Below are 57,671 nucleotides of genomic sequence, written 5' to 3'. Positions count from 1 at the left end.
ACACAATACATTTTAGAGTGTTTACTCGCACAAGCAAATGCAATTTGATCCATTAAGCCTAAAATATAACCTCCATGAATTTTACCACTAAAATTTGAATGTGATGGTAACATTAATTCAGATATGGTGATGCGTGAACTATCTACGGTTTTATAATTAGGCATAATTTTATGGGTTTTCTGGTGTATTAAGTTCTACTTTAGTTACAAAATAGTGTGTGTCTCCTAGCCAAAATAAGGTTTTATAACGTTCAAAATAACTTAACTTTACTAAACGACCTTGGTATTTGTTTAAACCTTCAATTACTTGTGTTTCTCCATCTTCAACCGAGAATTTAAATATTTGTGCTTCACTAACACCTTGGCTAATTTCGCCTTCCCAGGTTTTAAACAATACACCTTTTTTACTAAACTTAACTAATTCTCCAGCTCTAACGCCTTCACTGTAAGTTACAAAATAGACAAAGGCAAAATAGCCAGCTATTAGTAGTAATATAACGATAAAGGTTTTAATTAAAAATTTCATAAAATATATATTAGAGTAAGTTAGTTTTTATTCTTGGTCTGTTGCACGTTTAATAAATGCTTCTGGTAAAGACTTTTTTGCTTTTGCTCCTAATTTTTTAATTTTTTCGACACTTCTAATTAGATTTCCACGACCATCTACTAATTTATTCATAGCAGCAGTATAATCTGTTTTTGCAGCATCTATTTTTTTTCCAACACCAGTCAAATCAGATACTAATCCTTCAAACTTATCGTATAAAGCTCCTGCTTGACGCGCAATTTCTATGGCATTTTGTTGCTGCTTTTCGTTATTCCACATGGTATCAATAGTTCGTAAAGTAGCTAGTAGAGTAGAAGGTGTTACAATAACAATATTACGCTCGAAGGCTTTATTGTAAAGTGAGTTATCTTCGTTTATTGCAATTGCAAATGCAGGTTCTATTGGGATAAAAAGCAATACAAAATCTGGAGAATCTATATCATACAAATCTTGATAATTTTTAGCAGAAAGCTGCTCTACATGTTTTTTAATAGAGTTTATGTGTGCTTTTAAATGTTGAGTTCTATCTTCCATTTCGGCATTTACAAAACGCTCGTAATCAATTAAAGATACTTTACTATCTATAATCATGCGTTTATTGTTAGGTAAATGTAACACAACATCTGGCAGTACTCTTGTGCCATCTTCTCGTGTAAAACTTTGCTGTACATAGTATTCTCTGTCTTTTTCTAAGCCAGATTTTTCTAGCACACGCTCAAGAACAAGTTCTCCCCAATTACCTTGCATTTTATTATCTCCTTTTAAGGCTTTTGTAAGGTTTGTGGCTTCTTTTGTCATTTGTTGGTTAAGCTCTTTTAAACCTTCTAACTGGGTTTTTAAAGCAGAATGTAAACCGAAGTTTTCCTTGTGTGTATCGTCTACTTTCTTTTCAAAAATTTGAATTTTCTCTTGTAGCGGATTTAATATATTTTTTATGTTTTCTTTATTTTGAAGTGTAAATTTTTCAGATTTAGCATCTAGAATTTTATTTGCTAAATTTTCAAAATCTGTACGCAGTTGCTTTTGGCGTTCTTCTAACTCTTCATCTCTTTTTAAATTAAGCTTTTGAAGATTTTCGTATTCTGAATTTCTTCTCGTTAACTCAGTACTTAAAAAATCTTTTTCACGTCTAATTTCTTCACGTTCGGTTTCAATTTTAGAAAGCGATGTTTTTAACTCTTCTATTTTATTTTCAAAATTCTGATTTTGTTTTTGGTTTTCAGTTTCCGAAAACTGTTTAAAATCATTAAACTGTTGCTGTAAATTGGCATTTCGTTCTTCTAAAGTACTTTTTTCACTTTTACTTTTTAGTTTAGTAAATAGCATACCTAAATAAGCACCAATGGCAGCTGCAATTAATATGGCAATAATGAGGATGATGTTGTCGTTCATTTATTTAATTTGAATTTTATCAAAGATAATTTTTTTAGACGTAAGACTAAGAAACAAGCAAATAGTTTTCTCTTATTTCTTTACTCTAAAACTTTTAGTTGTTTGGTCGAAAATAATTAAATCGTTTGGAAACAACGTATTAAAAGCACCTTGATTTATAAGGTTGTCTGGTGTGTTTTGTATACAGTTTTTATCACTCATCACAATTAAATTATCGCATAGTTGTATGGCTAAATCTATTTCGTGAGACGAAAATAAAATAGTTTTATTTGTTTCTTTAGCTAGTTTTTGAAGCAGTTTTAAAATGTATGCTTTGTGGTACATATCTAAATGTGTAGTTGGCTCATCTAGAATAATTAGTGATGTATCTTGTGCTAAAGCACGCGCAATCATTACTTTTTGTAATTGCCCGTCACTTAATTCAAAACATTTTTTGTGTTTTAAATCTTCAATATTTGTTTGCGATATGGCTTTGTTAACAATACTTATATCGTTATTAGATAAATTACCAACCCAATTTGTATAAGGTTGCCTACCAAGTGCAATAAGCTCGAAAACCGAAAGGTTTTTAGACGATACTGTTTCGGTTAAAACCAAACTTAATACTTTTGCTAATTCAACTGAACCGTACTCAATTAAAGGCTTAGAGTTAATATTTATTTCACCATTTAATTTTGGTTGTACATTAGTTAACGTTCTTAGTAATGTAGATTTGCCAATGCCGTTTGCACCAACTAAAGCTATTAATTCGCCTTTTTTTAGTTGGATATTTATATTTGAAGCAATAGTATTTTTAGCCTTTTTAGACTTATAACCTATAGATAGATTTTTGGTTTCTAAAATTATATTTTGTATTTCCGCAGCCATTAAAACACCATTTTTTTCTTTCTAACTAATAGCCAAACCACAACTGGAGCGCCAATTAAACTTGTAATAGCGTTTATTGGTAATGTATAATCTGTATTTGGTAATTGAGCAATGCCATCGCAAATAAGCATAATTATAGCGCCAAATAAAAATACGGCTGGCAATAATATTTTATGGTTTGATGTATTAAAAACTTGCCTAGTAATATGTGGTATTGCTAAACCAATAAAAGCAATTGGTCCTGCAAATGCTGTAATTGTTCCTGCAAGTAAACTTGTTGCAATTATAATTATTAAGCGGCTTTGTTTAATATTTAAACCTAAACTTTTTGCATAGTTTTCTCCTAATAGTAAAGTGTTTAATGCTTTTATAGATGCTATACTAAATAGTAAGCCTACACTATAAATTAATGCAAATATTTTAAGCTCGTTCCATTGTAAATCGCCAAGACTTCCAAATCCCCAAAAAATGTATTGTTGTAATTCTTCGGCAGAACTAAAATACGACAGTACACTAACTACCGCAGCTGTAATACTACCAAACATAAGCCCGATAATTAAAATCGCCATAGTGTCGCGCACACGAGAAGAGACTATTAAAACCGTAAGTAAAACTAAAAAACTACCTAAACTTGCAGAGATAACTAAACTCCATTTTGAGATAAGTAATGTTGCAAAAAAGCCACCTAAAACCGATGATCCCATAATAATAAGTGCAACACCTAAACTTGCACCAGACGTTATGCCTAAAACAAATGGTCCTGCTAATGGATTGCGAAATAAGGTTTGCATTAATAAACCAGATATGCCTAAACCTGAACCAACTAATATGGCTGTTATGGCTTTTGGTAATCTATAGTTTAGAATAATGTAATTATCTGCACTACCCGTTAAGCTATTAAATACAGTATTAAAAGGTATAGAAATAGAACCTAAACTAACATTCGTAAAAAAGAGTATAATTAATACAATTATTAGAATGATAAAAGAAAATTTATATGATTTTGATGTTACCAATTAGTCTAATTTTTTAAAGAAAAAAGGCTCGTAATTTTCTAATAATTCTGGATGACATATTTTAATAATATCTTTTAAAACTAGATCTGGTCTTGCAGTACCTAACTCATAATATAAAACACCTCCGTTTTTTCCCGTAGTGTTAGTAAATGAATATACTTGCTTGTTTTTAAAGGCATCAAATTTAGTATAATGTTGGCTAGCTTCTTCTAAGGCTTCAAGACTTGTGTAATACGAAGGACTCAACCATAAATCGGCAGTTTTAGCTTTTTCATAAACCACTTCAAAATTTAAGGCAATACTTCCTTTTTCGGTTGTATCGCTCCATAAGTAGTTTGTATTAGCATCTTTTAAAAACTGTGCTTCTGTACTTGTTCCGTTTGGTAAATACCATACATCTTTATGCATAGCTCCAGATAAAATAGTAGGTTTATTTTTTGCATTTAAGGCTAGTTTTTTAGCTTGAGTGTAATCTTTTTCAATTTTATTAAAAATAGAATCGGCCTGTTTTTCTTTGTTATATAAAGCACCAAAAAACTTAATCCATTCGGCTTTTGCCAATGGCGATTTTTCTACCCAATCACCATTATAAATTACTGGTATATTAGCTTTTTTAATAGTTTCTAAAGATTTACTTTTTCCATCTACACCAAAAGCGACTACAACATTAGGGTTAATATCTAAAAGTACTTCGGTGTTTATACCTTCATTTTTTCCTAATTCTCTAACAAAACTACTATCAATTCTAGTTCTTGTTTTTTCAGATGAAATATAATCTGTTCCCGGAAAACCAATTAGGGTTTCTTCAACATTTAAAAGCTCTAAAGCAGGAATGTGCGTTGTAGAGGTTACTACAATTTTTTCAATAGGTGTTATTAAAATACCATCGTACTCCTCTTTCATAAACGTAGTTTTAGCGGCTTCTTCTGCTGAAATTAGAACGTATTTAAAAGTTTGTGTACTGTTTGGCCATGGGCTTTTAATCTCTAAAATAGAATGGTTGCCGTTTTTTGTAATTGTAAAACCTTCAGCATAGGTATTTGTTTTGTTTTCACTTTTTTCAACATTTACGGGAGGTAATTTACGGTTAATGCCTTTATCTTCTTTACATGAGAATATTGAAATGGCAATAAAAAGGAATAGTATATTTTTCAAAAGCTTTGGTTTTTTTAGTTCAAAAATAAGATTATTTAATCTTTTGTGTGTTAGATTAAACAAAAAGAGTAGATTTGCGTTGAATTTTGGTTCGACTTTGCAATTAAGCATGGTTGATTAAAAGGGAATCAAGTGCAAAACTTGAACTGTTCCCGCAACTGTAATTTTATACTCAACTTGTTTGAGTACCTTTTTTAAGGGTGTTACTAACTTCAAAACCACTGGAAAACATTTCTGGGAAGGTATGGTAACATTAAAAAAGTCAGGAGACCTGCCAAATTCATTATCAAAAAAATCTTCGGGAGAAAGATTTTAAGATTTATGAAAAAACGTATTCTATTTTTATTTGCAATTTTTTGTGGTTTAAGCTGTTTGGCTCAAACTAAGCTAGACTCTATTCAAAATTTAGATGAAGTTGTTTTAAATGATAGTAAACTTATAGAAAATGGTAAAGGTTTTAAAATAACTGTTTTAAACGATTCTGTTTTAAGTAAAAACAATACCTCGTTTACAAACTTATTGCGTTTTAATTCTAATATTTATTTTAAAGAAAATGGTTTTGGAATGGTTTCTTCGCCATCTTTTAGAGGTACAAATGCATCTCAAACAGCAGTGATTTGGAATGGAATTTCTATTAACTCTCAACTTAATGGACAAACTGATTTTAATACCATAAATACAAATAACATAAATAAAGTTGTTATTAGAAATGGCGGTGGAAGTGTGCAATATGGAAGTGGCGCTATTGGCGGAAGTATTCACTTAGATAATACACTAAGTTTTAGTTCACATTTAAAAAATGATGTTAAACTTAATTACGGAAGTTTTGATAGTAAAAATGTAAGTCTTGTTACAGATTATGGAAGTGATAAATTCGCCTTTAATGTTGGAGTAAATTATATAGAATCTGACAATGATTATAAATATTTAGGTTTAGATCAAGTTAATGAAAACGGAGCTTTTAACAATTTAAGTTTTAGCGTTAATTTGGGATATTTTATTTCTGATAATGATGTAATTAAACTTTATCATCAGTCGTATTTGTCAGATAGAGAATTTTCTGGTACAACAGTAACTCCATCTAATAGTAAATATGAAGATAAAAACTCGAGATCTATGTTGGAGTGGTTTAGAACTGCATCTGCATATAAATCTTCGTTTAAAGTCGCATATTTAAATGAACATTTTGAATATTACCAAAATAAAGATTCAGAATTCTTTTCTTTTGGAAAAGTTAATACGCTTGTGTTAAAACATAGTTTAGATTTTAATTTATCTAAAACACTGTCTGTAAAAAGTATTTTAGATTACAATTATTTTCAAGGTGAAGGCAGTAGTTTTGGTGAGCCAAATAGAAACGCATTTTCTGCTACAGGATTACTACAATACAACCCAAATAGTAAACTAAATATAGGCTTAAATATACGTCAAGACGTAACGTCTAATTTTAAAAGTCCATTATTGTTTTCTATTGATGGCGTTTATGGTTTTTCTAAATATTATAAGTTAAAAATTAATGCTTCAAAAAATTATAGAGTACCTACTTTTAATGATTTGTATTGGCAACCTGGAGGCAATTTAGATTTAGTTCCAGAGTCTTCTTACCAAATAGATTTAGGTCATGTACTTAATTATAAAGCCTTTCAATTTAACTTAAATACGTATTATATTTCTACTGAAGATTTAATACAATGGCAACCAGGCGCATCTGGTATTTGGTCACCAGAAAATATAGCAAAATCTCAAAGTTATGGAGTAGAAGCAGGATTAAATATTACAAAGACTTTTAATAAACAAGAGTTTATTTTTTCTTCTAATTATTCTTATACAGTATCTAAAAACGATGAAACTAATAAGCAATTAATCTATGTGCCTTTTCATAAAGCAAACGCATCTATTGCTTATAGTTTTAAAAGGTTTTCTATGTTTTATCAGCATATGTTTAATGGCGAAGTATTTACAACTGCCGATAATTTAAAAGGTTCTTTTTATAGTTTAGAATCTTACGATGTTGCTAATTTAGGATTTAACTATAAACTAATTAAAACAACAAAAAACCAATTGGATTTAGGAGTAAACATTAATAATCTTTTTAATGAAATTTATCAAAATGTAGCTTTTAGACCAATGCCAAACAGAAACTTTAATATTCAATTACACTATAAATTTTAAAACAATTATGAAAAAGATTATTTATTCAGTTTTAACATTAGCATTATTAGTAACTTCTTGCTCTAATGATGATGATTTAGCAACACCTTCTGAGCCTTTAGGAGCTTATGAAGATGGAATTATTGTAAGTTCTGAAGGTGGTCCATCTTCAATTTCTTATGTATCTAACGATTTTTCTACTTCAGAAAATCAAGTATATTTTAATGTTAACGGTGAAAACTTAGGTGTGTATTTACAATCTGTTGGTTTTCATGAAGATAAAGCATATATAGTAGTAGATGCAGGAACCATTTCTGTAGTTAACCGTTATACTTTTGAAAATCTTGGAACGATTTCTACAGGTTTAAGTTTGCCAAGATATATCGCGTTTAATGGAGATACAGCTTATGTGTCTGATTGGGCAGACCCAAATAATGCTACAGATGATTATATTGCTGTTGTAGATTTAAATTCTAATACTGTTACCGCTTCAATAGCTGTGTCTGAAGGTCCAGAACAAGTATTAGTAAACTCTAATAAATTATATGTTTCTCACAAAGGTGGATATAATACTAATAATGTAGTAACTGTAGTAAATACTGAAGATAATACAACAGAAACAATAACTGTAGATTCTAAGCCAGATGAAATGGCAATTAATAATGATGGAGATTTAATTGTATTATCTGGAGGAAACGAAAGCTGGACAGGTAATGAAACACAAGCATCAATTACTAAAATTGATGTGTCTAATAATTCTATTATATCTTCTTTAGCTTTTGAGACAGGTTTACATCCAGGTTTAATGTCTTACAATAATGGTGTGGCTTATTATATTGTAAATAACGAAGTGTTTGGATTAACAGATGATGCTACAACTTTACCAGCAACTCCGTTATTCTCGGTATCTGCAGCTTATGCTTATGGATTATCTATTAAGGATAATAATTTATTTGTAACAGATGCAAGCTTTACAGAAAACAGTACTTTATTAGTTTACGATATATTAACAGGAGCAGAGACAAATAGTTTTTCTGTAGGAATAGGCGCTTCAAAAATATATTTTAACTAAGTGTTTTTTTTTAAACGATTAGAGTATAAAACCTATACTTTAAAAAAGCCTGCTATTTAGCAGGCTTTTTTATTATTCAGTAATTAAATCACAAAACCAAAAACCAGATTTTTCATTTTTGGTATTTGGTGTATTATATTCTCGATAAATTTTCTCTCCTATTGTAAAAGAAACAGGTGCTTTAAAAATTGGGCCATCGTAACAAAAGGTATGAAACTCTCCATTTTCGCCACAAGGATCTACTGCTTCAGGTAAGTTTTCAATTAATTTTTTAGTAATAATTTTACCAACAAAATCTTCAGAAAAATACTTAGCACTAGCACATACAATTATAGCTTTAAAACCTAAGTCTAAAAATTCTGTTATTAATTGTTTGGTGTCTTTTTTCCAAAGTGGAAATACCGTATTTATATTTTGCTTTGCTAAATTATTTACTCGGTATTGTTTTAAATCTTCTAAAAAAATATCACCAAAAACACTATGTGTAAAACCTTCAGTTTTTAAAGAGTTTACAGCTTTTGTCATAATTTCTTCATAATCTTCCATGCTTGGTTGTTCAGGAAGATTTATGGTTTGTAAAGTAATACCAATAGCTTCGGTTTGCTTTTTTAGTAATGTAATAGGTAAACCATGCATTGTAACTCTATTATAATGAGTGTTTATGCTAGTCACTAGCTTTTCAACCGAAAAATTTGAGTTTTTTAATAAATAATGTAATGCTAAAGCAGAGTCTTTTCCTGTACTCCAATTAAAATAAGTTTTAGCGCTCAATGTACATGTCTTTAGCGTGAGGTTTTAGGTCGTTACTATCAAAAATAGGTTTAATTATTTTTCCAGGTGTTGTGTTTGCTGGTCTATTTGTAGCAGCGATGTTTGCTAAAGCTTCAGCTAAAAGCGGTTCGTTTTCATCACCTAAAACGCCTAAGTTATTTACTTGTTCGCCAATAGTAATATCTGGTGTTAAACCGTTTGCAGGCACAACATCTTCATTTACATTAACGCTAATTGCAACTAATGGTTGTAATGCATAAGTATGTATTGGGTTTACACCATTTCTCGTATAGTCTTCAGAATCGTATAAAGTTATTGAGGCTTGCGATTTTCCTACAGTTTCTGTACCAATATGTACAACATCGATATAAGAACTTAAACTATTAATAACCAATTCGCTTGCAGAGGCAGAAGCACTTGTGGCTAAAACGTAGACTTTATCTAAATTTAAGTTGTTAATTGTACCGCCATCAAAACTATTAGTAAAATTAAAACCTGTATTATTAGCTTGTAATAAATCGTTATAAATAAGTTTTGTAAAAGTTTGCCCATTAAATTGTCCTGTTACCATACTACCCATTAAAGTTGCCGAGTTAACCGAGCCACCTGGATTATAACGTAAATCTATAACTAAATGCTGTATAGCGTTGGCTTGAAAGGTTGCAAAAGCATTATTTAAAGCTTGGTCAAAGCTTCCTGTAAAACCATTATACATTAGGTAGCCTACATTTTCGCCTTCAACTTGAAGAATTTCGGTTTTAAAAACTGGGTTTTCTGTGTATGGCGCTTTGCTTAAAGCAATACTTTCTGTTGTTTGCTCTATAGTATCATCATCTGTTTCTGGCGTTCCATTATCGTTATAGTTTGCTAAGTTTATTGTGTAGTTATCTTGGCTTAATAAACTTCTAAAATTGTTAACGGTTAACGGTGTACCATCAATACCATAAAATAAATCGCCGCGTTGTACGCCAGCATCTTCGGCACTTGTATTTGGTAAAACATAACGTACGTATCCAAATATGTCGTCACTACCTTCAGTATATCTCAATAGGCCATATTCCATACCATTTGCAACACTTACACCTTGTTGTTGTTGCTCGAATGCAATATAATCACTTAAAATAAAGCTAAATCTATCAACATTTTGGCGATCAAAAATAAGGCTTTCAAATAGTGTTTCAGGAGTACTAAAACTATTTAAATACTCTGTATAATTGGCGCTGTTTCTTTTGTCTTCTACCAAAGCAGGCACTTCATCTCTATAAAGGTAAAATATATCCATAGCTCTATATACAAAGTCGTTAATAGATGAAGTTGATACATCATTATCATCAAAATCATCATTAAAACAACTAGTAATGTTAATAGTTATGAATGCTAAAAACAGAAGTCTTGCAATTTTTTTCATAGTATAATCTTTCTTTTCTTTAAATAGTCGTCCTTAAAAGTAATTACTTTTATTTAAATACCATAAAATATCTGTATTTACTAGATTAAAGCCCTTTGTTTTATAGTAGATGTAAGTATAAATGTATTTATTATTAATAAAATTAAAAAAGATTGTAACAAAATAATAAGTAGGTCGTCGTAATAACATAAACCAACCAAGTTAATGACACAGTCAGAATTTATAAATATTGTGACGCCTTTTAAAGATAAAGTTTTTAGGCTAGCCAAGCGTCTTTTAGTTTCTACTGAAGAAGCAGAAGATGCAACGCAAGAAGTATTAATTAAACTTTGGAAGAATAAAAAAAAGATAAAAGAATATAATAATATAGAAGCGTTTTCTATGACTATGACAAAAAACTTTTGTTTTGATAAGTTAAAATCTAAGCAAGCGCAAAATTTAAAAATTGTACATAGTAACTATCAAGACCATAATGTTGCTTTACAAAAGCAAGTAGAGTTAAATGATAGTTTAGATTGGATAGGTAAGATTATGGAAGACTTACCAGAACAACAAAAAATGGTAGTACAATTAAGAGATATTGAACAATACGATTTTAAAGAAATAGCAAAAATGCTTGATATGAATGAAACCGCAGTGCGTGTAACCTTATCAAGGGCTAGAAAAACAATAAGAGAAAAATTAACTAAAACCCACAATTACGGTGTTAAATAATATAGAACATTTATTAGAAAAGTACGAAAATGGTGAAACATCACTAAAGGAAGAAGCACAGTTAAAAAACTATTTTTCGCAAGAAACTGTCGCTCCACATTTAGAAATGTACAAACCAATGTTTCAATATTTTATAGTAAATAAAAAAGAACAGTTTACTAAAGATATTTCACTTCTTGAAGTTAATGCAACAAAAAAGAAATTTAATTTTAAGTGGTTATCTATTGCAGCAGTAGCAGTTCTTATGCTATCAATCTTTGTATTTAATCCTACACAAAGTCAAGAAGATTTAATTACAGAGGCAGATAGAGCAGACTATGAAAATGCTAAAGCCGCTTTAGCTTTAGTCTCACAACATTTAAATAAAGCAACAGCGCAGGTAAGCTACTTAAAAGTAATTAATACAGCTGGCACGCAGGTTGATTATTTAAAAGAAATTAATGATCCTATGGGTCGCATATTTAATAATAACTAATTAAAAAAATAAAATTATGTACACAATAAATAAATTAAACACAATGAAAAAGTCCCTTTTAGTTTTTGCTTTCGCAATATTAATTATGCCATTTACAGCAATGGCGCAAAGCGATATTTTTAGTAAATACAGCGATAATAATGCAGTAACTTATGTATCTATAAAGCCTAAAATGTTTCAAATGTTGGCTAAAATGGATATTAATACAGATGATAAAGAATCTCAAGAGTATATAAACATGGTAAATAGTATTACCAGTTTTAAAACCATCGCTACAGATAATAAAGCTATATCTGCAGATATTGCTAAATGGGTAAAATCTCGTTCAAATTCTTTAGAAGAGTTAATGGAAGTTAAAGATGATGGAATGCTTGTTAAATTTTATGTAAAAGAAGGAAAAGATAGCGATCACGTAGCAGAGCTTTTAATGTTTGTTAATGGTTTAGAAGGTATGATGAAAGATGGCGTTACTGTTAATGGTAAAAAAAGAACTATTGAAACTGTTGTAATTTCTTTAACGGGAGATATAGACTTAAATCAAATTTCTAAATTAACAAAGCAAATGGATTTACCAGGTGGCGATAAAATTGATAAAAAATAAAAACCACAATAACTATGAACACTAAATTTAAGACCATATTAGCTGTGTTTTTTTTAACTTTAGCTTTAGTAAGCTGTAAAGATGAAAAATCTATACAAACCTATGTTGTAGAGCACCAAGATAAACCAGAGTTTTTATCTTTAGATTTATCACCTAAAATGATAGATGTCTCTAAAATAGAGTTAGACGAAGATCAAGAAAAAGTATATAACTCATTCGAGAAAGTTAATATTATAGCATATAAAGCTATCGATGGAAACCAAGAACAATATACTCAGGAATTAGAAAAAGCAAAAGCTGTTTTTAAAAATGAAAAGTATAACGAGTTAATGGAGTTTAGCGATAATGGTATGAAATTTAGAGTTAATACTATTGGAGATAATGATACGGTAGATGAGTTTTTAGTATTAGCAAGTTCTAGCGATTTAGGTTTTGCTGTTGTTCGCGTATTAGGAGATGATATGCAACCAGAAAAACTATATAAATTAATATCGCAAATGCAAAATGCAGATGTAGACGAAAGTCAGCTGCAAAAGGTTATGGATTATTTTAAACAATAATTCATGTTTATATATTAGAGTTTATATGTTAATATATAAACAGAAAAAAGGACTGTTGGCGCAGTCCTTTTTTAATTTATATTTTATTATGTGTTATATTACTTTAAATACTTTTTATTAGAATCATCAAGTTCATGTTCTGTATTCTCTCTTTTTACTAAAAATAAATTTAGAATAATTAATATTAACAAACTACCTAGAATAATTTTAGTTATTAAATGGTCTAAAATTCCTAATAAACCACTAATAAAAAAAGCTATGGCAAGCACGCCACAAATAATTCGAGATTGAGAGTTTGTAAACATATTTATATACCTGTATAGTTACTTGGAGAAATAGCTTTTAATTCATTTTTAATAGCTTCACTAACCTCTAAGGTATCAATAAAATTTGAAATAGAGGTTTTTGTAATCGCTTCGTTAGTTCTTGTTAAGCCTTTAAGAGCTTCATATGGATTTGGGTAAGCTTCACGGCGTAAAATGGTTTGTATAGCTTCGGCAACTACAGCCCAATTATTTTCTAAGTCTTGTTCAAATTTAGAAGCATTTAATAATAGCTTTCCTAAACCTTTAATTGTAGATTTAAAACCAATAAGCGTATGCCCAAAAGGTACACCAACATTACGTAAAACAGTACTGTCTGTTAAATCACGTTGTAAACGTGAAACGGGTAGTTTAGCCGATAAATGCTCGAAAATAGCATTGGCTATACCTAAATTACCTTCAGAATTTTCAAAATCTATAGGGTTTACTTTGTGTGGCATGGCACTACTTCCAACTTCACCAGCTTTAATTTTTTGTTTAAAATAGTCCATAGATACGTAAGTCCAGATATCACGATCTAAATCTATAATAATAGTGTTTATACGTTTTAAACAATCAAATAAAGCAGCCATATGGTCGTAATGCTCAATTTGAGTTGTTGGAAACGAATGATGAAGCCCTAGTTTTTCTTGAACAAAGGCACTACCAAAGGCTTTCCAATCTGTATCTGGATATGCTACCTTATGCGCATTAAAATTACCAGTTGCTCCACCAAATTTTGCAGCACTAGGTATATCGTTTAATAAATTAAACTGTTCTTCTAAGCGTACAACAAAAACTTCAATTTCTTTTCCTAAACGCGTTGGTGATGCAGGTTGGCCGTGCGTTCTTGCTAGCATTGGGATATCTTTCCACTCTTCAGCAAGACGTTTTAATTCATTTAAAAGGTTTGTGTATTCTGGAACATAAACAGCATTCATAGCATCTTTAATACTTAATGGAATTGCTGTGTTATTAATATCTTGAGAGGTTAAACCAAAATGAATAAACTCTTTATAATCTTGAAGGCTTAAAGCGTCAAACTGTTCTTTTATAAAATACTCAACTGCTTTTACATCGTGGTTTGTTACCTTTTCAATGTCTTTAATAGCTTGCGCATCTTCAACAGAAAAATCTTTATAAATTGACCTTAACTCTTTAAAAATTGATGTGTTAATACCAGAGAGTTGCGGTAAAGGCTGTTCACATAAAGCGATAAAATATTCTATTTCTACTAAAACACGATATTTAATAAGCGCTTCTTCAGAAAAATAATGAGTTAAGTTTTCTACTTTATTTCTATAACGACCATCAATAGGTGAGATGGCATTTAAGTTAGATAATGACATATAGTGTGTGTTGTTGTGTTTCAATTTTGAAAGGCGTAAAGATAGGTAAGAAAGTTAAAAGTTTGGTGTTAAGAGCAAAACTTTTATTTAAATGCTATTTTTTAATTTTCTTTAAAATTTGCCTTGCACGCGCTTTAAAACCAGAACTTTGCATTTGGTAGTCACGTTCTAAAATTAAAACCAATTCTGGATGAATCCAGCTATACTCTTGGCCTAAAAGAAATAAGCTATTCATAGCATAGGCTTTAGGTGCAATTTTGGCATCATTAATCATCCAATCAAAACAAGCTTCGGTAATTTTCTCTCGATGTTTTGAACTTAACGCTTGCTTAATTTTAGAATCTTTTTTACCGTAATACGCTTCTATTAAATATTCACAAATTTTAGCAACAGGCCTAACTGCAGAGTCTAAATGTACCTTATGCATGTTTTGCGTAAAAGTATCTAAATATGGGATGATTTTTTCAATATTTTCACCACATATAAACTCGAAAACCCAAGCAGCGCGAGGTGATATTTTATCATCAACCATAAATAAAATTTTTAATAATTTAGGTATTAAGTCTAGATTATTAATAACCAAATTAGCATAATATAGGCGTTTCTCACGAGAATGATTAACGTAATTTAATTCTTGATATAGCGTTTCTAATGTCAAAAGGATTTTTATTACTTTTAAAGCCTAAATGTAACGAAAATGAAAATTGTTAAAAAGGGTTTATTAATTTTACTTGTAATATTTGTAATTGCTCAGTTTTTTGGGCCAGAAAAAAATGATGGCAGTATGGAATCTGTTTCGGCTTTCTTACAAGAAACCAAACCATCTCCAGAAGTTAAAAAAATATTAGAAGAAAGTTGCTTTGATTGTCACAGTAACGCTACACGCTATCCTTGGTATAATAATATTACACCCGTAAATTATTGGATGGCAGATCACGTAGCGCATGGTACAAAGCATTTTAATGTTTCTACATGGAATGATTATTCTATAAAACGAAAAGACCATAAAATTGAAGAATTAATAGAAATGGTCGAAGCAAAAGAAATGCCGTTACCATCTTACACATGGACGCATACTGAAGCAAAACTAACAGATGAGCAAATAACAGCTGTTTTAAAATGGGCGAAACGTGTTAGAATGGGTTATGCCTTAGCGCCAAGACCAGAATAATTAATAAATAAAGTTAAAAATGTTCTATTTTATTAAGAGACTCGTAATTTTGTAGAAACACTAATTTAAATACGCTTCTCTTTTGAATAAAGAACTTTTAATTATTGGCATTGTATGGCCAGAGCCCAAAAGCTCTGCAGCAGGAATACGTATGATGCATATAATAAACTTATTTCTATCAAAAAAATACAATGTAACATTTGCTACAGCATGTGCAAAAAGTGAAAATGCTTTCGATTTAAAAAGTATTGGTGTTAAAACTCAAGAAATAGAATTAAACAATTCTAGTTTTGATGTTTTTGTAAAAGAACTAAATCCAGATATCGTAGTATTCGATCGATTTATGATTGAAGAACAATTTGGATGGCGCGTAGCAGAACAATGTCCTAATGCTTTAAGGTTACTAGATACTGAAGATTTACATTGCTTAAGAAAAGGAAGGCAACAAGCTTTAAAAGACCAATCGGTTTTTAATACTCATTATTTATTTAATGATGTAGCAAAACGAGAAATAGCAAGTATTTATAGATGTGATTTAACTTTAATTATTAGTGAAGTTGAATTTGAAATTTTAAAACATCAATTTAAAGTAGATGAACATTTATTGTGTTATTTGCCTTTTTTATTAGAATCTATTTCTCCTAAGCAACAAAGTCTTTTACCTGGATTTAGAGCAAGAGAACATTTTGTAACTGTTGGTAATTTTTTACACGAACCTAATTTAGATGGTATTAAATACCTAAAAGAACACATTTGGCCAACAATTAGAAAACAATTACCTAAAGCCGAAATGCATATTTATGGATCTTACGAATCTCATAAAGTCACTCAATTAGAAGACAAAAAATCTGGATTTTATATTAAAGGCTTTGTAGAAGATATTGCAACAGTAATGCAAAAATACAAAGTATGTTTGGTACCATTACGCTTTGGTGCAGGATTAAAAGGTAAAATTATAGATGCTATGTATAATGGAACACCTTGTATAACTACAAGTATAGGAGCAGAAGGTATGTATGGAGATTTAGAACCAAATGGCTTTATAGAAGATGATCCTTTAGATTTTGCAAAAATGGCTGTAGAACTTTATAGCAATAAAATATTTTGGAATGCAAAACAAAAGCTTGGTGTAAATGTTATAAACTTACGTTTTGATAAACAATTGTTTGCAGCAGATTTTGTGCATAGAGTTGAAGCCACTAAAAATGGTTTAGATGTACATAGAAAAAGTAATTTTACGGGAGCAATGCTTATGCACCATACACTACAAAGTACAAAGTTTATGAGTAAATGGATAGAAGAGAAAAATGCATAATTTAATTTATAAAATAAAAAAAGCCTCTATTTAAAATAGAGGCTTTTTTTATAGGAAACTGCGTTACTATGCCATAACATCTTGTTTCTTAATTTTTCTATAAGTAAACGTATTAAAAATATTACGTTTTCCAAAACGGTTTTGCTTATCACTTTGAGCAAATTTTATGTATAAAGCTTTATTTACACCAAAATATTCATAAGTATTACCATCTAAAAAAGTAACTTCTAGCAGTAAACCTTTATGTTTCCAATCCATAATTGTGGTACTTATAGTTGTATTATATTCATCTTTATTAGCAGCAATAGTTTCTGGAGCAATACTAACTAAAAAGTGATAAGCATCAATTATTTTTCTACTTACCTCTTCAGCTTCTAGAGCTTTTTCATCATTATCTTGAAATTTATCTGGATGCCATTCTTTTACAAGACTTCTATACGTTGTTTTTAAACTTTTTAAAGTCATATCATTTTCAACGTTAAATAACTTTTTGTACTCCTTAATGCGTTTCATAGTATTTGCAATTCTAAATTTGGCGCGAAAGTAGTGTATTCTTTTGGATTGGCTATTAGAAAGTTATAATAAGTTTTAGCTTTTAAAAATTCAATTAAAAACAAAAAAAGAGAGCATAATTTTATAAAAAGCTTTTTAGTATTTTCGCGTTTTTAAAAATAAGTTTATGATTACAGTAGATGGTTTAGCAGTAGAGTTTAGTGGAACAACTTTATTTAGCGATGTGAATTTTGTTATAAATCCAAACGATAAAATTGCATTAATGGGTAAAAATGGAGCAGGAAAATCTACAATGATGAAGATTGTTGCAGGCGAGCAAAAAGGCACTCGAGGAAAAGTGAGTTTTCCAAAAGAAACTGTAATTGCATACTTACCACAACATTTACTTACTAAAGATAATAGTACTGTTTTTGAAGAAGCCTCTAAAGCATTCAAGCATATTTTTAAAATGCGAGATGAAATTGAAGCTCTTAACAAACAGCTGGAAACACGAACAGATTATGAAAGTGATGAATACATGGCCATAATTGAAAAAGTAAGCGAATTAGGCGAACAATATTATGCTTTAGAAGATGTAAATTATGATGCCGAAGTAGAAAAAGCATTAAAAGGTTTAGGGTTTAAACAAGCAGATTTTACAAGGCAAACCAATGAGTTTTCTGGTGGTTGGAGAATGCGAATAGAATTAGCAAAAATTCTATTACAGAAACCAGACTTAATTTTATTAGATGAGCCTACAAACCACATAGATATAGAATCTGTAATTTGGTTAGAAGATTTTTTAATAAATAAAGCAAATGCAGTAATGGTTATTTCTCATGACCGTGCATTTATAGACAATATTACAAACCGTACTATAGAGGTTACTATGGGACGTATTTATGATTATAAAGCCAATTATTCTCATTACTTACAATTACGCGAAGAACGTCGCAGTCACCAAATTAAAGCTTACCAAGAGCAACAAAAATTTATAGCCGATAATATGGCATTTATAGAACGTTTTAAAGGCACGTTTTCTAAAACTAACCAAGTTGCATCACGAGAACGCATGCTTGAAAAGTTAGATATTATAGAAATCGATGAGGTTGATAACTCGGCATTAAAACTTAAGTTTCCATCTGCACAACGTTCTGGCGATTATCCTGTAATTGTTGAAGATTTATCTAAAAGTTATGGTGATCATGATGTATTTAAAAATGCAAGTTTCTCTATAGCTAGAGGCGAGAAAGTATCTTTTGTAGGAAGAAATGGAGAAGGAAAATCTACAATGATAAAATCTATTTTAGGTGAAATTGAAGTAGAAGGAAAGTGCGCTTTAGGCCATAATGTTCAAGTAGGTTATTTTGCACAAAATCAAGCGGCATTATTAGATCAAGACTTAACTATTTTTGAAACTGTAGACGCTGTTGCAAAAGGAGATGTTAGAACACAAATAAAAAATATTCTTGGGCGCTTTATGTTTAAAGGTGATGATATAGATAAAAAAGTATCTGTATTATCTGGAGGAGAAAAAACAAGATTAGCTATGGTTAAATTGCTTTTAGAGCCAGTAAACTTGTTAATATTAGATGAGCCAACAAATCACTTAGATTTAAAATCTAAAGACGTTTTAAAAGAGGCATTATTAGATTTTGACGGCACATTAATATTAGTATCTCACGACCGTGATTTTTTACAAGGTTTATCTCAAAAAGTATTTGAGTTTAAAGATCAACGCGTTATTGAGCATTTTGAAACTATAGATGCATTTTTAGAGCGTAATCGCATTCAAAATTTAAAAGATATAGATTTAAATTAATTATAAACCAGTTTTAGTTTTAATCCAGTTTGCTGTGTTTTTTATAAACGTTGGCGGCTCAAAACGGTAACCAAAATAAAGACTAGCATAGGTTTTATCGTTTACAAAATTTCGTGATATATTATCTTCTTTATTACTGTTTGATACAAAGCTAAATTTTGCTCCAGCACTAATAGTCTCGGTAGTATAGCCAAACTGTAAGTTAAAGTCTAAAGCATTAGTAAAAAAAGTATCGCGAGTTTCAATATCTTTAATTTTTTCTTTTGAAAACCTTACACCAATGGAAGGAGCTAAATTTCCTGAGAGAAACCAATGTTCTTTAATTATCCAGGTGTAATAATAATTTGGTGTTAAAGCAATATCAAAATTGTTTTGTATGTATTTACCATTTTCTGTAAAATCAGACAGCCTATTAAAACCATAATTTAAAGTAGGAATAAAACTACCAGATGTTTCTCGTTGCCATTCATTTAAAGCCATTAAGTGTTTAAGAGAAAAGTTTTTATTTAATACATAAGCAGTACTTCCAGTCCAACTTGTTGTTTTTAAATGCGGAAATTGTTTTAAAGCAGTACCATTGGGAATTTGATCTTGGTAAAAACCTTGTACACGTCTATGTTCTATAGTTTGAAACCATTGGTTTGGAAATAGCCTTAGCTGGATGTTTCTAAATTTAGATTTATTGTTTCCGTAGCTATTACTTGGAGAAAAACCAATACTTAAACCTAAAAATTTATAATTGGCTGCAATTTTTAATTTATACACATTATTGGCTTCCGCTATAAAAGCATTATTATTTTCTTCATTTATTAAAAAGGATTCAGTTTGTTTATTTAATTCAACTTTAAATAATAATTTATCTTTAAATGAAATTATATCTTGAGAGTAAAGTTTTGTAAAACAGAATATTAATAGAATGCAGCAAGTATTTTTCATTTAAAATTTTCTGTGTTTAGTGATTTGAATTTAGCGCTTTAATAAAGTCTTTAATGCCTTCGGTAGCGGTTTTAGCAATTACTGTTAATGCGTTGTTACTGCTAACAGCAGGATTAGGGTCTATAAAATAAGTGTGTGTTTGTGCAGGAATATAATCTTTTAAACCAGCAGCAGGATATACTTGCATAGAGGTGCCAATAATTAACAATATATCTGCTTGGCTACAAATATTTGCTGCTGTTTCAATTAAAGGTACAGCTTCACCAAACCAAACAATATGTGGTCGTAATTGGTGTCCGTTTTTATCTTTATCACCAAGGTGAAGTGGTTTTCGCCAGGAATACACATTATCTGGCGTAATTATACTTCGTACTTTTAAAAGTTCCCCATGTAAATGTATAACAGTGTTGCTACCGGCACGTTCATGTAAATCATCTACGTTTTGAGTAATAATACTCACCTTAAATTGCTTCTCTAATTTTGCTAGTTCATAATGCGCGCTGTTAGGTTCTACCTCTAAAAGCTGTTGTCTCCTTTGGTTGTAAAATTCTAAAACCAATTCCGGATTATTTAAAAATCCTTCAGGTGTTGCAACTTCCATAACATCGTGTCCTTCCCACAAGCCATTGGCGTCTCTAAATGTTTTTAAACCACTTTCGGCACTCATTCCTGCACCAGTTAGTACTACTAGATGTTTCATATTCTTATTAGCATTGAGCACTAAAATTAGAACTATTTTATTTAAATTGCACTAACCATAATAAATAAAGACAATCATGACGCTTTTTTTTAAATCAAAATCATTATTAAAATATTTCTTACTATTTAGTTTATTAACCATTTTTTCTTGTGGTGATGATGATAGCGATGGTGATGCTTTTGAAAATGTAACGCAGTTAGCTTCTAAAACATTTCAATTATTTCCTGTAGAAGATCCTAGTATTTCTGGAACAGCAAAGTTTATTAAAAATTCTAATGAAACAGTAACAGTAGAAATACAGTTAATAGGTGCAGAAGAAGGTAACTTACATCCTGCGCACATTCACTTTAATACTGCTGCAGAAGGTGGAGATATAGCTATAACATTACAAGCTGTAGAAGGAGAAACAGGTTTTAGTACAACCACTTTTGATGTTTTAGACGATGATACTATTATTAGTTACGAAGAGCTTTTAGATTTTGATGGTTATATAAATGTTCATTTTAGTGAAAGTAATTTAGAAGATATTATTGCACAAGGCGATATAGGGCAAAACGAATTAACAGGAACTACAAAATCTTATGCTTTGGGTAGCGTTGATTTTCCTGCAATTTCTGGTAATGCAACATTTTCACAACGTGTAAATAACGAAACACTTGTAACAATTAATTTAGAAGAAACACCAGCAAGTGGTGAACATCCTGCACATATTCACTTTAATACTGCTGCCGAAACTGGAGCAATTGCCTATAGTTTAAATACTGTAGATGGTACAACAGGAGAAAGCAAAACAAATATAGATGCCATTTCTTACAATAATTTGTTAGATTTTGATGGTTATATAAACGTGCATTTAAGTGATACTAATTTAGATGTTTTATTAGCGCAAGGCGATATAGGGCAAAATGAATTAACAGGTACTTCTGTTACCTATAATTTAAGTGCAGTTAGTGATCCAAGTATAATGGGAGACATTACATTTTTCGAGCGTTTTAATGGTGAGGCTTTAGCAGTAATAGATATTATAAATACGCCAAATGGCGCCATGCATCCAGCACATATTCATGCAGGTAGTGTGGCTACAGCACCAGGCGCAATTTTATTTACGTTTACTCCAGTAAATGGAGATAATGGCGTAAGTAAAACTAATGTAGCCATGTTAGATAACGGAACATCTTTTGTTTATAATGATGTATTAACCGTAGATGGATATGTAAATGTACACGAAAGTATGGATAACCTTGCTGTGTTAGTTGCGCAAGGTAATATTGGTGCAAATAATTAAATTATTAAATTAAATAAAATAAGCTCGATAGGTAATATCGGGCTTTTTTGTATACTAAAATATGATAGATAAAAAATTACTAGAACATTTAGAAACTTATTTAACAGACCATAGATTGCAACGCTTTTATAAGGTTTTAGAACAACGTACAAAGCATTTTACAGTAGCTACAGAAGATGTGTACCAACTACACAATACAAGTGCAGTAATAAGAAGTTGTGATGTTTTTGGTATACAAGAAGTTAATATTGTAGAAGAGGTAAATGCCAAGCGTATAGACCGTGAAATTGCAATGGGTGCTCAAAAATGGGTAGATTTAAACCGTTACCATACTGTAAAAGATGCTATACAAGATGTAAAACAAAAAGGATATCAAGTGGTAGCAACTACACCACATGCAAACGATTGTAATTTGCGTGATTTTGATGTTACTAAAAAGTCTTGCTTTTTCTTTGGAAGAGAAACCGAAGGTTTATCTCAAGAAGTTTTAGATGAAGCCGATGCGTTTTTAAAAATACCTATGGTTGGTTTTACTGAAAGTTTAAATATATCTGTTTCTGCAGCAATTATTTTACAACATGTTACTACAGAGTTAAAACAAACAAATATAAACTGGCAGTTAACTGAAGCCGAAAAATTAGAGAAACGACTGGATTGGTGTAAAAAAACAATTAAAAGTTATGAGGAGATAATAGAACGTTTCAATAAAAACAATTACATTTAATTAATAAACAACATTTTACTATGCTTATTTTTTATATTTTTTTAGGATTAATAGCGCTATTTATAATACTAACATTGGTTGCACCAAAAACCTTTAATGTGAGTAGAAGTATTGTTATAAATAAGCCGCTACCAGAAGTTTTTGAGTATTTAAAATATATTAAAAATCAGGATAATTGGTCGCCTTGGAAACTTAAAGATCCAAATATGAAACAAGAGTTTGTTGGTACAGATGGAGAAATAGGTTTTGTGTCTAAATGGGTTGGTAATAAAAAGGTTGGAACTGGAGAACAAGAAATTATTAATATTATTGAAAACGAAAGTATAGAAGCAATGCTTCGTTTTTTTAAACCATGGAAATCTGAGTCTAATGCCATAACTAAAGTTGAAGATTTAGGGAATAATAAAACTAAAGTTATTTGGGGATTTCATGGTGAGAGTAAACCACCATCAAATGTATTTTTTCTCTTTTTTAATATGGATAAAGCTGTTGGTAAAGACTTTGAAGCTGGTTTAAAAATGCTTAAAGATATTTTAGAAAAATAGGAGTAGAGGTATAAAATAAAAACACCCATAAACAATAAACTTGTTTATGGGTGTTTTTTTATTTAACACTATTATATAATACTTTTAAATGCGTTTTTTATTTCGGCTTAAAACCTTGTATTCTTCATAACATTGGCTAATAGCATCTAACATTTGTAAATCGTTTGCTGTTTCAACAAACTCTTTAGAGTAGTTACATTGCGACACCATTTCATCTAAATCTACTTTATTAACATTAAGTAAAACCATAAGCATTTCTCTATCAAAACGTGATGCTAGAAGGTTTCTTACTTCATCATCTTCTTTAACTTTTTTAAGCTTTCTAAGTTCTTTTCCTTTTTTACTAAAGGTGTTATATAAAAAGTCTAACGGATTAAAAATAGAGCCCAAAACCTTACTAAACTTATTAGCAGATTTATTATTACCAGCTTCGTAACCAGAATTTAATCCTGCAATTTTATAACGGTAATTCTCGTTTACAGCTACTTGTTTAATATCTACTTCAAGATATCCAGTAAGTTGTAATTGGCTTACAACAACTTCTTCAAGCGCTAATGCTAACTCGGTTAATATAATTTCTGAACTTCCAAATTTTAACCAATCATTAGTTACACGAACTTTAATAGATTTATAACCTACGTAAGATAAGTGAAGCGTATCATTAGCTTTAGCCTTTATTTTAAACGCTCCTTTACTGTTTGTAGTTGTACCAATTACAGTATTTAAATTTACAATGTTAACGCTTTCTAATGGTGCATTTGTTACCGCATCTAAAATAACACCAATAGCAGTATTGCCATCGGGTTTTGGTTGGGTATTATTGTTGTCTTCTTTGTTTTGAGCCAAACTAAAAGTTAGACTAAAAATAAAAAAGAATGCGGCTAAAAAATGTTTCATAATGCTATTAATAAAGATAAAAGTACTAAACAAATTACTATTTAGTACTTTTCTCTATATTTTTTGACTAAAAATTAACAGAAAGGTTTAATTTTTATCTTCTAGAACGTCTTGGTCGAGAATGTGTTGTTTTAAATTCACTTTTATCTCTATCGCCACCATCGCTTCTTCTTGAGCGTGTTGGTTTATCGTCACTTCTTCTTTTTCTATCACCTCTGTCAGATCCTTCGCTACGTCTGCTGCGTCTTTCGTCGCTTCTTCCGCCAGAGCGTCTGTCGCTACGTCTTCTATCGCCGCCTTTTCCGCCATCGCGTCTTCTTCCGCCACCAGAGCGACCACGACCACGACCACCACGATTTGGTTTATCTTCGGTTACTTCTACATTTACAAAACGACCTTCGTGTTTAAACTCACTAAAATGTGCTAAAACTTTTTCTTCGTGTTCTTTTTCTGTGTTGAAAAAAGAGAATGTATCTTTTGTATCTACTTTAAATAAATCGTCTTTGGTTAAACCCAGTTGTTCTTTTAAAAAGTCTTTTAAAGACATCCAGTTAAAACCATCTTTTTCTCCTACGTTAATAAAGTAACGTGTTGCATTACCACTTGAAGCACGACCACCATCGCGATTTGGATCGCCTGCCGATATGTTTAAGTCTTTAGCTTTTTGGTAGTAATTAAAGAAACGTGTAAACTCTACAGAGAAGAATTTTTTAATTAACTCATCTTTAGAAGTATCTTCAAACATCGTGTTTATGTCTTCTAAATACTTGTCTATTTCGTGATTAATTTCTGTATTATGAATTTTGTTTGCTAAAGACATTAATTGTACTTCGCAAATTTCCATACCGTTTGGTATGTCTTTCTTTTCAAATTTCTTATTAATAATACGCTCAATACTTCTAAGTCTGCGTACTTCACTTTTAGAAACAATTACCATAGAAACACCAGTTTTTCCTGCACGACCAGTACGACCGCTTCGGTGTGTGTATGTTTCTATTTCATCACTTAATTGGTAGTTAATTACGTGTGTAACATCGTCAACATCAATACCACGAGCGGCAACATCTGTTGCTACAAGCATTTGTATTTGGCGTGTTCTAAATTGTTTCATTACAATATCACGCTGGTTTTGACTTAAATCACCGTGTAATGCTCCTGCGCTATAACCATCTTCAATTAACTGCTCGGCAACTTTTTGCGTGTCACGTTTTGTTCTACAAAATATAACCGAAAAAATATCTGGATTAGCATCTGCCAAACGTTTTAAAGCTTGGTAACGATCACGTGCGTTAACTAAGTAGTATTCGTGAGTTACGTTAGAGGTACTTTCGTTTTTATGACCCACCGTAATTTCTTGTGGTTCGTGCATAAAATCTTTAGCTATTCTTGCTACTTCTTTTGGCATTGTAGCAGAGAATAACCATGTACTTTTATCTTTAGGTGTTCCAGAAAGAATATCTGTAATATCTTCTTTAAAACCCATGTTTAGCATCTCATCGGCTTCATCTAAAACCGAATATTGAATTTTAGTAATATCTACTAACTTTCTGCTAATCATATCTTTCATACGACCAGGCGTTGCTACAATAATTTGTGCACCACGTTTTACTTCGCGTGCTTGGTCTGTAATACTAGAACCACCATAAATAGCAACAACATTTAAACCTTTACAGTATTTACCGTAGGCTTTCATTTCGTTTGCTATTTGTAAACAAAGCTCACGTGTTGGCGATAAAATTAAACCTTGAGTTGTACGACTGTTAACGTCAATTTTTTGAAGCATTGGAAAACCAAAGGCTGCGGTTTTTCCTGTTCCCGTTTGTGCTAAAGCGACTAAATCGCCTTCGTCTTGTAATAAAATTGGGATTGCTTTTTCTTGTACTTCAGATGGTGTTTCAAAACCTAAATCTGTAATACCTTTTAAAAGGTCTTCATTAAGACCTAATTCTTGGAATGTGCTCATTCTTTTTTATGTATTTCAATGTCAATCTGTTTGGTGTTACAAATAGAAGTGCATTGAACATACTTAACCTAAAACTTCTAGTAACACATCCTCACTCTGAGGAGTCAATAAACGCCATTTTGCGTTTTCAAGGTGCAAAGGTACGCTTTTTTATTTAACATCTAGAGTAATGCTCTTTTATTTAATTATTTAGAAACTTTTAAAAGACTTACTATTTCTAAGTTTCCTTGCATTTCTGCATGGCTTAAGGCTGTATTTCCTCTATTGTCTTTAAGGCTTTTATCTGCGCCTTTTTGTAATAGATATTTAACTATAGCTATATGGCCAAAAGTAGAAGCATATATTAATGCTGTTGCTTGATTGTAATTTGGTAGATTAATATTTGCGTTATTATCTATAAGTAGTTTTGCAATTTCAAAATTGCCCTTAAAGCAAACACCCATTAAAGCTGTATTACCAGATAGATCTTGAGCATCTACATTTACTTTTTGTTTTAATAAATAAGAAACAACTTCTAGTTGATTGTTATAAGCGGCTAGTATTAAAGGCGTAAAACCTTTATTGTTTTTAGCGTTAATACTATTGTTGTCTTTTATAAAAAGGGCTTCTATTTGTTCAAGATTTCCTTCTCTTGAAGCTTGAAATATGGTTTGTGCTTGTACTAATGTAGTGCATGTAAGTAAACATGCAAGTAATAAATGTTTCATAATGTTTAATGTAAAAAGGAGGACAAAATAATGTCCTCCTTAATAAGAAAATGTGTTAATTAATGTCTAAAATCTTTAGCCGAAAACCCTAAAGCTTCTGCAACACGCATACCGTATTCTCTATCTGCTTTATAGAAATAGGTAATCATTGTCATTTGTATTTTTTTATCGGTTACTTGACCTAAATCACCACTTAAATTTTTAATTAAATTGTCTTGTTGTTGTTTCGTTAGTGATCTGTAAAAATCTCCTGCTTGAGCAAAATCGTTTGTTTTTGAGATTTTCTTTTGTGTAATAGTAACGTTTGTTAATGTAGTTTCAGACTGTTTGTATTGTGTGTCTTCTGCTAGACTAGATTTTTCACTTGGTTGATAGTTCACATCAGGATTTTCAAATCTTTTATTTCCTGCGCTATTCCAGCTATCTGAATTATAGTTTTTTGGACCTTCTAAAGGCTTATTAATTTCTAATTGTTGAAAGTTTGGTCCTAATCTATGTCTTTGTGTATCGAAATACGAAAATAAACGACCTTGTAATAATTTATCTTCTGATGGTTCTACACCTGGAATTAAAGCACCTGGAGAAAAGGCAATACTTTCTACTTGCTCAAAATAATTTATAGGATTTTGGTTTAAGGTCATGGTGCCAATTTTAATTTTTTCAATTTTATCTTCAGGCCAATCTTTAGTTGCATCTAAAGGCCAAAAATCGAAAGAGTGCATATCTTCTGGCTTAATCATTTGTACGTATAAATCCCATTGTGGGTAGTTTTTATCGTCAATATCCTTGCGTAAACTTACCGTAGCATGTTGCCAGTCTTTACCTTGCTGTATTGCAGCTTCTTCTGCTGTTAAATTTTTCTCACCTTGTTTAGAGACCCAAGAATATTTAATATAGGTTACTTTACCTTCTTTATTAACCCATTTAAAACCATGTACACTGCTTCCATTCATATATTGGTAGCCTTTTGGGATTCCTAAATCTGTATACAATCTTGTAATCATGTGTGTAGATTCTGGTACGTGAGAAAAGAAATCGAAAAAGCGATTTGGATCTTGTTTATTTGTTACTGGAGAAGGTTTAAGCGAGTGTACCATATCTGGAAATTTTATGGCATCTCTAATAAAAAACACTGGTAAATTGTTACCAACAATATCATAATTTCCTTGTTCTGTGTAAAACTTTACAGCAAAACCTCTTGGGTCTCTTGCAGTTTCTGGAGAACCTTTACCATGAATTACTGTAGAAAAACGTACCGCTAAGTCTGTTTTTTTTCCAACCTTAGAAAATACTACAGCTCTTGTATACTCAGACATGTCTTTAGTAGCTTCAAAATATCCAGATGCTCCAGCGCCTCTTGGGTGTACTACGCGTTCTGGAATGCGTTCTCTGTCAAAAGCAGCTAATTTTTCTACTAAATGGATATCTTCTAGTAAAACAGGACCATATTCTCCAACCGTTTTAGAGTTTTGGTTATCTCCAACTGGAGCGCCATTGTTTGTTGTCATTAATGTTTCAGTACTCTTGTTTTGAGCAAAAGAAACGATACCTATAGTTAAGGCTAAGGCAGTAAAAATTTGTTTCATCATTATGTGTTAATTAATTATTGTGCTTGCAAATATCTACGACAACTTGATATTAATCAAATTAATAGTTTTTATATTTGTATTAATAAAATTAATAAGATGACTTTACAACAATTAGAATATGTAATTGCTTTAGATACTTATAGGCATTTTGTTACTGCTGCAGAAAAATGTTTTGTAACGCAGCCTACTATTACTATTCAAGTAAAAAAACTAGAAGACGAAATTGGGTTTACAATTTTTAATAAAAGTAAATCGCCTTTTAAACCAACCGATTTAGGTGCCATGTTTATTAAAAAAGCTAAAGTTATTTTACGTGAAGTTGGCGATTTAAAAAATATGGTGAGTACAGAGCTTAATAGTATGGAAGGTGAATATACCATTGGAGTAATACCAACGATTTCGCCATATCTTATTCCTTTGTTTTCTGGTGTTTTTTCAGAGAAATATCCTAACTCTATTTTAAAAATTCAAGAAATGCAGTCTGATGATATTATACTAGCATTACAAAAAAAAGAATTAGACTTAGGTATACTTATAACGCCTTTAAACGAGCCTTTTATTAGAGAAATAAAGCTTTATAATGAACCTTTTGTTTTTTATGGACAAGATTGTGAATCCTTACGTAATAAAACCTCTATTTCACCAAAAGACGTTGAGCAAATGGAGAATGTTTGGTTATTAGAAAATGGGCACTGCTTTAGAAATCAGGTTTTAAATATTTGCAATAATAATAGTAATAATAAAAGTATAAAATTTCAAAGTGGTTCTATTGAAGCTTTAAAACGTATGGTTGATAATTATGGTGGTTTTACCTTAGTTCCAGAAATGGCTATACAAGATAATGACGCTGGTTGTAATATACCATTTAGCGAACCTAAACCAATTAGAGAGGTAAGTATAGTAACTCACCATTCGTTTTCTAAAGATCTTGTTATAGATGCTCTACGGTCTGAAATATTAGATAAAATTCCTAGTCAATTTACTAAAAACGAAAACTTTATTAAAATTAATTGGAGATAATGTGTTTTTATACTACGCGGAAAGTGTATTTTAATAAAAGATTCCGCGCATTATAATTTTATATTACGCGGAAAATTGTATATTTACGTAGATTCCGCTAAGTATAGTATGAAAATTATAGGTAGAAAAGAAGAACGTAAAACCATGCTTGCCATGCAGCGCGACAAGAAAGCGCACCTATTGGCTATTATTGGTCGTCGTCGAGTAGGTAAAACATTTTTAATACGTGAAGTCTATAAAAACGAAAAGATTTTTGAGATGACTGGTTTAAAAGATGCTAATCTTCACGACCAGTTAATGAATTTTACCATACAAATGAATCTATATTTTCCTGCTGAAAAACCTTATACAAAGCCCGAAAGTTGGTTAATGGCTTTTAGTGAGTTAAGTGTAGCTATAAGTAAAAGTACTTTAAAAAAGCCTGTGGTTTTTCTAGACGAGCTACCTTGGATTGCCAGTAAACGTTCTGGTTTTATGGAAGCTTTGGCACACTGGTGGAATAATTGGGCGTCGCAACAAAACATAATTGTAGTGGTTTGCGGCTCGGCAGCATCATGGATGCTTCAGCATGTGGTAAATGCAAAAGGTGGTTTACATAATCGTATTACCAAGCTTATTACCTTAATGCCTTTTACTTTAAACGAAACCGAAGCCTTTTTAAAGGAAAAAAATATAGTAATGAGTCACTACCAAATCATACAGCTATATTTAGCATTAGGTGGTATTCCGCATTACTTAGATCAAGTAGAAAAAGGAAAAAGTGCAGCACAAAACATTAACAATTTGTGCTTTAAAAAAGATGGCTTTTTAACTACCGAATTTAATAACCTCTATCCTGCATTGTTTGATAATGCTGGTAGCCATATAAAAATTGTAAAAGCTTTAGCTAGTAAGGCTAGCGGATTAAACAGACAGAGTATTTTAAAATTAACCAAACTGTCTGATGGTGGTTATTTTACAAATATTTTAAACGAGTTAGAAGCTTCTGGATTTATATCGACCTTCGAGCCTTTAGAGAAAAGTAAAAAAGATACCTTATTTCGTTTAACCGATGAGTACTCGCTGTTTTACCTCTCGTTTATGGTAGGACAAAATAAACTTAATAAAAGCGATTGGCTTCGCGTTAGCGAAACACAACCTTATAAAATTTGGTGTGGTTATGCTTTCGAGAATTTATGTATTAAACATATAGAAAGCATAAAGGAAGCTTTAGGTATTTTGGGCGTAGAAACTAAAGTGAATAGTTTTTTACATAGAAAAGATGCAAACTACCCAAAAGGATTTCAAATAGATATGCTTATTGATAGAAAAGATAATATTATAAACATTTGCGAGATGAAGTTTTATGCAGATGAATTTGCTATTAATAAAGATTACGCACAGAAACTACGTACCAAACGCGAAGGTTTAAAAGCGGTTACTAAATCTAAAAAAATGGTACATATTACCGTTATAAGCGCTTATGGTGTTTTAGAGAATACACATAAAATGGATTTGGTAGAAAATGATTTTACTATTTCTATTTTTTTTGATTCGTAATTTAAGCTATCGTTTATGTATAAGAATAGTTGCGTGTTTGTATGCGAGGATTTTCTAGAGGAAAATCAGACGTTACAAACACGCAACGCCCTTTGTTTAAGTACTAAACCGCAATTATTTTTATGAGATGTTAGGTGCAGTATTTTTCTTTCAGTTCGTTCCAAATTCCGTTTTCGTTACTTTCAAAATATTTGAATTTAAGTTCTTGAGTTGGTTCAGCAGATTCATAAAATTTTGAATCCAAATCATTCAATTCTTTCATTAGAAATTCATTGTCATATATTTCCGATGTTTCAAAAATTTCATATAATTCTCGACTATTTATTTTTCTATTCAGGTTTTCAGTCGATTCGTTATGTTTGAGCATAATTTTTACAGCTTTTTCTAAAATATTTTTTGTGTTATTTGCTCCAATTAATTCCAAACTCTCTATTGTCTCATTTATGTATTTTCCAGATGAGTTCGTAAAGAATTGAAGAAATCCGCCATTATTCACTTCAGACTCAAATTCATTAATCAAATAGACTGTTTTTAGCGTTTCTGGCATTTTTGAGAAAGAGACTTTTCCGTAATTGTCTTTTCTTCTTATTTTTTGAGTGAAATAATATATTAAATCCTCTTTTTCATCTATGCTTGCTTTATTAAACAATTCCTTTGTCAATTCAGCAGAATTCACTTTTTGATTCCATTCGTCAGCAATTCCAGTTGGTTTATTTGTTTTTGATTTATAAAACCAAAAAGCTAAAATCACAATTACCAAAATGGGTATTATTAATTTATAATTCATCTAAAAGTTTGTTGGTTTGTCATATGGTAGCTAACGTGTTGACTACTATGAAAACGTTTAAATGTTTTATATCAAACGATAGTTTAAATTACGAAGTTAATTTATTTTTTTAAATAGTTACTTGCTTTTTGCATAAGTATTTATAGTGTTTTAGCAAATAAAAACCGAATAGAAAATCTACGAGAATTTTTATAAGTAGGCTATAAATAACAATAAATTTTGTAAGGTGTTGGCAATCGTTTTTATTTAAAGTATTTTTCTGCATTTTCCCAAATATGATATTTGCTATGTTCACCTAAATAATAAAAAAATTTTCCATCTGGTTTAATTAGAATATAATTTCCATATCGCACCTCATAAGGAAAAAATAGTTTCTTGAATAAATTGTCTTTATCTTCTATCCAGTTTAATCTTCTATGATAATTATAATAAAGATTTTCACATTTCGTTGAGTGTATCCAAAATTGATTAATATTTGCAATTTTGTGAAGTTTTCTCGTGTAATCTCTATGTAAGACATTCCAAGTAGACCTAAAATTTCTATTTTCTTTTTTTTTAGGATATGCTGTTAAATAGTTTATTACTATATTTTGAGTGGAATCGATTGCTTTATCGGTTAATACAGTTAAGTAGTTTTTTAAACTCTCAAAAGTCGTTTTATCAAGTTGTCCAAATTTTTTTCGAGTTACTAATAATGCAATTTGAGTAGTGTCATTCTCAAAATATAAGTCTAAATTTTTTCTATAATCTTTAGTTTTAATAAAATCTTGCTTACTTATTTTTTCTCCACTTTCATTATAGAAAATTATAGGTTTTTCTTGTCCGAAAGTTAAGCAAGTAAATAGTATAAATAAGAATGTTAATCTCATAGGTGGAATTTTGGGTAAAATGTTTGCAAACATGTTGACTGCTATGAAAACGTTTAAATGTTTTCTATTAAACTATCGTGTTTATTTGTGCTCTATTACGTTTTTAAACACCTAATTTAGTAAACAAGAACTGAATAAAAAATCCAATAGGATTTTTGTAAGTAGGCTAGAACAAGCAATTACTTATAGCCATTGTTAGGTGCTGGTTTTTATTCAGATTTCTTATTGGGTTTAACTCTTTTAATATTTATAAATGGGCTTTTAATTAAATAGAGGAATGATTGTTTTTCATCTGTATCAAATTCTGCCAATCCATATTTCATATCTTCTATTGGCATCATTTTAAAAGTTCCAAATAACCTATCCCAGATTATAAATATATCTGCATAGTTTGAATCTGTAAACATTTGATCTTGTTGATGGTGAACTCTATGGTGGTCTGGCATTACAAATAATAATCCTAAAGACGAATTCAACCACTTTGGGTAATTTAAATTTGCATGCTCAAAAAAGAAGAAGACATAAAGGATGAAATAATATAATGCCATAGAAAAAACATCTGTCCCAAATAGCGCAGCAGTAATTATATTTCCAATTCCAAATACAAGAATTAACTCTATAGGATGAAAACGAAAAACTGTTGAAGAATCCATTGTTGTATCGCTGTGGTGTACTCTATGAAATCGCCATAGTAAAGGGATTTTATGAGTTCCTCTATGAATCCAGTACGCTGTAATGTCATACAATGCAACAGAAATACAAAGTTTAGCCCAAACGGGTAATTTAATTAGATATAGAAGTCCAATATTGTTTTCATTTAACCATTCAATTGAAAACACTTGAAATGTAACAAAGAAGATATTCAAAATCACAAGTATAATTTGGAACAACACATTTTGGAATAAATGATTAATTCTTTTTTTGTAACTAAATGGCGATTGCATTATTTGCTCTAAAGAAAAGAAGAAGACAATTAATCCAATTACAATATAATTTGGGTCTATTTCCAATAATTTGTTTATTAAATCCATAGTTAAAAAAATATTAGATTAATTATCAAGGTGCATTTTTATAACTTGCACCTAACATGTTACCTGCTATAAAAACGTTTAAATATTTTATATTAAGCGATAGTTTGCACTACGCAAGTTAGTCTATTTTTAGCAAATAATCAATTGATATACAGTTGTTTATATTGTTTTGGGGAATGCGCTTAAAAAGGATTTGGTAGCAAACGGCTTTACTATTTCTATTTTTTTCGATTCGTAATTTAAACGATCCTTTTTTGTAAGATTTCGTTGCGTGTTTAAGTATTAAAGTTAGCAACTAAATCACAGATAGGAAGTTTGAAGGAATTTACAAAGTAGGCTATAACAAGCAATTATTTATAGTCATTATTAGCGGTAATTTTTTATTTTTTTGGTAGATATAATTTCATTTTTCCAATGTCTAATTTGTCTAAATGTCCCATTTTACTTTCGTCTTTTGTTATTAAATGCATATGTAAAAAAGAGTCGTGATGTGTAAAAACGCCTTTATGTTCAGTTGAGAAAAAGCCTATTATTTCAGCATCTTCATTTTCAATATTGTAATTCGTTTGTCCTTGATGAGCTTCATCAGGCGAAGACACTTTTGTTTCTTTGGGTAAATTTTGAATATGAATAATCGCATTAGAAACTTGTCCAATTAATTTAAAGGCGAAAGGTCTTTTGAATTTAGATGTTTTTTTGTCAATAAATTTTTCTAAATCCTGAATTGTATTTATGTAACTAGGTAAGTCAACTTCGTTCCATTCAGTTACGTTTCCATACACAAAAAATGGTGCTGTTGTTTTAAACGTTTTCTCAACGGTCATTGTCGCGTTTGATGTTACTTTTGATACATAGCTTTTTCCGTTATTAATTAGTAATTCACCTGTTAAATAGCTTACAGGTCCAAGACCATAAAGTCCATTTTTATCCGAGATTGTGTCAAGATTAATACTACTGTCTAATTCGCCTTTCCACATTACGTTTTTCATTGCTCCAACAATATTAATGCTAGGGTAAGTTTCTGTTTTATTCGTGTTTTTTTCTTTCTGTGTTGTATTGCAACTTATTAGTACAACTGCTAAAAGTGTAAGTGTTAAATGTTTGATATTCATATTGTTTTGGCGTTTTTTCTAAAAAATTTTATCATTGGTTAGTGTTTGAATCCAAGCCTTAGGGCATGAATAAGATTTATATTTTTATACTTTGGTTATCTAATTATCATCTTTTAATTCTGCAAAAACGACCTTTAGTTTATTAAAGGATTTAATGGATCGCTCATAGGCTTCTTTATTTAGATTTAAAGAGGTATTTCGTGCTAAAATATAATTCTGAAAATGGATTTCTTTTGCATAACTTTTTGAGGTTAATTGCATTTCAAAAAAGCTCACATTTTTAATTAAAAAATTCTGATAATAATCTTTAAACCCTAGAAAATCTAAATCTTCAACGGTTTTTATATCATTAAATGTTTCGTAAGGTTCTGAAATAGCATTACGTAAGTTTAAATCATCAAACAGTTTTAAGTCACCAGAGAATTTTAAGTTTTCATAAGTTACTGTTGATGGGTTAAAATAGTCTGTATCCATTAGCCTAAACGCTTTAGGTGGCAATTTTGGGTTATCGTAATCTTTGGTGTATAATATGATGCTTAATGTATCAACCTCTTTAAGCATTTCAATTGTATAATCATGAAGTGCATTTAACTGTTCTAGGTTGCGGTTGGCTTCATCTTCTAACTGATTAATATATAAATCGCGTAATTCTAAGTTGTTTTTGTCTTTTGCATTTTCGTTAATGGCTAATGCAATTAAAATACCTATTATTACCAGTACTATTTCGCCAATGGCGTATTTAAAGTATTTTCCGGTTTTTCCTTCTGAAAGTAAATTGAGCCTAATTTTTCTAAAAATTTTTATCATTTCATAGCGTTTTTTAATAATAAAGACTTTGTATTATCTAAATGGTTCGGTTTTAATAAAATATATTCAGTTTTATATCAATTTCTAAGTTAGTTTATTTTTGTATCGAAAGCAAATTACTGTAAATGAGGGTTATACATTAAAAAAAAAGACATTGTTTTTAAACAATGTCTTTTTTAATTTTAAAAAAAATTATCCGTTTAGCCTGTTATGGTTTAGGCGTTATATTATTTAAAATTAGTTTATTTTAAAAAAAAGTAAAGATTTATAATGCGTTAAAATATTCAATTAATTTAGTAACTGCTTTGCCACGATGTCCAATTTTATTTTTTAGAGTTAAATCCATTTCGGCAAAAGTTTCAGTATAACCGTTTGGCATAAAAATAGGATCGTAACCAAAACCTTGTGTGCCTTGTTTGTCTTGGGTAATTTTGCCTTTGCAAATGCCTGTAAATGTTTCTAGATTCCCGTTTAAATGTAAAGCTATTACGGTTTTAAATTGGGCGTTTCGGTTTGGTTTTTCAATTAAATTATTTAAAAGTAAATCCATATTATCGTTAGCATCACGTTGTGGTCCTGCATAACGTGCGCTAAAAACGCCAGGTTCATTATTTAGGCTTTCAACTTCTAAACCTGTATCGTCTGCAAAGCAATCGTAACCATAATGTTCTCTAACATATTTGGCTTTTTGTATGGCATTACCTGTAATGGTATTTTGTGTTTCTGGTACGTCTTCAAAACAACCTATATCTTTTAAGCTTAATAGTTTAATATGGTTAGGTATTATACTTTGAACTTCTTTAATTTTATTAAGGTTGTTTGTGGCAAAAACTATTTGCATAATTTATTTTTTTATTAAAAGGTGTAACAAAGTTATATAAACAACGTCTTACTTGGTATGAAAAAAATAATTTTAATAAACGCTGTTATTTGGGCTATTGTAATATTACTTGGCTCTTTTTTGTTTAAAGAACATACATACTGGAAATACTTTTTTGGCTTTGCTTTAATTGCAGCCTCAATAATGAATGGTTTATTATCTAATGCCGTAAAAAAGAAAACTAAAACGTGTAAGGTTTTAAGTAAAAAACAATAAGCTATTTACCTGTGGTGGTAAGGTTCATTTTTTAAAATTGTAAAACCACGGTATAACTGCTCGATAATAAATAAACGCACCATTTGGTGAGAAAATGTCATTTTAGAGAGTGATACTTTTCCTTTGGCTTTTGCATATACATCTTCACTAAAACCATAAGGTCCGCCAATTACAAAAACCAGTTGCTTTATACCAGAGTTCATGTGTTTTTGTAAATAGTTTGAGAAACCAACGCTATCAAACTGTTTTCCGTTTTCGTCTAATAAAATTAATGCATCTGTAGTACTTATTTTGCTTAATATAAGTTCACCTTCTTTTTGCTTTTGTTGAGCTTCACTAAGGTTTTTAGTGTTTTTAATATCTGGAATTATTTCTAGCTTAAACTTTATATAAAAGCCTAAACGTTTTTTGTATTCGTCTATTAAAGCTTGAAGCTGCTTGCTATCTGTTTTGCCAATGGCAATGAGTTTAATGGTCATAAACCAAAGATAAAACTTTCAATTTGAAAACTTCATTTTTTTGAATTTCAATCCTTATTTTAGCATTAAACAATTTCAATAATGATAACGAAAGCACAATTTGAAAAAGAAATAGAATTAATAATCTCTAACGCTATTAGAGAAGATGTTGGTGATGGCGATCACAGCTCATTATCTTGTATTCCGGCAACAGCGCAAGGTAAAGCAAAACTATTAGTTAAAGATAATGGTATAATTGCAGGAGTAGCATTTGCTAAGCAGGTTTTTGCTTATGTAGATCCAGAAATGACTGTAGAAACTTTAATAGAAGATGGTAGCGAAGTAAAACACGGCGATATTGTTTTTTATGTTTCTGGTGCATCACAATCTATACTAAAAGCCGAACGTTTAGTATTAAATGCAATGCAACGTATGAGTGCGATTGCGACAAAAACGAAAACGTTTGTAGATTTATTAGAAGGAACAGGAACTAAAATTTTAGATACGCGTAAAACAACACCAGGCATTCGTGCCTTAGAAAAATGGGCAGTTAAAATTGGAGGTGGAGAAAACCATAGGTTTGCTTTATACGATATGATTATGTTAAAAGACAACCATATTGATTTTGCTGGCGGAATTACTAAAGCCATAGAAAAAACACAAGCCTATTTAAAACAAACCAATCGCGATTTAAAAATTATTGTAGAAGCAAGAGATTTAAACGAAATTGAAGAAATCCTTAAAACCGATGGTGTTTATAGAATTTTAATAGATAACTTTAATTACGAAGACACTAAAAAAGCCGTAAAATTAATAGGTGATAAATGTTTAACAGAAAGCTCTGGTGGTATTAACGAAAATACGGTTAGAGAATATGCACTTTGTGGTGTAGATTATATATCGTCTGGAGCATTAACGCACTCTGTATACAATATGGATTTAAGTTTAAAAGCTGTAGATTAAGGCATATTTTTATGGCAGAAACAGTAGAGGAAGAATTATTACAAGAAAAAGAAGTAGAAGTGCAGCTAAAACAAAAGCTGCTAAAAATTCCTGTACTTAATTACATCATAAAATTTTTAAGTAAAATAAAATTACCAGGATTAGAAGGTTTATCGCTTTACGATTTGTTAGAGCTTTATATTATTGGTATTGCTAAAGGAGCATTAACTGCGAGAGCCAGTGCTATTGCTTATAGTTTTTTTACTGCATTATTTCCGTTTTTACTATTTATAATAATAGTAATTCCATACATACCAGTACCAGATTTTGAAAATGATTTTTTACATTTTTTAGAGTCTGTTTTGCCACCAACAACAAGTGATTTTTTTTCAGAAGGTATTTTTGAAACCCTAAAAGGAAGTAATTCAAATAGTGGTTTATTATCAACCGTATTAATATTGGCTATCTTTTTAATGACTAATGGTGTAAATGCATTATTCTCTGGTTTTGAAAACTCATACCACGAGCAACTAACTAGAAATGTTGTTAAGCAGTATGTTTTTGCGCTAGGAGTGGCTTTAATTTTATCATTTTTACTAATAACTACAGTAGCAGTATTAGGGTATTTTCAAATTTATGTGGTAGATAACATCTTAGTTTGGTTAGACGATTATGGGTACGATACCAGACGAGAAACAGATTTTTGGGCGAATTTAGCGCAATATGCATTTTTTGTAGTTATGGTTTATTTGGCCACAGCAACACTATATTATTTTGGTACAAAAGAAGGTAGGCATGCAAGGTTCTTCTCGGTAGGTGCTTTATTTACAACCTTATTAATAATGTTAACCTCGTATTTATTTGGTTTATATATAGAGAATTTTGCACGTTATAATGAACTCTATGGTTCTATTGGTGCATTACTAATTTTGTTATTTTACCTTTGGTTAAATGCTAATATTTTACTGTTAGGGTTTGAGCTTAATGTTTCACTAATGCGTTTGCGCCAACAACATAATAATTATGAATAATATTGCATTTCTATTTGTATTTCTTTTTTCATGTTATGGCTTTTCACAAACCATATTTGGTAAATGGAAAACAGTAGACACTCATGATGTTGAAAAATCTATTGTAGAAATTTACAAGGCAAAAGATAATACAGTCTATGGCAAAATAGTTGAAATCTTACTAGAAAACAGAAAAAATGGAAAATGTACTGCATGTAAAGGTGAAGATAATAATAAACCAATTTTAGGTTTAAATATTATAAAAAACATGGAAAAACGTGGCGAGTATTATAAAAATGGTACCATTGTAGATCCTAAAAATGGAAAGACATACAGGCTAAGGTTAAGCTTAGACGAAAACAATAAAAACACTTTAATAGTTCGTGGTTACCTTGGGTTTTTCTACGAAACACAATACTGGAAACGTGTAGTAGAATAAACTACAACTTCGTTTTATACTCATTAATTAAAAGCATTTCAATATTTAAACAGTGAACTATTTTATAGACGTTATATTACCAATTCCATTAGAAAAACTGTTTACCTATAGTATAACTAAAGCAGAGTCTGAATTTTTAAGTGAAGGTATGCGCGTATCTGTACCTTTTGGAAAGTCTAAAATATACACAGGCTTAGTTGGTAAAATACATACAGAAGCACCAACAGTTTATGACGCAAAATCCATACATCAAATTTTAGATGAAACACCTATTGTAAATAATAAGCAAATGCAACTATGGCAATGGATAGCGACATACTACATGTGTACCATTGGCGAAGTTATGCGTACAGCTTTACCAAGTGCTTTTATTCTAGAAAGCGAAACCTTAATTAGCCGAAATTTAAACGCCGAAATAAAAGATACAGATTTAAAAGATGATGAATTTTTAATTTTCGAAGCGCTTCACCACCAATCGTCATTAAAAATACAGGAAGTCTCAAAAATATTAGATAAAAAAAATGTACTTCCCGTAATTAAGCGTCTAATTGAAAAAGAAGTAATATTACTGCAAGAAGAAATTTACGATAAATACAAGCCTAAATATGTGCGCTATGTAAAATTACAAGCAGAATATACAAGTGAAGTTGGTTTGCATAAGTTGTTAGAAGCATTAAGCCGTGCCGAAAAACAAAAGCAAGTAGTTTTTACTTTGTTTTCAATTTCTGCAAAAACAAAAAAGCCTGTAAAAGTTAAAGACTTAGTAGAAGAAAGTGGTGCTTCTTCAGCAATTATAAAGGCGTTAATAGATAAAGGTGTTTTAGAAGAATATCATATTCAAACCGATAGAGTACAATATGAAGGTGATGAAAATGAAGATTCAAAAACATTAAATACATATCAAACGGAAGCATTACAAAACATTCAAACAGCTTTTAAAACACATAATACAACCTTACTTCATGGTGTAACTTCTTCTGGTAAAACAGAAGTTTACGTAAAACTTATAGAAGCAGTTATTGCAAATGGTAAGCAAGTTTTGTATCTGTTACCAGAAATAGCTTTAACAACACAACTGGTGTCTCGCTTGCAAAATTATTTTGGAGAACAAGTAGCAGTATTTCATAGTAAATATTCGGCTCATGAGCGTGTTGAGGTTTATAATAATGTGTTGGGAAATTCCGCGAAAGCGAAAATAATTTTAGGTGCACGATCATCTATATTTTTACCGTTTAACAACTTAGGTTTAATAATTGTAGATGAAGAGCACGAACAATCTTTTAAACAATTTGATCCTGCACCAAGATATCATGCAAGAGATACAGCAATAGTATTAGCGCATTACCACAATGCTAAAATATTATTAGGTAGTGCAACACCAAGTTTAGAGTCATATTACAATGCACGAGAAAATAAATACGGTTTTGTAGAAATCACTAAACGCTATAATAATGTACAATTACCAGATATTGAAATTGTAGATATAGCAGATAAGTATAAAAAGAAAAAAATGAAAGGTCATTTTAGCGATAGAATGATTGAAGAAATAAATGAAACTTTACAAGAAGGACATCAAGTAATCTTGTTTCAAAACAGGCGTGGCTATTCGCCAATTGTAGAGTGCAATACCTGTGGTGAGTCGCCACAATGTCCAAATTGCGATGTAAGTTTAACTTACCACCAATACCGTAGTCAATTACGTTGCCATTATTGTGGCCATACCATTGCAATGTTATTAAAATGCTTGGCTTGTGGCACGCCAGGATTAGATAGTAAAGGTTTTGGTACAGAGCAAATAGAAAAAGAAGTACAAGCATTGTTTCCTAAATACAAGGTTGCGCGTATGGATTTAGACACTACACGTGGTAAACATGGTTACGAGAAAATAATTACAGCATTAGAGCAGCAGGAAATAGATATTTTAGTAGGTACCCAAATGCTTACCAAAGGTTTAGATTTTAGAAATGTAAAGTTAGTTGGTATAATGAACGCCGATAACCTTTTAAATTTTCCAGACTTTAGAGCTCACGAACGTAGTTTTCAACTTATGTTACAGGTTTCTGGTCGTGCAGGTAGAACAAAAAAACGAGGTAAGGTTTTAATACAAACATATAATCCTTATCATAAAATTGTACAACAAGTCTCTACAAACGATTATAAGAGTATGTTTGAAGAGCAGCTTCAAGAACGCTACAATTTTAAATATCCACCTTATTATAGATTAATAAAAATAACATTTAAACATCGTGATTATAATAGAGTAGAGCAGGCAAGCGATTGGTTTGCAAAATCACTTAAACAAGTTTTTAAATCTAATATATTAGGACCTGAGTTTCCGCCGGTATCAAGAATAAGAAATATGTATTTAAAAAATATTCTTATTAAAATACCTCAAAAACAATCTTTAGGTAAAACTAAAGATGTTATTAGAAAAGTAAATACAAGCTTTGAGGCGGTAAAAGATTTTAGAGCTGTTAGAGTAATTATTAATGTTGACAATTATTAATACAAAAAAAATCCTACTCGTTAGAATAGGATTTTATTAAGTTAGTTTTAATAAAAAACAACTATTTATTCGTTAAATATTATTTAACGCATCAACAAGCAATGTCTTTTTATTTCTACTTAAAGGTATCTCGTAAGAGCCAACTTCAACATTTTTACTGTTAAAGCGATCTACTTTATCTAGGTTTACAATGTAAGATTTGTGAATACGTAAAAACTTACCTTCTGGAAGTTCACCTTCAAAAGCTTTCATTGTAGAAAGTACAACTAAAGATGTATCTTCAGTAACAAGTTTAACATAATCACCTAAAGCCTCAATCCATTTAATGTCTCTAATGTAAACTTTTCGCTTTTTTAAGTTACTTTTTACAAAAATATGCTCGCCTTCAACTTCATTAAAGTCTAACTTTAATTTATGTTGTTCAACAGCTTTTTCAACAGCTTGATTAAAACGCTCTCTAGTAATAGGTTTTTGCAAATAATCTGTCGCGTCGTAATTAAATGCTTTAAAAGCATATTCTGTTTTACCAGTTACAAATATAATTTGTGGCTTATTATTTAATACGTCTAAAAGTTCAAAGCCATTAAGAACAGGCATTTCTATATCTAAAAATATTAAATCTACTTTTTGAGTGTTTAATCCATTTTTAGTTTCTAAAGCACTGCTATACTCAGCAACTAGGTTAAGAGAGCTGTTGTTTTCTATAAGCTTAACTATAGACAATCTTTGTATTGCTGAATCATCAACTACTACACAATTTAAAAACATAGTGTTTCGGTTATTTGGGTTTAATTATCGACAATGTTACAAAAAATTCGGTTTAAAACCAAAAAACATCGCTAAAATGTAAATTTTAACAATTTCTTTAGTTGAATTCGAATGCATTTAAATTTATTAAAAAGTGTTGTGTGGTTTAATAAAAAGACTTATTTTTGCACTCATTTTTAACACAATAAAATAGATTTTTATGAATCATTATGAAACTGTTTTCATCTTAAATCCCGTTTTATCTGAAACACAGATAAAGGAAACAGTAAAGAAGTACGAAGATTTTCTTACTGAAAGAGGAGCAAAGATGATAGCCAAAGAAGATTGGGGCTTAAAAAAATTAGCTTACCCAATTCAAAACAAAAAAAGTGGATTTTACCACTTATTTGAGTACACTATAGATGGTGAACACATTACTCCTTTAGAAGTAGAGTTTAGACGTGATGAGCGTTTTATGCGTTACTTAACTGTAGCTTTAGATAAGCACGCGATTTCGTGGGCAGAGAGAAGAAGAGTTAAATTAAAACAAAAAGCGTAATTATGGCATCTATAGAACAACAAGCAAAAGGAAAGAAAGAAGGTGAAATTAGATATTTAACACCTTTAAATATTGACACGAGCAAGCAAAAGAAATATTGCCGTTTCAAAAAATCTGGAATCAAGTATGTAGATTATAAAGATGCAGATTGGTTATTAGGTTTTGTAAACGAACAAGGTAAAATTTTACCAAGACGTTTAACAGGAACATCTTTAAAATATCAAAGAAAAGTATCTGTAGCAGTAAAAAGAGCGCGTCACTTAGCGTTATTACCATACGTAACAGATTTATTAAAATAAAATTATCATAACAATGGAACTTATATTAAAACAAGACGTTGAAAATTTAGGATTTAAAGACGATGTTGTAACGGTTAAGAACGGTTATGGTAGAAACTTTTTAATTCCAACAGGTCACGCTGTATTAGCTACTGCTTCTGCAAAGAAAGTTTTAGCTGAAAACTTAAAGCAACGTGCATTTAAAGACAAAAAATTAATTGAAGAAGCAAATGCTACAATTGATGCTTTAAAACAATTAGATATTAAAATCGCTGCTAAAGCTACAGAAGGAGCTTCAGCTGGAGATAAATTATTTGGATCTGTAACTAAATTAGATTTAGTAGAAGCTTTTGAAAAAGAAGGGCACACTATAGATAAAAAATACATCTCTATTACTGGAGGTAATATAAAGCGTTTAGGGCAGTACAATGCTACAGTACGTTTACATAGAGAAGCAACAGCAGAAATTGATTTTGAAGTTGTAGCTAAATCATAAAAAAATAAATATTCTGTTAACATTTAGTTAATAAAATATTAAAATTTAAAAGCCATTCACTTTGAATGGCTTTTTTTTTGTGTTAATTTTGCGTTAAAATTATTATGCACGCATAATGATTACCCTCTAATTCATACAACACACACAACATGAAAAAACATTTTATTACTTTTTTGTTAATGTTTTTTGTAGCCTTTGCATTTGCTCAAGTTACTACGTCAAACATTAAAGGTCTTATTTTCGATGAGACAAACCAACCTTTGCCAGGAGCCAATGTGGTTGCTGTGCATACGCCAACTGGTACAAAATACGGTTCGGCAACAAATTTTGATGGTCGATTTAACTTATTAAACTTAAGAGTTGGTGGACCATATTCTATTACAATAAGTTATGTTGGTTATAAAGAACAAACATTTAACGATGTGTATTTAACATTAGGTAAAACACAAAATATTGATGTTACTTTATCTCCAGACAGTCAAGCCTTAGAAACTGTAGTAATTACAGGTACAGGAGGAACAGGAACTTTTGGTAGTGATCGTACTGGTGCAGAAACAAGCGTTGGGCGTAGAGAGTTAACCGCTTTACCAACGATTTCTAGATCTGCAGCAGATTTTACAAGACTAGAACCATCTTCGTCAGGAAATTCTTTTGGTGGTAGAAATGATCAGTTTAATAATTTTAGTTTAGATGGTGCTGTTTTTGGTAATCCATTTGGTTTAGACGCCGCAACTGTTGGAGGTCAAACAGATGCTCAACCAATATCGTTAGATGCTATCGATCAAATTCAAGTATCATTAGCGCCTTACGATGTTACTCAATCTGGATTTACTGGAGCTGCTGTAAATGCAGTAACTAAAAGTGGAACTAACGAGTTTCATGGTACTGTTTATGGGTTTTTTAGAAATGAAGACCTAACAGGTGGAGAAATTAATGGAGATGAAGTTTTTAAAGCAGATTTAGAACAAACGCAATACGGTCTTAGTATTGGTGGTCCAGTTATTAAAAACAAATTATTCTTTTTTGCAAACTTTGAAAAAGATGATAGAACAGATTTAGGTTCTCCTTTCTCTCCAAATAGAGGAACAGGAGCTGTAAATGAATCTATAGTAGATGTAAACGATTTAAATGCTGTAAGTGATGCATTATTAAATTTAGGGTACAATCCTGGACGTTACGAAGGTTTTAATTACGATTCTAACTCAACTAAAGGTATATTTAAATTAGACTGGAATATAAACGATAATAACCGTTTGGCAGTTATTTATAATTTTTTAGATGCCTCTAAAGAAAAGCCAGCTCACCCAACAGCAATTGGAGTAAGAGGACCAAGCTTTAGAACATTACAATTTGAAAATTCAGGTTACGAAATAAATAACAAATTAAATTCTTTTCAAATAGAATTAAATTCAACTCTACCTGGAGATATGACTAATAAGTTACAATTTGGTTATACTCACTTTGACGATTTTAGAAACCCATTATCTGGACCAGCACCAGTTATTACTATTCAAGATGGAGCAGGTTCTAATTATATTATTGCAGGTCATGAGCCTTTTTCTATTAACAATAAATTAGACCAAAAAGTATTACAATTAACAAATAACTTAAATATTGTTAGAGGAGACCATACATTTACAGTTGGTTTTAATTTTGAGAAATTTAAATTTAAAAACTCATTTAACTTAGTGAACTATGAGTCTTTTAACTTTGGTATTTTTCCTTACTACGGTTTATTTTCACCGTATCCAGATGTACAAACTTTCTTAGATAATGCGCAACCAGGTGGTCTTGTAGACCAATACCTAACAGCTACACAAAATGCATTCAATCAATTTAATGCCAATGGAGATGGTAATGATGGAGGTTGGAAATTAGCAGAACTAAACGTTGGGCAATTAGCGTTTTATTTACAAGACGAGTGGAATGTAACAGATAATTTTAAGCTTACTTATGGTATTCGTTTCGATAAGCCATTATACTTTAACACTTCAGAGTTAATTCAAAAATACATAGATACAGAGAATGGAGCAACAAGAGACAACTCGGTATCATATTTTAACCCAAATACTAACGAAGAAGTTACACTAGAGTCTACAACTTTACCAGATAATAAACCATTAATCTCACCAAGAGTAGGGTTTAATTATGATGTAAAAGGAGATAACACATTCCAAGTTCGTGGTGGAACAGGATTATTTACTGGTCGTTTTCCTTTTGTTTGGTTAGGTAACCAAGTAAGTGGAGCAGATGATGGTTTCTTTCAAATAATCGATCCAGAATACAAATGGCCACAAGTTTGGAGAACCAATGTAGGTGGTGATTACAAGTTTGAAAACGGTTTAATTATGACTGCAGATGTATCTTATACTAAAGATATTAATGGAGCTCACGTACAAAACTGGGGCTTACGTAATCCATCAGAAACTTTAAATGCACCAGGAGATAATAGACCTGTTTATGCAGATTCAGACAAAGGAAATAATGCTTATGTATTTACAAATTCAGACAAAGGTCGTATTTGGAATTTTACAGTAAAAGCACAAAAAACTTTTGGTAAAGGTTTTTATACAAGTTTAGCATATAACTATTTAGATTCTAAAGATGTAAACTCTATTGAAGCAGAAATTACTGGTGATGCTTTCGATTTTAATCAAGTATCTGGTAATGCAAACGACGATGTTTTAAGCTTCTCTAAATATGGAGATAAACATAGATTTATTGGTGTAGCAAGTAAGAAATTTACTTACGGTAACGATAAGTGGTCAACAACGTTATCTACATTCTTTGAGTATGCACAAGGTGGACGTTTTAGCTATACTTATGCAGGAAATATTAATAATGATAGTTCTGGGCAAAATAACGATTTACTTTACGTACCAACACCAGCAGAAGTTCAACAAATGCAATTTTCTGGTACACCAGCAGAACAAGCAACTCAAGCAGCTAATTACGAAGCTTATATACAGCAAGACGATTATTTAAGCGATAGAAGAGGTGATTACGCAGAGCGTTATGGCGCATTAGCACCATGGAGAGGAAAATGGGATGTAAAATTATTACAAGACTATAAATTTAATGTAGGTGATGGTAAAACAAATACAATTCAGTTTAGTGTAGATGTTTTAAACATTGGAAACCTATTAAATAGTGATTGGGGAGTTGTACAAATTCCTAATAACGTAAGTCCTATTTCAGTGAATTTAGATCAGAACACAAACACGCCAACCTATACTTTTAATGAGTCTAACCAAGAAACTTTTGGTTTCGATTCATCATTATTATCAAGATGGCAAGCACAATTTGGAGTTCGTTATATTTTCTAATAACAACACATAATAATTACGTAAATTTGCGCTTCTAATTTTTATTAGAAGCGCATTTTTATTTATAGATATTTAAACAATTAAACTTATTTTAAAATTATCGCTTACGCGGAAAAACAAATATGAAAAATTTATACTTTTTAATATTATTCGCCTTAATAATTTCTTGTAAAAACACAGTGAAAGAAACTGTTGTTAAAACTGAAGTTGAAGAACAAACAGAAAAAAAATCTATTTTACTAGATACCTTTAAGTACAAACCAAATGCTAAACCAGTAATAAGTGTACATCGTGGAGGAAAAAGTATAAAAAATTATCCAGAAAATTGCTTAGAAACTTTACAATACGTACACGATAGTATTCCTGCTATTTATGAAATAGACGTAGCTAAAACTAAAGATGGTAAGTTAGTTTTATTACACGATAATACTTTAGAACGCACAACAACAGGAACAGGAAAATTAACAAATTATACATACAACGAATTAAAAGCATTTAATTTAGAAGATGATTTTGGAAATGAAACAACATTTAAAATCCCATTATTTTCTAAGGTTTTAAATTGGGCAAAAACAAATAATGTTGTTTTAACCGTAGATATTAAAAGAAGTGTAGCTTTAGAGCAGGTAATAGATGAAATTAGAAAAGAACAAGCAGAAGATGTTTGTGTAATTATTACTTACGATTTAAAACAATCTCAAAAAGCATATAACTATGCACCAGAATTTTTACTATCTGTTTCTGCTAGAAATGAAAAAGAATTAGATTGGTTAATACACTCAAACATACCAACAGAAAATATGCTAGCCTTTACAGGAACACGTTTATCTGCTAATGAATTTTATAAAAAAGTACATTCTTACGGTATAAAAACAATTTTAGGAACATTAGGAAATTTAGACAATCAAGCAGCAGCTAAAGGCGATAAAATGTATCAAGAATGGAGAGAAAAAGGTATCGACATTTTTGCTACAGATAGACCTTTTGCAACAGCCAAAGCATTAAACATTACAAAATAAATAAAGATTTACTAATCGATTACAACACAATCTCTCTAGTAAAAAAATAGTACAAAAATGAAATATTCTAGACTTACAAAAGAGCAATTTGAAGAATTACACCAAGAATTTATAAACTTTTTAGCAACGCAATCTATCACTGCCGATGAGTGGCAGGATATAAAAACAAATAAGCCAGAAGTTGCAGAGCAAGAATTAGATGTATTTAGCGATTTAGTTTGGGAAGGCGTTTTAAATAAAACTAAATATTTAGAGCATATTTCACCTAAAGATATTCACTTGTTTTCTTTAAACGAGGACCATATGCATTTAATAGGTATAAAAGTTAAAGAAGAAGTAGACTTAACAACAACAGATGGTTTTAATTGGCTTAGAAACAATTTAATGCACGATAATGTAGAATTTGTGCAAGCTAAAAAAGACTATAGCGAAGATAAAAACTTAGATAAGTTTACACTTATACAGCAAGGCTCTAATATTACAAAAGGAGAATTGTATGAGTATATGTTTAAACTTATAAATTAAATAAACAATCAATCGTTATTGCGAGGACAAAGGACGTGGCAATCTGTTTGTTGATTTGGATAAATTTTCAATTCAAAAGTTACAAAGCTTTTTTTTCTAATGAAAAAAGCTCGCAATGACGGAAACGATTTAAAATTAAAACAACTATTTTTGTTATTCCGCACTTGATGCAGAATCTATTAAAGTAATCTATTAAAAGCTCCCTTTCTTCAAGGGAATAAATATGGCACAAAAACCAAGCATACCAAAAGGAACAAGAGATTTTAACCCAGAGCAAGTTGCAAAACGTAACTATATTTTTAGTACAATAAAATCGCAATTTGAAACCTTTGGTTTTCAGCCAATAGAAACACCAAGTTTTGAAAATAGCGATACGCTAATGGGAAAATACGGTGAAGAAGGTGACCGTTTAATTTTTAAAATATTAAATAGTGGTGATTATTTATCTAAAGTAAATGACGATTTATATGCTGAAAAAAACTCGAATAAAATAACTCCAAAAATATCAGAAAAAGCTTTACGTTACGATTTAACAGTGCCATTTGCACGTTACGTTGTACAACACCAAAACGATATAGAGTTTCCTTTTAAACGTTACCAAATGCAGCCAGTTTGGCGAGCAGATAGACCACAAAAAGGACGTTTTAGAGAGTTTTACCAATGTGATGCAGATGTTGTTGGTAGTGATTCATTATGGCAGGAAGTAGAATTTGTACAGCTGTACGATAATGTATTTACAGCTTTAGGTTTAAAAGACACAACCATAAATATTAACAACCGCAAAATATTATCTGGAATAGCAGAAGTTATTGGCGCAAGTGATAAGCTAATAGATTTTACAGTAGCTTTAGATAAGTTAGATAAAATAGGAGAGGAGAAAGTTAAAGAAGAAATGTTAAGTAAAGCTATTCCGCAGAGTGGAATAGATAAACTACAACCATTATTCTCTTTAGCAGGAAGTTTTGATGGCCAAATTGAAAGTTTAAAAGATATTTTAAGCACTTCTGAAGAAGGTAAAAAAGGTATTGAAGAATTAGAATTTATAAACAATGCAATTAATACGCTTGGTTTAAAATCTGCAAAATTACAGCTAGATGTTACACTAGCAAGAGGTTTAAATTATTATACAGGCGCAATTTTTGAGGTTTCTGCACCAGAAGGTGTTAAAATGGGATCTATTGGTGGTGGTGGAAGATACGATGATTTAACGGGTATCTTTGGTTTAAAAAATGTAAGCGGTGTAGGTATTAGTTTTGGTTTAGATCGTATTTACTTAGTGATAGAAGAATTAGGTTTATTTCCAGAAACTATTACAAAAAGTACAGAAGTTTTATTTATAAACTTTGGTGATAACGAAGCACTTTTTAGTTTAAAAGCTATTAAAGTTTTAAGAGAAAATGGTGTTAACGCAGAGTTGTACCCAGATAAAATTACTAACGGAAAGCACATGAAAAAACAAATGAATTACGCTAACAAACGTAATATTCCATTTGTAGTTTTAATGGGTGAAGAAGAAATGAATAGTGAGGTTTATACTTTAAAAAATATGAATACTGGAGACCAAACAAAGTTAGATTTAACTGCTTTAATTAAAGCTGTAAAATAATTTACATGCTAATTTTAAATAAAAAATCCTGAAACTTTAGTTTCAGGATTTTTTATTATTTATAAGTAATATTAGTTAATGCTAACTTTTTTCATAATATCTCCAATCGCTGTATTAGCAATAAGAATATAGTTTCCAGGAGCTAAATTATTTGGTTGTATTGTTACAAAATCTGCAATTTCAATAGTATTATATTGTGCTTTTAATTGTCCGCTAAATGTAAATATCTGTAAGCTATTAATTTTATGTAAGCTTTCATTTTCTATAATTATCTCCTTTGTATTGTTAGCATAGTAAATTACAATAGCATTACTAATTGTAGTTATAGTTTCTGTTAAAATGTCTTCAGGAGCTTCTTCATTAGTTTCTTCGGTCTCTGTTGTTTCATTATCCTCATTATCTTCTTCATTTTCATTAGCTTCCTCTATAAGATTTTTATCAATAAACTTTAATTGAAAACGGTTTAAGTATATGCCTGCAGGTAATTCTATAGATACTGGATTTTCTCCAATGTTATGATGTGTATCTGTTACTTTATCGTAAATTAATAGGCCATAATTTTCAGGTACATTACAAAGTTCATCAATTAAAATAGTACTTATCCCTTCTTCAGTTTGTATTCCTAAAGGTAAAACGGTATTAAAATTTATAACATCTATGCCTTGGCTTACAAATTTTTGACCTTCAATTAGCCAAAACATATCATTTTCAAAATTATCATATAATACAGCATCGTATCCAAAATCTATACCTGGTGTAGCGTTACTATCCTGAGTTACAAGTAATTGTCTGTGTGTGTTAGCTGTAGTATTAAAACCTAATCTTATTTTTAATCTTGTATCAGAATTCGTATTTGATTGAGCGAAAGCACTACTTACTATAGTGAGAATGCACGTAAAGAGTAGTATCGGTTTGAGCGAAAGGATATTCATGTTTTAAATATTTTAAATGATTAATAGCATAGAGATAGACTCTATCTCAAATCTAAAGCTATTTTTTTGTTAGTTTAATAAAAAACCTACAATATGTTAAAATATTGGATGTAAGGTTTTTGAAAGCGTGTAATTAGTGTTAACTTTTATTTTTTTTAAGTAAAAGTATTTTTGAGTAACAATTTTCGATTTTTTGTAGCGTACAATTTTTTTAAATGTTAATAGGTTAGTTTTTCTTTTTTTTAGTTTTTTTAAGAAAGTAGTTTGGGGGAAAACATAAATCTCAAGTCGAAAATATTTGCTTTTTAGTTTAAAAGCAAAAATATTCGATGAAAAACACTTAGTTTAGCTATTTTTTAGACGAAATACGTTAAAGTGTAGATATTTCTGACAAGAAGTGTAGTGTTTAAAAACAAAAAACCCAAAGCAAGGCTTTGGGTTTTAAAAACAAAAGTGGAAATCTATATTAGATTTGGAACCAAATAAATTTTATTCAATTAATACTTTTTTAGAAAATTTGCCATCTATAGTAGTAATATTTAAAATATAATTACCTGTACTAATGTTACTCGTTTTTAATGTAACGTAGTCTTGAGTTTCAATAGAGTCAAAAGAAATAATTTCTTGACCCAACATATTAATTAATGATACAGATTCAATAGTTGTTAATTTAGGATTATTAATAACAATAGATTCGTTATTGTTTGTGAAATAAAATTGAATTCCAGTTTCTTCAGCTACAAATTCTTCTGTGCTTAAAGAATTATCATTAGAGAATCTTAGCTCAAAACGATCTGTATATGTTCCTGCAGGTAAATCTATTGAAAAACCATTATTATTTTTAATATCATGATAAAGACCAGTAACTTGATCGTATATATAAATATCTAAATCGTTTGGTACATTTAATAATTCATCTATAACAAATGTATTTACACCATCAATATCTGTGTGAATTCCTAACGGTAAAATAGAAGCTGGTTCTATATTGTCTATACCTTGAATGATGAATTTTTTAGAATCAATCATCCAATACATATCATCTTTATGTGTTTCATTAATTTCGGCATCATAACCAAAATCAATTTGTGATGTTGCGCTACTATCTACAGTTACTAATAATTGTCTTCTAAATGTGCTAACAGATTGAAAACCTAAACGAATTTTCATTCTATTATCGTTTACAGTATTAGCAGTAGGATTAAGTGTGTTACTATTAGTATTAGAATTTTTTGAAGCTACACTTCTTATAAACGTAGAATTTGCACCTTCTTTTTCAAAAACTCTCTGGTTATTGTTAAATACAATATTACCACTATTACTACCTGTAACAAAGAAACCTTGTGAAACTGGAATGTAACGTCCTGGTAATTTGTTAGAAGCTCCTGTTCCTGTATTACCACCTGTAGCAAAATCAAATTGCATTGCAGGAGTAGCACCAGATAAATTATAAGTAGCATAACCACCTTGATATTCTACAGTAACGTGCGATCCGCCACCCCAATGTTCCCAATAGTAAATACTACCAGTTGTATTTGTATTATCTGTAATAAATACATTTGCATCTATGGCAGAAGCATATGGGTTACCTACAAGGTATTCGTTTGCAGGATCTATAGGAAGTGTTATTTCACCATTATGAGGTTTACCTTGTAAAACATAGTTTTGTTCTAATAAAACATTGTTTGTATTTGCAACACCTTTCATTGTGAAACCTTCACCAGCTTTTACTGTACCGGTACTTCTTACATGTTCCCAATTATAGTAATTATTAGCTAAGTTTGCATATTTCCAAATCCAATAATCTGCAATTCCTATTGGCGATCCTGAAGTACCATCATAAGAATTTGTAATAAAATTAATATTTACAGGTGAAGCAGAATTTGTTCCATCTTTAAGTATTTGTGGAATGGTATAATTGTTATTATTAGTTGTAGAATTACTTGCGCCTACTGGAGAAGACCAATAGTTGTAAGTATGTAAATCTAAAGTACCTTGTTGGTCTCTTTGTAATGTTCCAGAGCTACTAGCATCTAAATCTGAATCTAACGACTGTATCAATTGCGATTCACCTTCTAAATCAATTACACCATCTAAATTTAAATAATGTGTTACTGTTAAACCATAACCTTCGTTTGTTCCAGTGTCTCCACTAACTGTAAGTTTGTTAGAAATAACATTTAAAGATAATACTTTTCTTTCATCATTATTTGCAGCTGGTAAAACGTTATTATCTAATGTTATATCGTGGCTAGTTTCTACAATATTCCAATCTACAGTTATTGCATTGTCTACAACTGAAGTTGTTCCTGGAATTGTTTGCACATCGCCATTTAACCAAGTTGCATTTGTATCCCAATCGCCATTTGCTGTAGTTTTATAAGGTAATGGTGCTGTTTGAAAGTCTACAGTATTAATGTTTCTTAATGCGCCTTGATTACCATTTCCAGACTCATCTTCTGTATTAGTATATGTATAGGTAGACATTGGATAATAACCAGCTAAATCTGACCAAGGTAATGCAGCAACATCATTTTTAGTAATTGTAGTTGGTACTATTTTACCAGAAACAAATGCTCCATTTTGCTCTATTTCTTGATTCATTATATACTGTAGTTGTGCTTGAGTTAAATCTGTATCCCAAACTCTAACTTCGTCAATATTTCCTCTAAAAAATTGTCTTGGGTTATTTTTAGCAGCTGCAGCAATAAAGAAAGAATCATCTGTTGGAGCAGGTGCACCTCTATTAGCCGATCTTTCTAAAACGCCATCAATGTATAAAAACAGTCTAGTGCCATTGTAAATTGCAGCAACATGATGCCATTCATCATCTGGAATTCTAGTGGTAGATGTTAAATTACTAACCGTTCCGCCATTTAACCATCGCATTTGTATTCTGTTATTGTTTACAATTCTAAAATCGTAACCTTGTGTAAAGCTAACGTCTCTTTTAGACATTATTGAAGATGTACCACTATCTGCAGCATCTCTTTTTATCCATGCAGAAATTGTAAATCCTGATGGGTTTAAATCTAAATTATTACCAACATCTAAATAATCTTGCGTATCGTCAAAATAAATTGAGCGTTCTACAACTATTTGTGGTGCATAACCAAATGTTACATATTTTGTACCATCAAAATCATAAGAAGCTTCAAGGTTTCCGCCATTAGATGTCATTAATCTATAATCTGCAGTTGGATCAAAAATAGGAACATCTGATATAAACATATAGTAACTTCCAGGAGGAAAAATGTTTCTAATTGCATTTTGAGGTATTGAAACTTTAACTTCACCAATATCACCACCGTTTTCAACAACTTTCCAAATACGTTGCATACCTAAAAAGTTTACAGGCGTTGATAATCCAGGAATTCCACTACTCATATCTACAGCTACTGTAATAGGAGCAGCATCTAAACTAGCATTATTATTACCCCAAGTAAGAAACTCACCGTCATTAAAAGTCTCTGGGTTTGAAGCTTGGTTTTCACTATTAGTAGTATAAATATCATTTAAACCAATGGTTAATAAGCCTCTTGTTTCACCTATACCATCTAATTCTGAGTTTACACTTTTAGATTGTTTTTGGTTTAACTCTGAAGCATCATCTCTACCAATTCCAGTAATATCGTAATTGTATCCTGCGTTTGCAGATTGATCCCAAATAATGTTACCTTGACTGTCTACATAATCTTGCGATGTTCCATTTACGCCTAATGTTATACCATATTTAATTGCCAAATACGATTGTATTCTATTATGTGCTTGTGTAAGGTTTGTGTCTGAATTTCTTGAATTATAGGTAATGACTTCGGCAATACGTCCATCAAAACTACCATTCCAGTATTGACTTCTTCCTAACCAATATCTTCCATTATTTATAGTTGCATATCTAGAAATGTCATTTGTTTCATTACCAACTTGATTGGCATTAAAATAAATTTCCATATCTGTATTTGCAGCATTTTGTCTTATATTAAGAATTTGTATTTTGTTATAGTCTGTACCAGAATTAGTGTCTGCTCTACCATAACCGTTTTCAGTTGGGTTAGAAGGCGTTTCACTTGTTGTACCAATACAAAATGATAATCTCTCGTTAGTAGTACGTGCAGTATAAGAACCATAACCAAAACCAGTTACATCTTCAGCATAACTTTCTGCTAATGGATCTGAACCTGTAAAAGTATCTAAAGGATTTGTTGTAGCCGTTATATTTGGGTCTGGCATTAATACAACAAACATATCGTTTGTATTAAAACCGCCAGTACCTTTAAGCTCATGCCTATTTGATAAATAAGTCATATCTGCAGCTGCAGTATTGTTATTATTCTCAAATTCAATTACTGGATTAAAATTCATGTTTTTTCCAGCATTATTTCTATAAATAGGTTCTTGACCAGAAACAACAACTTCGGCATTATTTCCTTTACCATTATCAACCCATTGGTCTACGTTGCCACCATCTGTTCCATAAGTTGTACCATTTAATCTATCTGCTTTTAGCCATAAATCTAAATTTGCATTTACACCACCTGGACCAGTAGTAGGAGTTGCATACGTTGTTCCTGTTATGGTTATGTCGTCTATCATAACATAATCCGATGTTGCACTTGCGCTACATCTAATTCTAAATCTTCCAGTGGGTAAAATTGGAAATGTATAATCATCTGTTAATATAGTAACTGTTTTACTATAAAAAGTTGCATAATTACCGTTATGAAAATCTGCTGTTTTATTAGCAATGTTTCCAGCAACAAAGCGTGCTACTGTTTGCCAATTAGAGAATAAACCACCATCATTATAATCTACATAAAAATCATCTCCTGCTTCCATACTATATGGAGTAAAGAAAAATTTAAGATCAACTTTGTCATAAATAGCTAGTGAATAAGCTGGAGAAGTTATAATTGATGTGTTTGAGTTCCCATCTCTTAGCCAAAAACTATGAGTATTACTGTAGGCATAAGTGGCATTATTTGTTCTTGCAACTAATCCTGTTGAAGTCCAACCTTGAGTTCCAGATTCGAAATCGTAAAAACCAAGTTGGTTAATTATTTGAGCGTTAGAAGTAGTACTACTTAGAATACCACAAAATAATAGTATTGCGAATAGATTTGTTTTGAGGGTAAAGTTTTTCATGATCGCGTAGGTCGATTCGGGTTAATATATAAATACTTAGGGTACAAAGATAGATATAGAGCCCATGAAACGCAAATATATTCGATGAACGGTAATTTTATTTTTTAAGTAGTTGGTAATCAATTGTTTGTAAAACCGAATATTTTTGTATTTAAACTGTGTTTTATGTATTTCGTCGATAATTTTATTTTCAGTAAAAAAGGCTAACTGAATATTTCAGTTAGCCTTTTAAAAATTTAATTAATGATTTTATTAAAACTTAATTAGTTTTTGAGTGTGTATCGCACTGTTATTAGAATTGGAAATTCTTAAAAAATATGGTGCTTGTTCAAGTTCATCTAAACCATTGATTGTGATTGATCCATTAATAGGAGTTGCTATTTTTTTATAGACTTTTCTACCATTTAAATCGTAAATAGAAATAGTTAATTTTTCATTGTTAAACTTATTTGATAAGTTAATATTTATAACACTGTTAAATGGATTAGGATTAATATTAATTTCTCCATTAATAAAATCTGTTGTACCTAAAGTTGTTTCATCCATACCATCACAATCTTCATCAATACCATTTTGTGGAATTTCTGTTGCACCTGGATTTATATTAACATTAGTGTCATCACAGTCTGTATTATCTATAACATATCCTGTAGGTTGTGAGCAATCTTCAACACTAACAGAAGGATCTCCGTATCCATCACCATCTGCATCTTGATAATATGTAGTTGTTGTACCAGTAGTTGTTACTTCCCAAGCACATGTAGTCTCATTAAAAGTTGCAGTTTCATTACAAGCAGTTGCAGGTTCTTCAGGTTGAGTACCAGAAACTACCCAAGTACAATATGTAGGAGATGTTTCATCTTCATCAAAAGTTGCAGTTTCGTAACAAGCAGTTGCAGG

General features: G+C 30.6%; 55 protein-coding genes and 1 riboswitch (1 of these 56 running past the window's edge). Of the genes, 26 read left to right on the top strand and 29 right to left on the bottom strand.

Features of this window, described 5'->3' with window-relative positions:
* The 6 genes from BM549_RS05195 to BM549_RS05170 form a co-directional block, all read right to left on the bottom strand.
* On the bottom strand, positions 1-164 hold the 5' portion of the coding sequence (locus BM549_RS05195) for an acyl-CoA thioesterase (RefSeq protein ID WP_290469304.1). 391 nt of this gene lie to the left of the window's left edge; only the first 164 of its 555 coding nucleotides appear in the window; it begins with the start codon at positions 162-164; the stop codon falls past the left edge of the window.
* Positions 165-168: 4 nt separating this feature from the next.
* Complete coding sequence (locus BM549_RS05190) at positions 169-525, bottom strand: 6-phosphogluconate dehydrogenase (RefSeq protein ID WP_290469303.1); 357 nt, start codon at positions 523-525, stop codon at positions 169-171.
* A gap of 27 nt (positions 526-552) precedes the next feature.
* Positions 553-1,938 carry a DNA recombination protein RmuC gene (locus tag BM549_RS05185; RefSeq protein ID WP_290469302.1) on the bottom strand — a complete coding sequence of 462 codons (1,386 nt, stop codon included), beginning with the start codon at positions 1,936-1,938 and terminating at the stop codon, positions 553-555.
* A 72-nt stretch (positions 1,939-2,010) separates the two neighbouring features.
* Positions 2,011-2,805 carry an ABC transporter ATP-binding protein gene (locus BM549_RS05180; RefSeq protein ID WP_290469301.1) on the bottom strand — a complete coding sequence of 265 codons (795 nt, stop codon included), beginning with the start codon at positions 2,803-2,805 and terminating at the stop codon, positions 2,011-2,013.
* The gene (locus BM549_RS05175; protein ID WP_290469300.1) at positions 2,805-3,821 is read right to left on the bottom strand and encodes an iron ABC transporter permease; all 1,017 of its coding nucleotides are present in this window, start codon (positions 3,819-3,821) and stop codon (positions 2,805-2,807) included. Before BM549_RS05175 ends, BM549_RS05180 begins: the two co-directional genes overlap by 1 nt.
* Positions 3,822-4,976: an ABC transporter substrate-binding protein gene (locus BM549_RS05170; protein WP_290469299.1), complete on the bottom strand. Its 1,155-nt coding sequence runs from the start codon at positions 4,974-4,976 to the stop codon at positions 3,822-3,824.
* A gap of 70 nt (positions 4,977-5,046) precedes the next feature.
* A riboswitch (cobalamin riboswitch) is annotated at positions 5,047-5,270 on the top strand.
* A gap of 27 nt (positions 5,271-5,297) precedes the next feature.
* Between BM549_RS05170 and BM549_RS05165 the strand changes: the two genes are divergently transcribed.
* A complete protein-coding gene (locus BM549_RS05165; protein ID WP_290469298.1) occupies positions 5,298-7,148 on the top strand; it encodes a TonB-dependent siderophore receptor in 1,851 nt (616 codons plus the stop codon).
* 7 nt (positions 7,149-7,155) lie between these two features.
* Positions 7,156-8,199: a hypothetical protein gene (locus BM549_RS05160; RefSeq protein WP_290469297.1), complete on the top strand. Its 1,044-nt coding sequence runs from the start codon at positions 7,156-7,158 to the stop codon at positions 8,197-8,199.
* 72 nt (positions 8,200-8,271) lie between these two features.
* On the opposite strand, the gene BM549_RS05155 is transcribed toward BM549_RS05160, so the two are convergent.
* Both BM549_RS05155 and BM549_RS05150 read right to left on the bottom strand, forming a co-directional pair.
* Complete coding sequence (locus BM549_RS05155) at positions 8,272-8,970, bottom strand: diphthine--ammonia ligase (RefSeq protein WP_290469296.1); 699 nt, start codon at positions 8,968-8,970, stop codon at positions 8,272-8,274.
* Entirely contained in the window at positions 8,960-10,378 is a 1,419-nt protein-coding gene (locus tag BM549_RS05150; RefSeq protein WP_290469295.1) for a S41 family peptidase, read from the bottom strand. The genes BM549_RS05155 and BM549_RS05150 overlap by 11 nt, the downstream gene beginning before the upstream one ends.
* 204 nt (positions 10,379-10,582) lie before the next feature.
* On the opposite strand from BM549_RS05150, the gene BM549_RS05145 reads away from it, so the two are divergent.
* The 4 genes from BM549_RS05145 to BM549_RS05130 are packed head-to-tail and all read left to right on the top strand — an operon-like array spanning position 10,583 to position 12,728.
* The gene (locus tag BM549_RS05145) at positions 10,583-11,092 is read left to right on the top strand and encodes an RNA polymerase sigma factor (RefSeq protein ID WP_013870642.1); all 510 of its coding nucleotides are present in this window, start codon (positions 10,583-10,585) and stop codon (positions 11,090-11,092) included.
* Positions 11,082-11,567: a hypothetical protein gene (locus BM549_RS05140; RefSeq protein ID WP_290469294.1), complete on the top strand. Its 486-nt coding sequence runs from the start codon at positions 11,082-11,084 to the stop codon at positions 11,565-11,567. The genes BM549_RS05145 and BM549_RS05140 overlap by 11 nt, the downstream gene beginning before the upstream one ends.
* Positions 11,568-11,610: 43 nt before the next feature.
* On the top strand, positions 11,611-12,168 hold the full coding sequence (locus BM549_RS05135) for a DUF4252 domain-containing protein (protein WP_041301918.1): 558 nt from the start codon (positions 11,611-11,613) through the stop codon (positions 12,166-12,168).
* A gap of 14 nt (positions 12,169-12,182) precedes the next feature.
* Positions 12,183-12,728 (top strand): DUF4252 domain-containing protein, encoded by a 546-nt coding sequence (locus BM549_RS05130; RefSeq protein WP_290469293.1) that lies wholly within the window; start codon positions 12,183-12,185, stop codon positions 12,726-12,728.
* Between the two features lie 98 nt (positions 12,729-12,826).
* Here the strand turns inward: BM549_RS05130 and BM549_RS05125 are convergent, their stop codons facing one another.
* The 3 genes from BM549_RS05125 to BM549_RS05115 form a co-directional block, all read right to left on the bottom strand.
* Complete coding sequence (locus tag BM549_RS05125) at positions 12,827-13,033, bottom strand: hypothetical protein (protein ID WP_290469292.1); 207 nt, start codon at positions 13,031-13,033, stop codon at positions 12,827-12,829.
* 2 nt (positions 13,034-13,035) lie between these two features.
* A complete protein-coding gene (purB, locus tag BM549_RS05120; protein WP_290469291.1) occupies positions 13,036-14,379 on the bottom strand; it encodes an adenylosuccinate lyase in 1,344 nt (447 codons plus the stop codon).
* Between the two features lie 94 nt (positions 14,380-14,473).
* Positions 14,474-15,037, bottom strand: coding sequence for an adenylosuccinate lyase (locus BM549_RS05115; protein ID WP_290469290.1), 564 nt, complete (start codon positions 15,035-15,037; stop codon positions 14,474-14,476).
* A gap of 39 nt (positions 15,038-15,076) precedes the next feature.
* Between BM549_RS05115 and BM549_RS05110 the strand changes: the two genes are divergently transcribed.
* Positions 15,077-15,550: a heme-binding domain-containing protein gene (locus BM549_RS05110; RefSeq protein ID WP_290469289.1), complete on the top strand. Its 474-nt coding sequence runs from the start codon at positions 15,077-15,079 to the stop codon at positions 15,548-15,550.
* An 82-nt stretch (positions 15,551-15,632) separates the two neighbouring features.
* Positions 15,633-16,865: a glycosyltransferase gene (locus tag BM549_RS05105; protein ID WP_290469288.1), complete on the top strand. Its 1,233-nt coding sequence runs from the start codon at positions 15,633-15,635 to the stop codon at positions 16,863-16,865.
* A gap of 66 nt (positions 16,866-16,931) precedes the next feature.
* On the opposite strand, the gene BM549_RS05100 is transcribed toward BM549_RS05105, so the two are convergent.
* Positions 16,932-17,378: a KTSC domain-containing protein gene (locus BM549_RS05100; RefSeq protein ID WP_290469287.1), complete on the bottom strand. Its 447-nt coding sequence runs from the start codon at positions 17,376-17,378 to the stop codon at positions 16,932-16,934.
* Between the two features lie 166 nt (positions 17,379-17,544).
* Between BM549_RS05100 and BM549_RS05095 the strand changes: the two genes are divergently transcribed.
* Positions 17,545-19,179 (top strand): ABC-F family ATP-binding cassette domain-containing protein, encoded by a 1,635-nt coding sequence (locus BM549_RS05095; RefSeq protein ID WP_290469286.1) that lies wholly within the window; start codon positions 17,545-17,547, stop codon positions 19,177-19,179.
* Here the strand turns inward: BM549_RS05095 and BM549_RS05090 are convergent, their stop codons facing one another.
* Positions 19,180-20,115, bottom strand: coding sequence for a DUF4421 family protein (locus BM549_RS05090; RefSeq protein WP_290469285.1), 936 nt, complete (start codon positions 20,113-20,115; stop codon positions 19,180-19,182).
* Positions 20,116-20,131: 16 nt separating this feature from the next.
* Positions 20,132-20,815: an NAD-dependent deacylase gene (locus BM549_RS05085; protein WP_290469284.1), complete on the bottom strand. Its 684-nt coding sequence runs from the start codon at positions 20,813-20,815 to the stop codon at positions 20,132-20,134.
* A 76-nt stretch (positions 20,816-20,891) separates the two neighbouring features.
* Here BM549_RS05085 and BM549_RS05080 point away from each other — a divergent pair, with 76 nt between their 5' ends.
* The 3 genes from BM549_RS05080 to BM549_RS05070 all read left to right on the top strand — a co-directional run bounded on the left by BM549_RS05080 (position 20,892) and on the right by BM549_RS05070 (position 23,369).
* Positions 20,892-22,100: a hypothetical protein gene (locus BM549_RS05080; RefSeq protein WP_290469283.1), complete on the top strand. Its 1,209-nt coding sequence runs from the start codon at positions 20,892-20,894 to the stop codon at positions 22,098-22,100.
* A 61-nt stretch (positions 22,101-22,161) separates the two neighbouring features.
* Positions 22,162-22,824 (top strand): RNA methyltransferase, encoded by a 663-nt coding sequence (locus BM549_RS05075; protein WP_290469282.1) that lies wholly within the window; start codon positions 22,162-22,164, stop codon positions 22,822-22,824.
* A gap of 20 nt (positions 22,825-22,844) precedes the next feature.
* Positions 22,845-23,369: an SRPBCC family protein gene (locus BM549_RS05070; protein WP_290469281.1), complete on the top strand. Its 525-nt coding sequence runs from the start codon at positions 22,845-22,847 to the stop codon at positions 23,367-23,369.
* Between the two features lie 84 nt (positions 23,370-23,453).
* Here BM549_RS05070 and BM549_RS05065 read toward each other — a convergent pair whose 3' ends face one another.
* The 4 genes from BM549_RS05065 to BM549_RS05050 all read right to left on the bottom strand — a co-directional run bounded on the left by BM549_RS05065 (position 23,454) and on the right by BM549_RS05050 (position 28,525).
* Positions 23,454-24,266, bottom strand: a complete 813-nt coding sequence (locus tag BM549_RS05065; RefSeq protein ID WP_290469280.1) for a carboxypeptidase-like regulatory domain-containing protein — start codon at positions 24,264-24,266, stop codon at positions 23,454-23,456.
* A gap of 94 nt (positions 24,267-24,360) precedes the next feature.
* Positions 24,361-26,229, bottom strand: a complete 1,869-nt coding sequence (locus tag BM549_RS05060) for a DEAD/DEAH box helicase (RefSeq protein ID WP_290469279.1) — start codon at positions 26,227-26,229, stop codon at positions 24,361-24,363.
* Between the two features lie 185 nt (positions 26,230-26,414).
* On the bottom strand, positions 26,415-26,936 hold the full coding sequence (locus BM549_RS05055) for an ankyrin repeat domain-containing protein (protein ID WP_290469278.1): 522 nt from the start codon (positions 26,934-26,936) through the stop codon (positions 26,415-26,417).
* 59 nt (positions 26,937-26,995) lie between these two features.
* Positions 26,996-28,525 (bottom strand): catalase, encoded by a 1,530-nt coding sequence (locus BM549_RS05050; protein ID WP_290469277.1) that lies wholly within the window; start codon positions 28,523-28,525, stop codon positions 26,996-26,998.
* A gap of 96 nt (positions 28,526-28,621) precedes the next feature.
* Here BM549_RS05050 and BM549_RS05045 point away from each other — a divergent pair, with 96 nt between their 5' ends.
* Together BM549_RS05045 and BM549_RS05040 are read left to right on the top strand one after the other, a co-directional pair.
* Positions 28,622-29,545 carry a LysR substrate-binding domain-containing protein gene (locus BM549_RS05045; RefSeq protein WP_290469276.1) on the top strand — a complete coding sequence of 308 codons (924 nt, stop codon included), beginning with the start codon at positions 28,622-28,624 and terminating at the stop codon, positions 29,543-29,545.
* A gap of 108 nt (positions 29,546-29,653) precedes the next feature.
* Positions 29,654-31,084, top strand: coding sequence for an ATP-binding protein (locus BM549_RS05040; protein WP_290469275.1), 1,431 nt, complete (start codon positions 29,654-29,656; stop codon positions 31,082-31,084).
* 130 nt (positions 31,085-31,214) lie between these two features.
* Here the strand turns inward: BM549_RS05040 and BM549_RS05035 are convergent, their stop codons facing one another.
* The 6 genes from BM549_RS05035 to BM549_RS05010 form a co-directional block, all read right to left on the bottom strand.
* The gene (locus tag BM549_RS05035) at positions 31,215-31,871 is read right to left on the bottom strand and encodes a DMP19 family protein (RefSeq protein ID WP_290469274.1); all 657 of its coding nucleotides are present in this window, start codon (positions 31,869-31,871) and stop codon (positions 31,215-31,217) included.
* Positions 31,872-32,113: 242 nt separating this feature from the next.
* Positions 32,114-32,740, bottom strand: coding sequence for a hypothetical protein (locus BM549_RS05030; RefSeq protein ID WP_290469273.1), 627 nt, complete (start codon positions 32,738-32,740; stop codon positions 32,114-32,116).
* 209 nt (positions 32,741-32,949) lie between these two features.
* Positions 32,950-33,771, bottom strand: a complete 822-nt coding sequence (locus BM549_RS05025; protein ID WP_290469272.1) for a sterol desaturase family protein — start codon at positions 33,769-33,771, stop codon at positions 32,950-32,952.
* A gap of 380 nt (positions 33,772-34,151) precedes the next feature.
* Positions 34,152-34,883, bottom strand: a complete 732-nt coding sequence (locus BM549_RS05020) for an acetolactate decarboxylase (RefSeq protein WP_290469271.1) — start codon at positions 34,881-34,883, stop codon at positions 34,152-34,154.
* Positions 34,884-34,982: 99 nt separating this feature from the next.
* Positions 34,983-35,690, bottom strand: a complete 708-nt coding sequence (locus BM549_RS05015) for a DUF6090 family protein (RefSeq protein ID WP_290469270.1) — start codon at positions 35,688-35,690, stop codon at positions 34,983-34,985.
* A gap of 265 nt (positions 35,691-35,955) precedes the next feature.
* Complete coding sequence (locus BM549_RS05010; RefSeq protein WP_290469269.1) at positions 35,956-36,531, bottom strand: non-canonical purine NTP diphosphatase; 576 nt, start codon at positions 36,529-36,531, stop codon at positions 35,956-35,958.
* 57 nt (positions 36,532-36,588) lie between these two features.
* Here BM549_RS05010 and BM549_RS05005 point away from each other — a divergent pair, with 57 nt between their 5' ends.
* On the top strand, positions 36,589-36,786 hold the full coding sequence (locus tag BM549_RS05005; RefSeq protein ID WP_290469268.1) for a hypothetical protein: 198 nt from the start codon (positions 36,589-36,591) through the stop codon (positions 36,784-36,786).
* Between the two features lie 5 nt (positions 36,787-36,791).
* Here the strand turns inward: BM549_RS05005 and rlmH are convergent, their stop codons facing one another.
* A complete protein-coding gene (rlmH, locus tag BM549_RS05000) occupies positions 36,792-37,265 on the bottom strand; it encodes a 23S rRNA (pseudouridine(1915)-N(3))-methyltransferase RlmH (RefSeq protein WP_290469267.1) in 474 nt (157 codons plus the stop codon).
* Positions 37,266-37,346: 81 nt separating this feature from the next.
* On the opposite strand from rlmH, the gene nadC reads away from it, so the two are divergent.
* From nadC to priA, 4 genes are read left to right on the top strand one after another with little or no spacing between them, the layout of a single operon-like run.
* Positions 37,347-38,207: a carboxylating nicotinate-nucleotide diphosphorylase gene (gene nadC, locus BM549_RS04995; RefSeq protein WP_290469266.1), complete on the top strand. Its 861-nt coding sequence runs from the start codon at positions 37,347-37,349 to the stop codon at positions 38,205-38,207.
* An 11-nt stretch (positions 38,208-38,218) separates the two neighbouring features.
* Positions 38,219-39,217: a YihY/virulence factor BrkB family protein gene (locus BM549_RS04990; protein ID WP_290469265.1), complete on the top strand. Its 999-nt coding sequence runs from the start codon at positions 38,219-38,221 to the stop codon at positions 39,215-39,217.
* Positions 39,210-39,635 (top strand): DUF2147 domain-containing protein, encoded by a 426-nt coding sequence (locus BM549_RS04985; protein ID WP_290469264.1) that lies wholly within the window; start codon positions 39,210-39,212, stop codon positions 39,633-39,635. Before BM549_RS04990 ends, BM549_RS04985 begins: the two co-directional genes overlap by 8 nt.
* Positions 39,636-39,687: 52 nt before the next feature.
* On the top strand, positions 39,688-42,141 hold the full coding sequence (priA, locus tag BM549_RS04980; protein WP_290469263.1) for a primosomal protein N': 2,454 nt from the start codon (positions 39,688-39,690) through the stop codon (positions 42,139-42,141).
* Positions 42,142-42,213: 72 nt separating this feature from the next.
* Here the strand turns inward: priA and BM549_RS04975 are convergent, their stop codons facing one another.
* Entirely contained in the window at positions 42,214-42,909 is a 696-nt protein-coding gene (locus BM549_RS04975; protein WP_013870678.1) for a LytTR family DNA-binding domain-containing protein, read from the bottom strand.
* Positions 42,910-43,108: 199 nt separating this feature from the next.
* Here BM549_RS04975 and rpsF point away from each other — a divergent pair, with 199 nt between their 5' ends.
* The 7 genes from rpsF to hisS all read left to right on the top strand — a co-directional run bounded on the left by rpsF (position 43,109) and on the right by hisS (position 50,697).
* Positions 43,109-43,447 (top strand): 30S ribosomal protein S6, encoded by a 339-nt coding sequence (gene rpsF, locus BM549_RS04970; RefSeq protein ID WP_290469262.1) that lies wholly within the window; start codon positions 43,109-43,111, stop codon positions 43,445-43,447.
* A gap of 2 nt (positions 43,448-43,449) precedes the next feature.
* Positions 43,450-43,746, top strand: a complete 297-nt coding sequence (gene rpsR / locus BM549_RS04965; RefSeq protein ID WP_013870680.1) for a 30S ribosomal protein S18 — start codon at positions 43,450-43,452, stop codon at positions 43,744-43,746.
* A gap of 13 nt (positions 43,747-43,759) precedes the next feature.
* A complete protein-coding gene (rplI, locus tag BM549_RS04960) occupies positions 43,760-44,221 on the top strand; it encodes a 50S ribosomal protein L9 (RefSeq protein WP_290469261.1) in 462 nt (153 codons plus the stop codon).
* 149 nt (positions 44,222-44,370) lie between these two features.
* Positions 44,371-47,547 carry a carboxypeptidase regulatory-like domain-containing protein gene (locus BM549_RS04955; RefSeq protein WP_290469260.1) on the top strand — a complete coding sequence of 1,059 codons (3,177 nt, stop codon included), beginning with the start codon at positions 44,371-44,373 and terminating at the stop codon, positions 47,545-47,547.
* A gap of 122 nt (positions 47,548-47,669) precedes the next feature.
* Positions 47,670-48,566 carry a glycerophosphodiester phosphodiesterase family protein gene (locus BM549_RS04950; protein ID WP_290469259.1) on the top strand — a complete coding sequence of 299 codons (897 nt, stop codon included), beginning with the start codon at positions 47,670-47,672 and terminating at the stop codon, positions 48,564-48,566.
* Between the two features lie 57 nt (positions 48,567-48,623).
* On the top strand, positions 48,624-49,091 hold the full coding sequence (locus tag BM549_RS04945) for a DUF6495 family protein (protein ID WP_290469258.1): 468 nt from the start codon (positions 48,624-48,626) through the stop codon (positions 49,089-49,091).
* A gap of 223 nt (positions 49,092-49,314) precedes the next feature.
* Entirely contained in the window at positions 49,315-50,697 is a 1,383-nt protein-coding gene (gene hisS / locus BM549_RS04940; protein WP_290469257.1) for a histidine--tRNA ligase, read from the top strand.
* Positions 50,698-50,768: 71 nt separating this feature from the next.
* Here hisS and BM549_RS04935 read toward each other — a convergent pair whose 3' ends face one another.
* From BM549_RS04935 to BM549_RS04925, 3 genes are all read right to left on the bottom strand, one after another.
* The gene (locus BM549_RS04935) at positions 50,769-51,629 is read right to left on the bottom strand and encodes a hypothetical protein (RefSeq protein ID WP_290469256.1); all 861 of its coding nucleotides are present in this window, start codon (positions 51,627-51,629) and stop codon (positions 50,769-50,771) included.
* A gap of 489 nt (positions 51,630-52,118) precedes the next feature.
* Positions 52,119-56,771, bottom strand: a complete 4,653-nt coding sequence (locus tag BM549_RS04930) for a LamG-like jellyroll fold domain-containing protein (RefSeq protein ID WP_290469255.1) — start codon at positions 56,769-56,771, stop codon at positions 52,119-52,121.
* Between the two features lie 252 nt (positions 56,772-57,023).
* Positions 57,024-57,671, bottom strand: a 648-nt coding sequence (locus BM549_RS04925; protein ID WP_290469254.1) for a T9SS type A sorting domain-containing protein, incomplete at its 5' end; no start/stop codon positions are given.

Origin of the sequence: Lacinutrix sp. MedPE-SW, from assembly GCF_001874145.1 — a bacterium.
Classification (GTDB): Bacteria; Bacteroidota; Bacteroidia; order Flavobacteriales; family Flavobacteriaceae; genus Lacinutrix.
Note: the sequence above shows the minus strand (reverse complement) of the source record. Positions and strands in the feature narration are given on the sequence as shown.

What these genes read in the sequence shown, in the direction of transcription:
- BM549_RS04985 (WP_290469264.1), top strand. Translation starts at nt 39,210, where the DNA reads ATGAATAATATTGCATTTCTATTTGTATTTCTTTTTTCATGTTATGGC.
- BM549_RS05050 (WP_290469277.1), bottom strand. Translation starts at nt 28,525, where the DNA reads ATGATGAAACAAATTTTTACTGCCTTAGCCTTAACTATAGGTATCGTT.
- BM549_RS05060 (WP_290469279.1), bottom strand. Translation starts at nt 26,229, where the DNA reads ATGAGCACATTCCAAGAATTAGGTCTTAATGAAGACCTTTTAAAAGGT.
- rlmH (WP_290469267.1), bottom strand. Translation starts at nt 37,265, where the DNA reads ATGACCATTAAACTCATTGCCATTGGCAAAACAGATAGCAAGCAGCTT.
- BM549_RS04950 (WP_290469259.1), top strand. Translation starts at nt 47,670, where the DNA reads ATGAAAAATTTATACTTTTTAATATTATTCGCCTTAATAATTTCTTGT.
- BM549_RS05070 (WP_290469281.1), top strand. Translation starts at nt 22,845, where the DNA reads ATGCTTATTTTTTATATTTTTTTAGGATTAATAGCGCTATTTATAATA.
- BM549_RS05040 (WP_290469275.1), top strand. Translation starts at nt 29,654, where the DNA reads ATGAAAATTATAGGTAGAAAAGAAGAACGTAAAACCATGCTTGCCATG.
- rpsR (WP_013870680.1), top strand. Translation starts at nt 43,450, where the DNA reads ATGGCATCTATAGAACAACAAGCAAAAGGAAAGAAAGAAGGTGAAATT.
- BM549_RS04975 (WP_013870678.1), bottom strand. Translation starts at nt 42,909, where the DNA reads ATGTTTTTAAATTGTGTAGTAGTTGATGATTCAGCAATACAAAGATTG.
- BM549_RS05020 (WP_290469271.1), bottom strand. Translation starts at nt 34,883, where the DNA reads ATGAATATCAAACATTTAACACTTACACTTTTAGCAGTTGTACTAATA.
- BM549_RS05085 (WP_290469284.1), bottom strand. Translation starts at nt 20,815, where the DNA reads ATGAAACATCTAGTAGTACTAACTGGTGCAGGAATGAGTGCCGAAAGT.
- BM549_RS05160 (WP_290469297.1), top strand. Translation starts at nt 7,156, where the DNA reads ATGAAAAAGATTATTTATTCAGTTTTAACATTAGCATTATTAGTAACT.
- BM549_RS05190 (WP_290469303.1), bottom strand. Translation starts at nt 525, where the DNA reads ATGAAATTTTTAATTAAAACCTTTATCGTTATATTACTACTAATAGCT.
- BM549_RS05065 (WP_290469280.1), bottom strand. Translation starts at nt 24,266, where the DNA reads ATGAAACATTTTTTAGCCGCATTCTTTTTTATTTTTAGTCTAACTTTT.
- BM549_RS04955 (WP_290469260.1), top strand. Translation starts at nt 44,371, where the DNA reads ATGAAAAAACATTTTATTACTTTTTTGTTAATGTTTTTTGTAGCCTTT.
- BM549_RS05165 (WP_290469298.1), top strand. Translation starts at nt 5,298, where the DNA reads ATGAAAAAACGTATTCTATTTTTATTTGCAATTTTTTGTGGTTTAAGC.
- BM549_RS04930 (WP_290469255.1), bottom strand. Translation starts at nt 56,771, where the DNA reads ATGAAAAACTTTACCCTCAAAACAAATCTATTCGCAATACTATTATTT.
- BM549_RS05135 (WP_041301918.1), top strand. Translation starts at nt 11,611, where the DNA reads ATGAAAAAGTCCCTTTTAGTTTTTGCTTTCGCAATATTAATTATGCCA.
- BM549_RS05100 (WP_290469287.1), bottom strand. Translation starts at nt 17,378, where the DNA reads ATGAAACGCATTAAGGAGTACAAAAAGTTATTTAACGTTGAAAATGAT.
- BM549_RS05090 (WP_290469285.1), bottom strand. Translation starts at nt 20,115, where the DNA reads ATGAAAAATACTTGCTGCATTCTATTAATATTCTGTTTTACAAAACTT.
- BM549_RS05045 (WP_290469276.1), top strand. Translation starts at nt 28,622, where the DNA reads ATGACTTTACAACAATTAGAATATGTAATTGCTTTAGATACTTATAGG.
- BM549_RS05030 (WP_290469273.1), bottom strand. Translation starts at nt 32,740, where the DNA reads ATGAGATTAACATTCTTATTTATACTATTTACTTGCTTAACTTTCGGA.
- BM549_RS05150 (WP_290469295.1), bottom strand. Translation starts at nt 10,378, where the DNA reads ATGAAAAAAATTGCAAGACTTCTGTTTTTAGCATTCATAACTATTAAC.
- rplI (WP_290469261.1), top strand. Translation starts at nt 43,760, where the DNA reads ATGGAACTTATATTAAAACAAGACGTTGAAAATTTAGGATTTAAAGAC.
- BM549_RS05125 (WP_290469292.1), bottom strand. Translation starts at nt 13,033, where the DNA reads ATGTTTACAAACTCTCAATCTCGAATTATTTGTGGCGTGCTTGCCATA.
- BM549_RS05185 (WP_290469302.1), bottom strand. Translation starts at nt 1,938, where the DNA reads ATGAACGACAACATCATCCTCATTATTGCCATATTAATTGCAGCTGCC.
- BM549_RS05180 (WP_290469301.1), bottom strand. Translation starts at nt 2,805, where the DNA reads ATGGCTGCGGAAATACAAAATATAATTTTAGAAACCAAAAATCTATCT.
- BM549_RS05130 (WP_290469293.1), top strand. Translation starts at nt 12,183, where the DNA reads ATGAACACTAAATTTAAGACCATATTAGCTGTGTTTTTTTTAACTTTA.
- BM549_RS05015 (WP_290469270.1), bottom strand. Translation starts at nt 35,690, where the DNA reads ATGATAAAAATTTTTAGAAAAATTAGGCTCAATTTACTTTCAGAAGGA.
- BM549_RS05005 (WP_290469268.1), top strand. Translation starts at nt 36,589, where the DNA reads ATGAAAAAAATAATTTTAATAAACGCTGTTATTTGGGCTATTGTAATA.
- BM549_RS05025 (WP_290469272.1), bottom strand. Translation starts at nt 33,771, where the DNA reads ATGGATTTAATAAACAAATTATTGGAAATAGACCCAAATTATATTGTA.
- BM549_RS05010 (WP_290469269.1), bottom strand. Translation starts at nt 36,531, where the DNA reads ATGCAAATAGTTTTTGCCACAAACAACCTTAATAAAATTAAAGAAGTT.
- BM549_RS04990 (WP_290469265.1), top strand. Translation starts at nt 38,219, where the DNA reads ATGGCAGAAACAGTAGAGGAAGAATTATTACAAGAAAAAGAAGTAGAA.
- nadC (WP_290469266.1), top strand. Translation starts at nt 37,347, where the DNA reads ATGATAACGAAAGCACAATTTGAAAAAGAAATAGAATTAATAATCTCT.
- BM549_RS05095 (WP_290469286.1), top strand. Translation starts at nt 17,545, where the DNA reads ATGATTACAGTAGATGGTTTAGCAGTAGAGTTTAGTGGAACAACTTTA.
- BM549_RS05110 (WP_290469289.1), top strand. Translation starts at nt 15,077, where the DNA reads ATGAAAATTGTTAAAAAGGGTTTATTAATTTTACTTGTAATATTTGTA.
- BM549_RS05075 (WP_290469282.1), top strand. Translation starts at nt 22,162, where the DNA reads ATGATAGATAAAAAATTACTAGAACATTTAGAAACTTATTTAACAGAC.
- purB (WP_290469291.1), bottom strand. Translation starts at nt 14,379, where the DNA reads ATGTCATTATCTAACTTAAATGCCATCTCACCTATTGATGGTCGTTAT.
- BM549_RS04945 (WP_290469258.1), top strand. Translation starts at nt 48,624, where the DNA reads ATGAAATATTCTAGACTTACAAAAGAGCAATTTGAAGAATTACACCAA.
- BM549_RS05145 (WP_013870642.1), top strand. Translation starts at nt 10,583, where the DNA reads ATGACACAGTCAGAATTTATAAATATTGTGACGCCTTTTAAAGATAAA.
- rpsF (WP_290469262.1), top strand. Translation starts at nt 43,109, where the DNA reads ATGAATCATTATGAAACTGTTTTCATCTTAAATCCCGTTTTATCTGAA.
- BM549_RS04935 (WP_290469256.1), bottom strand. Translation starts at nt 51,629, where the DNA reads ATGAATATCCTTTCGCTCAAACCGATACTACTCTTTACGTGCATTCTC.
- BM549_RS05035 (WP_290469274.1), bottom strand. Translation starts at nt 31,871, where the DNA reads ATGAATTATAAATTAATAATACCCATTTTGGTAATTGTGATTTTAGCT.
- BM549_RS05080 (WP_290469283.1), top strand. Translation starts at nt 20,892, where the DNA reads ATGACGCTTTTTTTTAAATCAAAATCATTATTAAAATATTTCTTACTA.
- BM549_RS05055 (WP_290469278.1), bottom strand. Translation starts at nt 26,936, where the DNA reads ATGAAACATTTATTACTTGCATGTTTACTTACATGCACTACATTAGTA.
- hisS (WP_290469257.1), top strand. Translation starts at nt 49,315, where the DNA reads ATGGCACAAAAACCAAGCATACCAAAAGGAACAAGAGATTTTAACCCA.